This window comes from Lentzea sp. NPDC005914, from assembly GCF_040629405.1.
In the GTDB taxonomy this organism is placed as follows: domain Bacteria; phylum Actinomycetota; class Actinomycetes; order Mycobacteriales; family Pseudonocardiaceae; genus Lentzea.
This window is the reverse complement of record NZ_JBEXVQ010000012.1, coordinates 1-55,217: the sequence shown is the minus strand read 5'-3', so window position 1 is coordinate 55,217 and position 55,217 is coordinate 1. Positions and strand designations below refer to the sequence as shown.

At 68.5% G+C, this 55,217-nt stretch carries 57 protein-coding genes and 1 pseudogene; 26 read left to right on the top strand and 32 right to left on the bottom strand.

Annotated features, from left to right (window positions below):
- Positions 1–28: 28 nt before the first annotated feature.
- Together ABZ345_RS18770 and ABZ345_RS18765 are read right to left on the bottom strand one after the other, a co-directional pair.
- Complete coding sequence (locus ABZ345_RS18770) at positions 29–733, bottom strand: class F sortase (RefSeq protein ID WP_359849799.1); 705 nt, start codon at positions 731–733, stop codon at positions 29–31.
- Positions 718–2,106, bottom strand: coding sequence for a SpaA isopeptide-forming pilin-related protein (locus ABZ345_RS18765; protein ID WP_359849796.1), 1,389 nt, complete (start codon positions 2,104–2,106; stop codon positions 718–720). The genes ABZ345_RS18770 and ABZ345_RS18765 overlap by 16 nt, the downstream gene beginning before the upstream one ends.
- Before the next feature lie 317 nt (positions 2,107–2,423).
- Between ABZ345_RS18765 and ABZ345_RS18760 the strand changes: the two genes are divergently transcribed.
- The gene (locus ABZ345_RS18760; RefSeq protein WP_359849793.1) at positions 2,424–3,227 is read left to right on the top strand and encodes a Bax inhibitor-1/YccA family protein; all 804 of its coding nucleotides are present in this window, start codon (positions 2,424–2,426) and stop codon (positions 3,225–3,227) included.
- Positions 3,228–3,431: 204 nt separating this feature from the next.
- The gene (locus ABZ345_RS18755) at positions 3,432–3,842 is read left to right on the top strand and encodes a GNAT family N-acetyltransferase (RefSeq protein WP_359849790.1); all 411 of its coding nucleotides are present in this window, start codon (positions 3,432–3,434) and stop codon (positions 3,840–3,842) included.
- On the opposite strand, the gene ABZ345_RS18750 is transcribed toward ABZ345_RS18755, so the two are convergent.
- The 3 genes from ABZ345_RS18750 to ABZ345_RS18740 all read right to left on the bottom strand — a co-directional run bounded on the left by ABZ345_RS18750 (position 3,839) and on the right by ABZ345_RS18740 (position 6,412).
- Positions 3,839–4,048, bottom strand: a complete 210-nt coding sequence (locus ABZ345_RS18750) for a hypothetical protein (RefSeq protein WP_359849787.1) — start codon at positions 4,046–4,048, stop codon at positions 3,839–3,841. The two genes, ABZ345_RS18755 and ABZ345_RS18750, sit on opposite strands and share 4 nt — an antisense overlap.
- A gap of 179 nt (positions 4,049–4,227) precedes the next feature.
- Positions 4,228–5,448 (bottom strand): acetyl-CoA C-acetyltransferase, encoded by a 1,221-nt coding sequence (locus tag ABZ345_RS18745; protein WP_359849785.1) that lies wholly within the window; start codon positions 5,446–5,448, stop codon positions 4,228–4,230.
- A gap of 91 nt (positions 5,449–5,539) precedes the next feature.
- The gene (locus tag ABZ345_RS18740; protein ID WP_359849782.1) at positions 5,540–6,412 is read right to left on the bottom strand and encodes an SGNH/GDSL hydrolase family protein; all 873 of its coding nucleotides are present in this window, start codon (positions 6,410–6,412) and stop codon (positions 5,540–5,542) included.
- Positions 6,413–6,530: 118 nt separating this feature from the next.
- On the opposite strand from ABZ345_RS18740, the gene ABZ345_RS18735 reads away from it, so the two are divergent.
- From ABZ345_RS18735 to ABZ345_RS18725, 3 genes are all read left to right on the top strand, one after another.
- Positions 6,531–7,901, top strand: a complete 1,371-nt coding sequence (locus ABZ345_RS18735) for a cystathionine beta-synthase (protein WP_359849779.1) — start codon at positions 6,531–6,533, stop codon at positions 7,899–7,901.
- A gap of 90 nt (positions 7,902–7,991) precedes the next feature.
- Complete coding sequence (locus tag ABZ345_RS18730; RefSeq protein ID WP_359849776.1) at positions 7,992–9,074, top strand: RDD family protein; 1,083 nt, start codon at positions 7,992–7,994, stop codon at positions 9,072–9,074.
- Positions 9,075–9,226: 152 nt separating this feature from the next.
- Entirely contained in the window at positions 9,227–10,372 is a 1,146-nt protein-coding gene (locus tag ABZ345_RS18725; RefSeq protein WP_359849773.1) for a cystathionine gamma-synthase, read from the top strand.
- 54 nt (positions 10,373–10,426) lie between these two features.
- Here ABZ345_RS18725 and ABZ345_RS18720 read toward each other — a convergent pair whose 3' ends face one another.
- Both ABZ345_RS18720 and hppD read right to left on the bottom strand, forming a co-directional pair.
- On the bottom strand, positions 10,427–10,675 hold the full coding sequence (locus tag ABZ345_RS18720) for a hypothetical protein (protein WP_359849770.1): 249 nt from the start codon (positions 10,673–10,675) through the stop codon (positions 10,427–10,429).
- Positions 10,676–10,729: 54 nt separating this feature from the next.
- Positions 10,730–11,911: a 4-hydroxyphenylpyruvate dioxygenase gene (gene hppD, locus ABZ345_RS18715; RefSeq protein ID WP_359849768.1), complete on the bottom strand. Its 1,182-nt coding sequence runs from the start codon at positions 11,909–11,911 to the stop codon at positions 10,730–10,732.
- Positions 11,912–12,024: 113 nt separating this feature from the next.
- Here hppD and ABZ345_RS18710 point away from each other — a divergent pair, with 113 nt between their 5' ends.
- Complete coding sequence (locus ABZ345_RS18710) at positions 12,025–12,495, top strand: Lrp/AsnC ligand binding domain-containing protein (protein ID WP_359849765.1); 471 nt, start codon at positions 12,025–12,027, stop codon at positions 12,493–12,495.
- Positions 12,496–12,524: 29 nt separating this feature from the next.
- Here ABZ345_RS18710 and greA read toward each other — a convergent pair whose 3' ends face one another.
- Together greA and ABZ345_RS18700 are read right to left on the bottom strand one after the other, a co-directional pair.
- The gene (gene greA, locus ABZ345_RS18705; protein WP_177320718.1) at positions 12,525–13,019 is read right to left on the bottom strand and encodes a transcription elongation factor GreA; all 495 of its coding nucleotides are present in this window, start codon (positions 13,017–13,019) and stop codon (positions 12,525–12,527) included.
- 187 nt (positions 13,020–13,206) lie between these two features.
- The gene (locus tag ABZ345_RS18700) at positions 13,207–13,629 is read right to left on the bottom strand and encodes a DUF4307 domain-containing protein (protein ID WP_359849762.1); all 423 of its coding nucleotides are present in this window, start codon (positions 13,627–13,629) and stop codon (positions 13,207–13,209) included.
- Between the two features lie 96 nt (positions 13,630–13,725).
- Here ABZ345_RS18700 and mca point away from each other — a divergent pair, with 96 nt between their 5' ends.
- Positions 13,726–14,595 carry a mycothiol conjugate amidase Mca gene (mca, locus tag ABZ345_RS18695; RefSeq protein WP_359849759.1) on the top strand — a complete coding sequence of 290 codons (870 nt, stop codon included), beginning with the start codon at positions 13,726–13,728 and terminating at the stop codon, positions 14,593–14,595.
- Between the two features lie 35 nt (positions 14,596–14,630).
- Positions 14,631–14,891: a hypothetical protein gene (locus tag ABZ345_RS18690; protein ID WP_359850284.1), complete on the top strand. Its 261-nt coding sequence runs from the start codon at positions 14,631–14,633 to the stop codon at positions 14,889–14,891.
- Between the two features lie 89 nt (positions 14,892–14,980).
- On the opposite strand, the gene ABZ345_RS18685 is transcribed toward ABZ345_RS18690, so the two are convergent.
- From ABZ345_RS18685 to ABZ345_RS18670, 4 genes are read right to left on the bottom strand one after another with little or no spacing between them, the layout of a single operon-like run.
- Positions 14,981–15,739, bottom strand: a complete 759-nt coding sequence (locus ABZ345_RS18685; RefSeq protein WP_359849757.1) for a nucleotidyltransferase domain-containing protein — start codon at positions 15,737–15,739, stop codon at positions 14,981–14,983.
- Entirely contained in the window at positions 15,736–16,350 is a 615-nt protein-coding gene (locus tag ABZ345_RS18680; protein WP_359849754.1) for a nucleotidyltransferase domain-containing protein, read from the bottom strand. The genes ABZ345_RS18685 and ABZ345_RS18680 overlap by 4 nt, the downstream gene beginning before the upstream one ends.
- On the bottom strand, positions 16,347–18,806 hold the full coding sequence (locus ABZ345_RS18675) for a polynucleotide kinase-phosphatase (RefSeq protein WP_359849752.1): 2,460 nt from the start codon (positions 18,804–18,806) through the stop codon (positions 16,347–16,349). Before ABZ345_RS18675 ends, ABZ345_RS18680 begins: the two co-directional genes overlap by 4 nt.
- Positions 18,806–20,143 carry a 3' terminal RNA ribose 2'-O-methyltransferase Hen1 gene (locus tag ABZ345_RS18670; RefSeq protein ID WP_359849749.1) on the bottom strand — a complete coding sequence of 446 codons (1,338 nt, stop codon included), beginning with the start codon at positions 20,141–20,143 and terminating at the stop codon, positions 18,806–18,808. The genes ABZ345_RS18675 and ABZ345_RS18670 overlap by 1 nt, the downstream gene beginning before the upstream one ends.
- 55 nt (positions 20,144–20,198) lie before the next feature.
- On the opposite strand from ABZ345_RS18670, the gene ABZ345_RS18665 reads away from it, so the two are divergent.
- Genes ABZ345_RS18665 through ABZ345_RS18650 form a run of 4 tightly spaced genes read left to right on the top strand, consistent with a single transcriptional unit; the run spans position 20,199 to position 24,189 of the window.
- Positions 20,199–22,175 (top strand): thioredoxin domain-containing protein, encoded by a 1,977-nt coding sequence (locus tag ABZ345_RS18665; protein ID WP_359849746.1) that lies wholly within the window; start codon positions 20,199–20,201, stop codon positions 22,173–22,175.
- Between the two features lie 52 nt (positions 22,176–22,227).
- Positions 22,228–22,782 carry a hypothetical protein gene (locus tag ABZ345_RS18660; protein WP_359849743.1) on the top strand — a complete coding sequence of 185 codons (555 nt, stop codon included), beginning with the start codon at positions 22,228–22,230 and terminating at the stop codon, positions 22,780–22,782.
- Positions 22,783–22,792: 10 nt separating this feature from the next.
- On the top strand, positions 22,793–23,599 hold the full coding sequence (locus tag ABZ345_RS18655; RefSeq protein ID WP_359849740.1) for a hypothetical protein: 807 nt from the start codon (positions 22,793–22,795) through the stop codon (positions 23,597–23,599).
- Positions 23,596–24,189 carry a hypothetical protein gene (locus ABZ345_RS18650; protein WP_359849738.1) on the top strand — a complete coding sequence of 198 codons (594 nt, stop codon included), beginning with the start codon at positions 23,596–23,598 and terminating at the stop codon, positions 24,187–24,189. Before ABZ345_RS18655 ends, ABZ345_RS18650 begins: the two co-directional genes overlap by 4 nt.
- A gap of 101 nt (positions 24,190–24,290) precedes the next feature.
- On the opposite strand, the gene ABZ345_RS18645 is transcribed toward ABZ345_RS18650, so the two are convergent.
- The gene (locus ABZ345_RS18645; RefSeq protein WP_359849735.1) at positions 24,291–25,193 is read right to left on the bottom strand and encodes a DMT family transporter; all 903 of its coding nucleotides are present in this window, start codon (positions 25,191–25,193) and stop codon (positions 24,291–24,293) included.
- A 47-nt stretch (positions 25,194–25,240) separates the two neighbouring features.
- On the opposite strand from ABZ345_RS18645, the gene ABZ345_RS18640 reads away from it, so the two are divergent.
- Positions 25,241–26,587 carry a PLP-dependent aminotransferase family protein gene (locus ABZ345_RS18640; RefSeq protein ID WP_359849732.1) on the top strand — a complete coding sequence of 449 codons (1,347 nt, stop codon included), beginning with the start codon at positions 25,241–25,243 and terminating at the stop codon, positions 26,585–26,587.
- Here ABZ345_RS18640 and ABZ345_RS18635 read toward each other — a convergent pair.
- Positions 26,584–26,733: a hypothetical protein gene (locus ABZ345_RS18635; RefSeq protein WP_359849729.1), complete on the bottom strand. Its 150-nt coding sequence runs from the start codon at positions 26,731–26,733 to the stop codon at positions 26,584–26,586. The genes ABZ345_RS18640 and ABZ345_RS18635 overlap by 4 nt on opposite strands.
- 90 nt (positions 26,734–26,823) lie before the next feature.
- Here ABZ345_RS18635 and ABZ345_RS18630 point away from each other — a divergent pair, with 90 nt between their 5' ends.
- Positions 26,824–28,353 carry an ATP-dependent DNA ligase gene (locus ABZ345_RS18630; RefSeq protein ID WP_359849727.1) on the top strand — a complete coding sequence of 510 codons (1,530 nt, stop codon included), beginning with the start codon at positions 26,824–26,826 and terminating at the stop codon, positions 28,351–28,353.
- 264 nt (positions 28,354–28,617) lie between these two features.
- On the opposite strand, the pseudogene ABZ345_RS18625 reads toward ABZ345_RS18630, so the two are convergent.
- Positions 28,618–28,746, bottom strand: a pseudogene (locus ABZ345_RS18625) (IS481 family transposase); the annotation flags it as partial.
- An 85-nt stretch (positions 28,747–28,831) separates the two neighbouring features.
- On the opposite strand from ABZ345_RS18625, the gene ABZ345_RS18620 reads away from it, so the two are divergent.
- Genes ABZ345_RS18620 through ABZ345_RS18605 form a run of 4 tightly spaced genes read left to right on the top strand, consistent with a single transcriptional unit; the run spans position 28,832 to position 33,289 of the window.
- Positions 28,832–30,100, top strand: coding sequence for a GNAT family N-acetyltransferase (locus ABZ345_RS18620; protein ID WP_359849724.1), 1,269 nt, complete (start codon positions 28,832–28,834; stop codon positions 30,098–30,100).
- A 25-nt stretch (positions 30,101–30,125) separates the two neighbouring features.
- Positions 30,126–31,565: a GuaB1 family IMP dehydrogenase-related protein gene (locus tag ABZ345_RS18615; RefSeq protein WP_359849721.1), complete on the top strand. Its 1,440-nt coding sequence runs from the start codon at positions 30,126–30,128 to the stop codon at positions 31,563–31,565.
- 3 nt (positions 31,566–31,568) lie between these two features.
- Complete coding sequence (locus ABZ345_RS18610) at positions 31,569–32,522, top strand: ABC transporter ATP-binding protein (protein ID WP_359849718.1); 954 nt, start codon at positions 31,569–31,571, stop codon at positions 32,520–32,522.
- Positions 32,519–33,289 carry an ABC transporter permease gene (locus ABZ345_RS18605; RefSeq protein WP_359849715.1) on the top strand — a complete coding sequence of 257 codons (771 nt, stop codon included), beginning with the start codon at positions 32,519–32,521 and terminating at the stop codon, positions 33,287–33,289. Before ABZ345_RS18610 ends, ABZ345_RS18605 begins: the two co-directional genes overlap by 4 nt.
- A gap of 62 nt (positions 33,290–33,351) precedes the next feature.
- On the opposite strand, the gene ABZ345_RS18600 is transcribed toward ABZ345_RS18605, so the two are convergent.
- Together ABZ345_RS18600 and ABZ345_RS18595 are read right to left on the bottom strand one after the other, a co-directional pair.
- Positions 33,352–34,644, bottom strand: coding sequence for a PhoH family protein (locus ABZ345_RS18600; RefSeq protein ID WP_359850281.1), 1,293 nt, complete (start codon positions 34,642–34,644; stop codon positions 33,352–33,354).
- A gap of 399 nt (positions 34,645–35,043) precedes the next feature.
- Entirely contained in the window at positions 35,044–36,294 is a 1,251-nt protein-coding gene (locus ABZ345_RS18595; RefSeq protein WP_359849712.1) for a DUF885 domain-containing protein, read from the bottom strand.
- A gap of 228 nt (positions 36,295–36,522) precedes the next feature.
- Here ABZ345_RS18595 and ABZ345_RS18590 point away from each other — a divergent pair, with 228 nt between their 5' ends.
- Both ABZ345_RS18590 and ABZ345_RS18585 read left to right on the top strand, forming a co-directional pair.
- A complete protein-coding gene (locus ABZ345_RS18590; protein WP_156212730.1) occupies positions 36,523–36,786 on the top strand; it encodes a hypothetical protein in 264 nt (87 codons plus the stop codon).
- 88 nt (positions 36,787–36,874) lie between these two features.
- Positions 36,875–37,141, top strand: coding sequence for a hypothetical protein (locus ABZ345_RS18585; protein WP_359849709.1), 267 nt, complete (start codon positions 36,875–36,877; stop codon positions 37,139–37,141).
- 54 nt (positions 37,142–37,195) lie between these two features.
- Here ABZ345_RS18585 and ABZ345_RS18580 read toward each other — a convergent pair whose 3' ends face one another.
- Positions 37,196–37,975: an isoprenyl transferase gene (locus tag ABZ345_RS18580; RefSeq protein WP_359849706.1), complete on the bottom strand. Its 780-nt coding sequence runs from the start codon at positions 37,973–37,975 to the stop codon at positions 37,196–37,198.
- 77 nt (positions 37,976–38,052) lie between these two features.
- On the opposite strand from ABZ345_RS18580, the gene ABZ345_RS18575 reads away from it, so the two are divergent.
- Entirely contained in the window at positions 38,053–38,724 is a 672-nt protein-coding gene (locus ABZ345_RS18575; RefSeq protein ID WP_359849703.1) for a hemolysin III family protein, read from the top strand.
- On the opposite strand, the gene ABZ345_RS18570 is transcribed toward ABZ345_RS18575, so the two are convergent.
- The 3 genes from ABZ345_RS18570 to ABZ345_RS18560 form a co-directional block, all read right to left on the bottom strand.
- Positions 38,721–39,491: a DUF6338 family protein gene (locus ABZ345_RS18570; protein WP_359849700.1), complete on the bottom strand. Its 771-nt coding sequence runs from the start codon at positions 39,489–39,491 to the stop codon at positions 38,721–38,723. The two genes, ABZ345_RS18575 and ABZ345_RS18570, sit on opposite strands and share 4 nt — an antisense overlap.
- 11 nt (positions 39,492–39,502) lie before the next feature.
- Positions 39,503–39,733 carry a hypothetical protein gene (locus ABZ345_RS18565; RefSeq protein ID WP_359849697.1) on the bottom strand — a complete coding sequence of 77 codons (231 nt, stop codon included), beginning with the start codon at positions 39,731–39,733 and terminating at the stop codon, positions 39,503–39,505.
- A gap of 102 nt (positions 39,734–39,835) precedes the next feature.
- Positions 39,836–41,230, bottom strand: coding sequence for a class II fumarate hydratase (locus ABZ345_RS18560; protein ID WP_359849694.1), 1,395 nt, complete (start codon positions 41,228–41,230; stop codon positions 39,836–39,838).
- A gap of 62 nt (positions 41,231–41,292) precedes the next feature.
- On the opposite strand from ABZ345_RS18560, the gene ABZ345_RS18555 reads away from it, so the two are divergent.
- Complete coding sequence (locus ABZ345_RS18555) at positions 41,293–42,261, top strand: NAD(P)/FAD-dependent oxidoreductase (protein WP_359849692.1); 969 nt, start codon at positions 41,293–41,295, stop codon at positions 42,259–42,261.
- Positions 42,262–42,285: 24 nt separating this feature from the next.
- Positions 42,286–42,513 carry a hypothetical protein gene (locus ABZ345_RS18550; RefSeq protein WP_359849689.1) on the top strand — a complete coding sequence of 76 codons (228 nt, stop codon included), beginning with the start codon at positions 42,286–42,288 and terminating at the stop codon, positions 42,511–42,513.
- Positions 42,514–42,576: 63 nt separating this feature from the next.
- Here the strand turns inward: ABZ345_RS18550 and ABZ345_RS18545 are convergent, their stop codons facing one another.
- Positions 42,577–43,041 (bottom strand): Lrp/AsnC family transcriptional regulator, encoded by a 465-nt coding sequence (locus tag ABZ345_RS18545; protein ID WP_359849686.1) that lies wholly within the window; start codon positions 43,039–43,041, stop codon positions 42,577–42,579.
- Positions 43,042–43,151: 110 nt separating this feature from the next.
- On the opposite strand from ABZ345_RS18545, the gene ABZ345_RS18540 reads away from it, so the two are divergent.
- Positions 43,152–44,090, top strand: coding sequence for a Glu/Leu/Phe/Val dehydrogenase dimerization domain-containing protein (locus ABZ345_RS18540; protein WP_359849683.1), 939 nt, complete (start codon positions 43,152–43,154; stop codon positions 44,088–44,090).
- A gap of 85 nt (positions 44,091–44,175) precedes the next feature.
- A complete protein-coding gene (locus tag ABZ345_RS18535; protein WP_359849680.1) occupies positions 44,176–44,925 on the top strand; it encodes a hypothetical protein in 750 nt (249 codons plus the stop codon).
- Here ABZ345_RS18535 and ABZ345_RS18530 read toward each other — a convergent pair.
- The 8 genes from ABZ345_RS18530 to ABZ345_RS18495 form a co-directional block, all read right to left on the bottom strand.
- On the bottom strand, positions 44,922–45,335 hold the full coding sequence (locus ABZ345_RS18530; RefSeq protein ID WP_359849678.1) for a L,D-transpeptidase: 414 nt from the start codon (positions 45,333–45,335) through the stop codon (positions 44,922–44,924). The genes ABZ345_RS18535 and ABZ345_RS18530 overlap by 4 nt on opposite strands.
- Before the next feature lie 56 nt (positions 45,336–45,391).
- Complete coding sequence (locus ABZ345_RS18525) at positions 45,392–45,967, bottom strand: L,D-transpeptidase (RefSeq protein ID WP_359849675.1); 576 nt, start codon at positions 45,965–45,967, stop codon at positions 45,392–45,394.
- Positions 45,968–46,104: 137 nt separating this feature from the next.
- Complete coding sequence (locus ABZ345_RS18520; protein WP_359849672.1) at positions 46,105–46,875, bottom strand: serine protease; 771 nt, start codon at positions 46,873–46,875, stop codon at positions 46,105–46,107.
- A 132-nt stretch (positions 46,876–47,007) separates the two neighbouring features.
- Entirely contained in the window at positions 47,008–48,048 is a 1,041-nt protein-coding gene (gene glpX, locus ABZ345_RS18515; RefSeq protein ID WP_359849669.1) for a class II fructose-bisphosphatase, read from the bottom strand.
- 67 nt (positions 48,049–48,115) lie between these two features.
- Positions 48,116–48,349, bottom strand: coding sequence for an exodeoxyribonuclease VII small subunit (locus ABZ345_RS18510; protein WP_359849667.1), 234 nt, complete (start codon positions 48,347–48,349; stop codon positions 48,116–48,118).
- Positions 48,346–48,690: a sugar ABC transporter substrate-binding protein gene (locus ABZ345_RS18505; RefSeq protein ID WP_359849664.1), complete on the bottom strand. Its 345-nt coding sequence runs from the start codon at positions 48,688–48,690 to the stop codon at positions 48,346–48,348. Before ABZ345_RS18505 ends, ABZ345_RS18510 begins: the two co-directional genes overlap by 4 nt.
- Positions 48,680–49,933, bottom strand: a complete 1,254-nt coding sequence (xseA, locus tag ABZ345_RS18500; protein ID WP_359849661.1) for an exodeoxyribonuclease VII large subunit — start codon at positions 49,931–49,933, stop codon at positions 48,680–48,682. Before xseA ends, ABZ345_RS18505 begins: the two co-directional genes overlap by 11 nt.
- Positions 49,930–50,427, bottom strand: a complete 498-nt coding sequence (locus ABZ345_RS18495; protein ID WP_359849658.1) for a lipid droplet-associated protein — start codon at positions 50,425–50,427, stop codon at positions 49,930–49,932. Before ABZ345_RS18495 ends, xseA begins: the two co-directional genes overlap by 4 nt.
- Before the next feature lie 64 nt (positions 50,428–50,491).
- Between ABZ345_RS18495 and ABZ345_RS18490 the strand changes: the two genes are divergently transcribed.
- Positions 50,492–51,436, top strand: coding sequence for a 4-hydroxy-3-methylbut-2-enyl diphosphate reductase (locus ABZ345_RS18490; protein ID WP_359849656.1), 945 nt, complete (start codon positions 50,492–50,494; stop codon positions 51,434–51,436).
- On the opposite strand, the gene ABZ345_RS18485 is transcribed toward ABZ345_RS18490, so the two are convergent.
- Positions 51,433–54,843, bottom strand: coding sequence for an XRE family transcriptional regulator (locus tag ABZ345_RS18485; RefSeq protein ID WP_359849653.1), 3,411 nt, complete (start codon positions 54,841–54,843; stop codon positions 51,433–51,435). The two genes, ABZ345_RS18490 and ABZ345_RS18485, sit on opposite strands and share 4 nt — an antisense overlap.
- Positions 54,844–55,217: the final 374 nt, after the last annotated feature.

The following is a 55,217-nucleotide window of genomic DNA, read 5'->3' as shown; positions in this document are numbered from 1 at the left end:
CGGTTGATTACCCGAACGGGTTGCTTCGTCACCCAACGGGTTCGGCGATCACCACTCGGTTCGCCTCGTAACCCTTCTGTCCACCGATCCAGGTACCCCCGCAAGTGACCAGCACCAGCCGGTGCGGGCCGCGCGGTCCGAAGAACTCGACAGCGCGGGCCGGGAGCTCGTCCTTGCGGACGGTCTCGATCTGCGTGATGCGGAACGTGAACTGCTTGCCCGCGCTGTCGGCGATCACGATCTCGCGGCCGTTCTGCGCCTGCCACAGCTCGGCGAAGGGGCCCTTGGCGCCCTTCCAGTCGACGTGTCCGGCGAGGACCGTCGCACCTTCCTGCCCGGCGAGCTCGGTACCCCACCAGGTGGCTTCGCCGATGCCGTCCGGGACGGGCAGCACGCCGTCCTTGACCTCTCGCCGGACCAGCGTGGCCGTGCCGCCGGCGGGGAGCTTGACCGAACCGGGCCCCGCCTTCGGTGGGGCGGGCTGCTGCTGGGTGGGGTCGGCGGGCTTGGCGTTGGCCGTGTTCGCGCCGCCGACCAGCCCCGTGAGGTCGGCGCCGCGGCCCGTGCTGAGGCTGTCAGCGACCGGCCCCGCGCCGACCACGGGGATCTCGTCCGCGAGCGCGTGTCCCTTGAGGACCTCGGTCTCGGACGTGGTGACCAGCACGCTGGCGGCGGCGATTCCCGCCACCAGCGCGCCGGTCAGAAAAGCCTTGGGACTCACTGCCTGCGCCACACCAGGAAGCCTGCCAGCGCGGCACCGAGCAGCACCAGGCCACCCACGCCGAGCATCAGACCCGGACGCAGCTGGGTGTCGAACGACGCGGTCGCGACGGGCGTCTTGCCGTCCTGGCCGGCCGGGATCGTGCTCGGCACCACCGGCTTGTTCGGCTTGTTCACCAGCTCGAGCGCGAGCGTCTGGCCGGCCGCGACCGTTCCGCACGAGGCGGGCGGTGCCTTCGGGTCGAAGAACTCCTCGTATCCCTTGGGAGCGGCGACCTCGACGAGACAGATCTCCTGCGGGGTGCGCAGGCCCGGCACCTCGACCGTGCCGTCGGCACCGGTCTGCAGCACGATCGGCTTGCCGTCGGTGCCGACCAGGTCGGAGTCGTCCTGCTTCTTCGCGGGGTTCGTCTGGTCCTTGGCCGTGACCTTCAGAGCGACACCGGCGATGGCCTTCTTGGTCTCCGAGTCGATCTTCGTGATCTTCACGGCGCCCGGCGCGGTCTTGGCCGGGCCGGTGGCGTTCGCGTTCAGCTTCTTCTCGCCGCCGGTGGTCACCATGCGCTGCATGTTGTCCGTCGGGATCGGCTGGTGCACGACCGGGCGGTCGGCGGGGGAGTCCGCGACGGCCGCGATCGAGGGCTTCGGGCCTGTGGGCACGATCTTGATCGTGGCCGGGCTGCCGTCGGCGCCCGTGGTGGCCTTGCCGCCGACGCTGCCGTCGACCAGCGTCGCGTCGGTCAGTGTGAAGTCGATCGTCGCGTTAGGTACGCCCTGGCCGTTGGCCTTGACCAGCGACGCGGTCCAGGTGGACTCGGTGCCGATGATCAGCGGATCCTTCGGTGCGGTGGCGCTGAGCGTCCACGGGCCGCGGTTGGCCTCGGCGTCGGCCTTCAGGCGCGCGACCGCGTCCATGACGGACTGGGGCAGTTTCGAGGCGTAGAAGGCTGTGTCGTAGGCGAGGAGCTTCTGGTCGTCCGTGTCGAGGCGTACCGCTCCGTCGACCGGAGAGGTCCAGCTGTGCAGCAGATGCGCGAGCGCGGCGGCCTCGTCCGGGGACTTGGTCGTGGAATAGCGCAGCAGCAGGTAGGAGATGTTCGCTGCGACGTCGGGCGTGAGTTCCTTGCCCGCCTTCGTCCGCAGCATGTCGCCTTCCTTGTAAGGCACGCTGCTGTCCGGCGCGGGCAATGCGTACTGCACGCACCACACCTGCTTGTCCTGGTAGATGTATGACCCGTGCCACTCGCTACCCGGCACGGCGTGGGCTTGGCGCTCTGACGCGTTGTGGCCGATGCCCTTGACGCCGACTGCTGTGGCGGTCGTGGGAGAGGTCAGGAGCGCGAGGCCCGAGACCACCGCCACGGCGGCTAGACGTTTCCAGCCCATTTTGGATCTTGGTCCCCTCTGACCTGTGGTATTTCCGCGTGCGAGCCTGTCGGTAACCCACATCGGGGACAAGCCGCCACGAGGAGGAAGTGTGTCGTCACTCTGGGTGTGAACGTGATTGGAATGTGACGGCCCTTACTCGCTTTGTGTATGACACGCCGCAACACGCCGTAGTCTCACTACGCTCCGGAGTTAGCGCAGTATTTGCGCACGTGTGATCGTCGTCGGGGGTAAAGTCGTCTTTACCGACGGGAACCGGGCACCGAGCGTGCTCGTTGTACCCGTGACGGCGTAAAGCAACGCCCCAGGAGGACCAGGTGCGCTCCAGCAGCAACCCGGCTTTCCGTAACCTGCCGACCGGCGGCGGGTACGGAGGCTATGCAGGCTTTGGCCAGCCAGAGGCCGGCTACCAGCAGGCTCCGCCGCCGCTGACCAGCGAGCGGCCGATGACGATCGACGACGTCGTGACCAAGACGGGCGTCACGCTCGCCGTGGTCGCCGTCACGGCGGTCGTCACCTACCTCATGCAGGCGTGGTTCCTGCTGTTCCCGGCCGCGATCATCGGCCTGGTGCTCGGCCTGATCATCTCGTTCAAGCGCGTCCCGAGCCCGCCGCTCGTCATCGCCTACGCGGCCGTCGAGGGCATCTTCCTCGGCGCGTTCAGCGGGATCATCGGCACCATGATCGACCGCTGGACCGGCAACCCGGGCCAGGGCGTCGTGGTCATCGGCCAGGCCATCATCGGCACGATCGGCGTCTTCGCCGGCATGCTCGTGGTCTACAAGACGGGCGCGATCCGCGTCACGCCGAAGTTCACCAAGTGGATCACCGGCGCGATCATCGGCGTCGCCGTCCTCATGCTGTTCAACCTGATCGCCAGCTTCTTCATGCCTGCCGGGCTCGGCCTGCGCTCGGGCGGCACGCTCGCGATCATCTTCAGCCTCGTCTGCATCGGCCTCGCGGCGTTCAGCTTCCTGATCGACTTCGACGCCGCCGACCAGGCGATCCGGGCCGGCGTGCCGGCCAAGTACGCGTGGCAGATCGCGTTCGGTCTCACGGTCACCCTGGTGTGGCTGTACACCGAGATCCTGCGCCTGCTGTCGTACTTCAACTCGGACTGATCCGAGGCTTTCCGCGAGGGGCGTTCCGCTGCGGCGGGGCGCCCCTTTCGGTTACGAGGGGGATCACATGACCAAGCGGTTCGACGAGGCGATGCCGCTCATGCGTCGCCGGGACCCGCAGGCGCGGGAAGACGGCTTCGATCTGCTGCGTCGCCGCCCTCTACCGTCATCGGACGAACAATGCGCACAACTGAAGGGGAATGCGTGGACTCCGCATACCGGATCGTCATGCAACCGCCGGCCGTCGACGACTACTTGCGTCTGCGCAAGGAATCCGGGCTCAGCGAGCGAACCCGTGAAGAGGCGGAGAACGGCGTCAAAGGTGCATGGGCCGCGTGCCACGTCATTCACGTGGAATCCGGGGAGACCGCCGGCATGGGCCGCGTGATCGGCGACGGCGGCTGGTACTTCCACATCATCGACATGGCCGTGTTGCCGCATCACCAACGCAAAGGCATCGGCGACGCGATCATGACCGCGTTGCTGAACAGGATCGACGAAGAGGCTCCTGGCGCCTACGTCAACCTGTTGGCCGACCCGCCCGGCCGTCGTCTCTACGCACGACACGGCTTCGTGGAGAGCGCACCGGGCTCGATCGGAATGCGCAGGACCTAGGCCCGCCAGCGCACGTCCGGCATCTCCGTGCCCACCTTGATCAGGCAGCTCGTGCAGAGAGCACCTACCTGAGCGCGCGACACCCGCTCATCGGGCACCGAGTGCTCGCAGACGGCCTCGTAAAAGCTGCGAGACCCATTGGCTTGATCGAGCGAGAAAGCATGGCATTGCAGGTCGTATTCGCTTTGCCACCACACGTACGGCATGTCCGACCCTCCTTACTTATCGGTAGGGACGGACTCCCTCTCGTCTGATGACGCAGTTGCGCGATGATTCATCTCATCGACAGAAAGGTGGCAGGCAAGTAGCTCCGTTCGGGTGAAGCGGAGCTACTTGCAAGCGTCAATTTGCAGATCTTGAGGGAAAACTATGGGGAAACCCCAGGTCAGCTGAGGCGCTCGATCACCATCGCCATGCCCTGACCGCCGCCGACGCACATGGTCTCGAGACCGAACTGCTTGTCGTGGAACTGCAGGGAATTGATCAAGGTCGTGGTGATCCGCGCGCCCGTCATGCCGAACGGGTGGCCGACGGCAATTGCGCCACCATTCACGTTCAAACGGTCCAGGTCGATTCCGAGGTCCTGGTACGACGGAATCACCTGCGCCGCGAACGCCTCGTTGATCTCCACGAGGTCGATGTCGGAGACCGACAACCCGGCGAGGGCCAGTGCGCGCTTCGACGCCTCGACCGGACCGAGGCCCATGATCTCCGGCGACAGACCCGAAACACCCGTCGACACGATGCGGGCGAGCGGCGTGAGGCCGAGCTCGCGCGCCTTCGTGTCGGACATGATCACCAGGGCCGCGGCGCCGTCGTTCAACGGGCAGCAGTTGCCGGCGTTGATCCGGCCGTCGGGGCGGAACACGGGCTTCAAAGAAGAGACGGCCTCGTACGTCACGCCGGCGCGCGGGCCGTCGTCAGCGGACACGACCGAACCGTCGGGCAGCGTCACCGGGGTGATCTCGCGCGCCCAGAAGCCGTCCGCGATCGCTTTCTCGGCGAGGTTCTGCGAGCGGACGCCGAACTCGTCCATCTCCTGCCGCGAGATCCCCTTCAGCAGCGCCAGGTTCTCAGCGGTCTGCCCCATCGGGATGTAGACGTCCGGCACGACACCGGACACGCGCGGGTCGTCCCACGACGAGGCACCCGACTGAGCGACCGAGACGGTACGGGCCTCGGCGTCGGCGAAGAGCGGGTTGTGCGTGTCCGGCCACGAGTCGGAGCTGCCCTTGGCGAACCGCGACACCGCCTCGACGCCGGCGCTGATGAACACGTCGCCCTCGCCCGCCTTGATGGCGTGCAGGGCCATGCGCGTCGTCTGCAGAGAAGAGGCGCAGTACCGCGTGACGGTCGTGCCGGGCAGCGAGTCGTGCCCGAGCAGCACGGCGACGACGCGGGCCATGTTGAAGCCGGCCTCACCGCCGGGCAGACCGCAGCCGAGCATCAGGTCGTCGATCTGCGCGGGGTCGAGCTGCGGCACCTTGTCCAGCGCCGCCTTGATCATCTGCGCGGCCAGGTCGTCCGGGCGGACGTCCTTCAGCGAGCCCTTGCCGGCACGACCGATGGGGGAGCGGGCAGCGGAGACGATCACGGCCTCAGGCATCACGAAACTCCTCGTTGAGAGTCAAGGTCGCCGTCGAGCCTAGTTAACGCCCGCTCACCCCGGCCAGCGCACGTGACGAGAATTCCGGAACTCAGGCGTGCCGTCTTTGCAACCACGGCGGAACCCGCGAGGCCCGCACCGCCAGGGCAGCCGCCGAGCGCAGCGGCAACGGCGGCGCGACCCAGCCCGGCCACAGCCCCGCCACCTGGCACAACGGCGCCAGCAGCACACCCGCCGCGGCCTCGTAGCCGACGGCGCTGGGATGAAAGCGGTCGGAGCTGAACATGTCGACGTGCCGGGCCATGAACTCGGGCGCGAGCAGGTTCGCCAGCGACACCGGCACGCCACCGACCCGCCGCACCTCCGCGGTCTGCGCCGCCGCCAGCCGCAGGCTGTAGTGGTGCCCGACCGACCGCAACGGCTGCGGAATCGGCCGCACGATCCCGAGGTCGGGACACGTCCCGACGACGACACCGCAGCCAAGAGCGCACAGCTTCCTGACCTGCTCACCCAGCAACGAGGCGGACTCGCGCACGCCGATCCGCGACGTCACGTCGTTCGCGCCGATGATGATCAGCGCCACCTGGGGTGCGCCCAGCACGGCCGCGTCGACCTGCGGCACCAGGTCCCGCGTCGTCGAACCGCTGATGGCGTACGTGGATAGCCGCACCGGCCGTTCCGCTTCCTCGGCCAGCGCCTGGGCCAGCAGCACGCCCGGCATCTGCGAGGGATGCGTCACACCGACGCCCACCGCCATCGAGTCGCCGAGCACCGCCAGCCGCAACGGATCGCTGCCGTCGTCGCGGTAGACACCGTCCGGCGCGGGCCAGAGATGCTCCAGCACCCCGATGGCCACGCGGGCCCGTCTGCCCTGCTCGCTCAGCAACCCGACCAGCGCCCCCGAAAGCCCGCCGAGCGTCGCGGCCGTCATCGCCACCGCTCGCAGCGTTCTCAGTCCGATCATCCGCAACACCCCCTTTCCAGTGGAATCGTCGGTACCGCTGTTCGAATTAACCTCCGCAGCCACTAGAGCTAGGCTTCGTTTTGCTATCTCGGAGAGTGGGAGTGGGGAGTAGATACCGGTGGAGTACGTCGAGCACGTCGTCGACCTGGTGGGCAACACGCCGCTGGTGAAGCTCAACTCCCTGACCTCGGGGATCAAGGCCACGGTGCTGGCCAAGGTCGAGTACCTGAACCCCGGCGGGAGCGTGAAGGACCGCATCGCGCTGCGCATGGTCGAGGCGGCCGAGAAGTCCGGTGAGCTGAAGCCCGGCGGCACGATCGTCGAGCCCACCTCGGGCAACACTGGAGTCGGGCTCGCGCTCGTGGCCCAGCGCAAGGGCTACAAGTGCGTGTTCGTCTGCCCGGACAAGGTCAGCGAGGACAAGCGCAACGTCCTGAAGGCGTACGGCGCCGAGGTCGTGGTGTGCCCGACCGCCGTCGCGCCGGAGCACCCGGACTCGTACTACAACGTCTCCGACAGGCTGGTCCGCGAGATCTCCGGCGCGTGGAAGCCGGACCAGTACTCGAACCCGGAGAACCCGGCGAGCCACTACCACCAGACCGGCCCCGAGATCTGGCGCCAGACCGCGGGCAAGATCACGCACTTCGTCGCGGGCGTCGGCACCGGCGGCACGATCTCCGGCACCGGGCGTTTCCTCAAGGAGGTCTCGGACGGCGCCGTGCAGGTCGTCGGCGCGGACCCGGAGGGCTCCGTGTACTCAGGCGGCACCGGCCGGCCGTACCTGGTCGAGGGCGTGGGCGAGGACTTCTGGCCCGAGGCGTACGACAAGACCATCTGCGACCAGATCGTCGAGGTCTCGGACGCGGACTCGTTCGACATCACCCGCCGCCTCGCCCGCGAGGAGGGCCTGCTGGTCGGCGGCTCCTGCGGCATGGCGGCCGCCGCGGCGCTGCGCATCGCGAAGGACCTGCCGGAGGACGCCGTCGTGGTCGTGATCCTCCCCGACGGCGGCCGCGGTTACCTCTCCAAGGTCTTCAACGACCGCTGGATGGCCTCGTACGGCTTCCTCCCACCGGACTCCACCGGTGCGACCGTCGGCGACGTGCTCCGCCGCAAGGGCGGCATGCTCCCCGACCTCGTCCACGCGCACCCGAACGAGACCGTCGGTGACGCGGTCGCGATCCTGCGCGAGTTCGGTGTCTCGCAGATGCCGGTCGTCAACGCCGAGCCGCCCATCATGGCCGCCGAGGTCGCGGGCGCGGTCAACGAGCGCGACCTGCTCGACGCCCTGTTCACCGGCAAGGCGCAGCTGTCGGACCGCCTCGACAAGCACATGTCGCCGCCGCTGCCCACGCTCGGCGCGGGCGAGCCCGTCGGCATCGCCATGAACGCGCTCTCGAACGCGGACGCGGCCCTCGTCCTGGAGGACGGAAAGCCCGCCGGAGTCGTCACTCGGCAGGACATTCTGGGGTTCTTGGCTGGTCGCTGAGCGTAGAGCGGGGTGCGTCCGATAGCGTGACGCCCCAGATCATCATCAGTCTTACTCGTACACGGCCCAGCCAAGGGGGTTGGAAACCGGATGAACGCTCCGCAGCCGCCAGGAAATCCGTTCGGCGGTCAGCCGCAGGAGCCCAACGCGGACGCCACGCAGATCGTCCCGGGAGGTGGCCAGCCGTCCGCGGCGAACCCGAACCCGGACGCGACGCAGGTCGTCTCGCCTGGTCAGGTTCCTGCCGCACCGCAGCAGAACGCGGACGCCACCCAGGTCGTCAGCCCCGGGCAGGTGCCGCCGGCAGCTCCCGGTTCGGGTGGCTTCCCGGCGCAGGGACCCGGCTCCGGCGGGTTCCCCGCCCAGCCGCACAACCCGTACGGGCAGCAGCAGCCGGCTTACGGCCAGCCGCAGCAGCCCTACGGTGCGCCGCAGTCCAACCCGTACGGCCAGCCGCAGCAGCAGCCCTACGGTCAGCCGCAGCAGCCGTACGGCGCGCCGCAGTCGAACCCGTACGGCCAGCCGGCCGCGGGTCCGTACGGTCAGCCCGGGTACGGCATGCCTGCGATGGCGCCGCCGCCTCCCACGGGCTACGCCGAGTGGGGCTCGCGGTTCGTCGGCTACCTGATCGACGTCCTCGCGCCGCTCATCGTCGTCTACGCGCTGGTCTTCGTGTTCGGCATCATCGGTGCGAACGCCGGTGACGCCGGAGGCGTGATTTTCGGCCTGCTCGGCCTCGTCCTGTGGCTGGGCTACGTCGGCTTCATCATCTGGAACCTGATCATCAAGCAGGGCCAGACGGGACAGTCGATCGGCAAGAAGATCGCCAAGATCAAGCTCGTCGGCGAGGAGACCCAGCAGCCGATCGGCGGCGGTACGGTCTTCGTGCGCCAGCTGTGCCACATCGTCGACGCGCTGCCGTGCTACGCGGGCTTCTTCGCCCCGCTGTGGGAGCCGAAGAACCAGACCTGGGCCGACAAGATCATGAAGACCATCGTGATCAACGCCCCGGAGACGGCTTCGCCCTACGGCGGCTCGGGTGGCTACCCGCAGCAGCCCGGTACCGGTGGCTACCCGCAGCAGCCGGGCACCGGCGGTTACCCGCAGCAGCAGCCGGGTGGCTACGGCCAGCCGCCTCAGCAGGGTTACGGCGGTCAGCAGCAGGGCTGGTAAGTCCTCAGCTCAGGTCAGCCCCGGTCGCTCTCCGCGGCCGGGGTTGACCCGTTTTCGGAGGGCCTTGTACTCCTCCTGGTCCGGTGCGTGTGTGTGAGTTCACTGGTTGGACTACTGCCGTCGACCGCCAGATGGGTGAGTACCCTTGGGTGATGAGCACCCCTTACGGCTTCGCGACCAGGGCGATCCACGCCGGTCAGGACCCCGACCCGACCACGGGTGCGGTCAACGTGCCCATCTACGCGACGTCGACCTACGCCCAGGACGGCGTGGGCGGGATGCGTCAGGGCTTCGAGTACTCGCGCACCGGCAACCCGACCCGCCGCGCGCTGGAGACGGCCCTCGCGTCGCTGGAACGGGGCCGCTTCGGCCGCGCGTTCTCGTCCGGCATGGGCGCGACCGACGCGGCGCTGCGCACCTTCCTCAAGCCCGGCGACCACATCGTCATCCCGAACGACGCGTACGGCGGCACGTTCCGGCTGATCGACAAGGTCTTCTCGCAGTGGGGCGTCACCCACTCGCCGGCCCCGGTCACGGACGTCGACGCCATCCGCGCCGCCGTGCGTCCCGAGACCAAGCTGGTGTGGATCGAGACCCCCACCAACCCGCTGCTGAACATCGGTGACATCGCCGCGATCGCCGAGGTCGCGCACGCCGCGGGCGCCAAGTTCGTCGTGGACAACACCTTCGCCTCGCCGGCCCTGCAGACCCCGCTGGAGCTCGGCGCCGACGTCGTCCTGCACTCGACCACCAAGTACGTCGGCGGCCACTCCGACGTCGTGGGCGGCGCCCTGATCACCTCCGACGAGGAGATCGACGCGGCGTTCGGCTTCCTGCAGAACGGCGCGGGCGCGGTCCCGGGCCCGTTCGACGCCTACCTGACGTTGCGGGGCATCAAGACCCTCGAGCTGCGCATGGAGAAGCACTCGGACAACGCCGAGCTCGTCGCCGAGGCCCTGGCGCGGCACCCGAAGGTGAAGAAGGTGCTGTACCCCGGCCTGGAGTCGCACCCGAACCACGCGGTGGCGGCCAAGCAGATGCGCCGGTTCGGCGGCATGGTGTCGTTCATCGTCGACGGCGGCGAGCAGGCCGCGCTGGACGTGTGCGCGCGCACCAAGCTGTTCTTGCTCGCCGAGTCGTTGGGTGGTGTCGAGTCGTTGATCGAGCACCCCGGCAAGATGACGCACGCCTCGACGTCCGGTTCTCTGCTCGAGGTGCCTGCCGACCTGGTGCGCGTCTCCGTGGGCATCGAGTCCGGCGACGACCTGGTGGCCGACCTGCTCGCGGCCCTGGGCTGAGTTTTTCCGGCAACGCGAAAGGCCCCCTCCGCGTGGAGGGGGCCTTTCTGCGTCTTACGGCTTCTTGGAGCCGCCGAACCTGTCCACGTTCTCGGCGTTCTCGGCCGTTGGCGCCGACGGGAGGTCGGCGCCGTTGACACAGCCGCCGACGAACTCGATCGACTCACCGGTGCGGACGAAGCGGCCGGCCTCGTCACACCCGGCGTGCGCCACGGTCAAGAACGCCGCACCGGTCAGTGCCGCAGCCGTGGTCACGGCCCCGACCAGCGGAATCACCGCGGCCACGCGTCGTGCGAATGCCATGCCACCTCCCCACGATGTGTATCCCCCGTAAAGCACCTTACCGGGGGAACGCCATCAGAGGTTGCCGCGTCGCTCCTGTTCGCGCTCGATCGCCTCGAAAAGGGCCTTGAAGTTGCCCTTGCCGAAGCCCAGCGAGCCGTGGCGCTCGATCAGTTCGTAGAAGACCGTGGGGCGGTCGCCGATCGGCTTGGTGAAGATCTGCAGCAGGTAGCCGTCCTCGTCGCGGTCGACCAGGATGCGGTGTTCCTTCAGCACCTCGATGGGCACGCGGACCTCGCCGATCCGGGCGCGCAGCTCCGGGTCGTCGTAGTAGGAGTCCGGCGTCTCCAGGAACTCGACACCGGCGTCGCGCATGGCGGTGACCGTGCGGATGATCTCGTTGGTCGCCAGCGCGATGTGCTGGACGCCCGCGCCCTCGTAGAACTCGAGGTACTCGTCGATCTGCGACTTCTTCTTCGCGACCGCCGGCTCGTTCAGCGGGAACTTGACCCGGTGGTTGCCGTTGGAGACGACCTTGGACATCAGAGCCGAGTAGTCCGTGGCGATGTCGTCGCCGATGAACTCCGCCATGTTCACGAAGCCCATGACGCGGTTGTACCACTCGACCCAGTAGTCCATCTTGCCGAGCTCGACGTTGCCGACGCAGTGGTCGACGGCCTGGAACAGCCGCTTCGGTGCGCCCTCCGGCCGCTTCACCGTAGACGTCCGCGCGACGTAGCCGGGCAGGTAGGGGCCGGTGTACTTCGAGCGGTCCACCAGCGTGTGGCGGGTCTCGCCGTAGGTCGCGATGGCCGCGAGACGCACGGTGCCGTGCTCGTCCGAGACGTCGTGCGGCTCCTCCAGGACAGTGGCGCCCTGTGTGCGCGCGTGCTTGATGCACTGGTCGACGTCGCCGACCTCCAGAGCGAGGTCCACGACGCCGTCGCCATGACGGCGGTGGTGGTCGAGGAGCTCGGAGCCGGGCAGGACGCCGCCGTGGATCACGAAGCGGGCCGAGCCCGACTTCAGCACGAACGACTTGTGCGAGCGCTGGCCGGTCTCGGGGCCCGCGTAGGCCACGAGCTCCATGCCGAACGCCACCTGGTAGAGCCAGGCGGTCTGGGTGGCGTTGCCCGCGACGAACACCACGGCGTCCATGGCGCGCACGGGGAAGGGGTCCTTGGTCGCGTCGTAGTCGACCAAGCCCACGAGCTGCCGGAGCTGGTCGTAGCTCACGTCGTCAAGCTGCTGCGTCATGCTTCACAGCATGAGTCGACCTAACAGGGTGAGCAATAGTCAGCGATTTTGCTGAGCAGTTTGTATAGTGATCTGTGCCTTCAGATCAACAGAGTGAGCACTCTGACCAGCCGGTGGACGAACTGGACGCCAGGCTGCTGTTGCTGTTGACGGACGAGCCTCGCCTCGGCGTCCTCGAATGCTCCCGCCGGCTCGGTGTCGCGCGGGGAACCGTGCAGGCCAGGCTGGACCGGCTGGTCGACCGCGGCGTGCTGACCGGGTTCCCGCCGGCGCTCGACCTGGGCGCGATGGGCTACGGGCTGACGGCGTTCGCGGTGGTGGAAATCGCCCAGGGACGACGTGCCGAGGTGTGCGAGGGGCTGGCCGCGATCCCCGAGGTGTGCGAGGTGCACGCGACGACCGGGCAGGGCGACCTGTTCATGCGCATCGTCGCGAGGTCGAACGCGGACCTGCAGCGCGTGGTCGACCACGTTGTCGACGTACCGCACGTGCGACGGCTGTCGACCTCCATCGCCCTGTCGACGCCGGTGCCTCCACGTGTGCGGCCGCTCCTGGAACGCGTGAAGGGGCGGCCACCGAGGTGACCGCCCCTTCGCACGTTTTTGTGGCGTGATTACGCCTGGTAAGGCACCGCGGAGATCAGCGTGACCTTCTGCTGCTTGCCGTTCGGAAGCTCGTAGGAGACGGTCTCGCCGTCCTTCGCGCCGTTGAGCGCCTTGCCGAGCGGCGAAAGCGGGGAGTAGACCTCCATCTCGCCGTGCGCGCCCTCTTCGCGGGTCGCGAGCAGGAAGGTCTCGGCCTCGTCGTCGCCCTCGTAGCGGATCGTGAGCACCGTTCCCGGCGCCGCGACACCCTTGGTGGTGGGGGCCTCGCCGACCTTCGCGGCCTGGAGCAGCTCGTGCAGCTGGCGGATGCGCGCCTCCTGCTTGCCCTGCTCCTCGCGCGCCGCGTGGTAGCCACCGTTCTCACGGAGGTCGCCCTCCTCGCGGCGGGCGTTGATCTCTGCAGCCATGACCGGGCGGTACGCGATGAGTTCGTCCAGCTCAGCCTTGAGCCGGTCGTAGGCCTCCTGGGTCAGCCAGGTCACCTGGGTGTCGCTCACGGTCACCAACTCCTCGTCTTGCTCTGGTGCACACGTGTTCACCAGATAGTTCCCGGGCCGGGGGCCCGGAACGGAAAAACACGGCCCGCGCCGGGGCCGTGCTTGAGCGGCAATAGTAACACGTAGACAACGTTCAGCGACGGCGATTTGTTCCCCATCTCGCCGTTTAAACCGCAGATCACCCGCTTGGCCGCTAGCTCGTGGACAAGTAGGGGGGAACCTGGTAAGAGCACCCGAACACCTCGCCGGTGACCGGCGGCTTCGAGGTGCGGAGAACTGTTGTCTCGACGACGACGGAATTCCCGGGAGGAACCAGAACTTCGCGCCTGCCCCCTTCGTCCCCGTCCTTGGAACGGGCCCGAATGATGCAGACGGCTGGTCGCTCTGGTTGATCGCGGGAAACCTCGAAACTGACCTTCACGCTGTCGTCGCCGAGGATGATGAACGCGGTCTGCTTCGCCTCGATCGGCTTTGTCCCGAGATTTCGGTAACCGACGAAGGCGACCACCGCCCCTACCGCCACGGCTACAGCGAGTAACGCCCACCGCAGCCACTTGTTGAGCGGCTTGCGCGTGCTGTTGCCGTACCGCCCCTCGGGGAGCGCGCGTTGCGACACTTTCCCGCGCCCTCCTGACCGACTGGGGAACAATGTGACTCGACGTTCAGTTGTTGAGTGTCGCAGGACCATTCACACAGGAGGACCACGGGGGTCATGGCCGACAAGCTGCGCCTGATGGCAGTGCACGCACATCCCGACGACGAGTCGAGCAAGGGCGCGGCCACGATGGCCCGCTACATCGCGGAAGGGCACGACGTGATGGTCGTGACCTGCACCGACGGTGGTGCGGGCAGTGTGTTGAATCCGGCGATGGACAAGCCGGACGTGCTGGAGAACATCATCGAGATCCGCCGCGAGGAGATGGCCCGCGCGGCCAAGATCCTCGGCATCCAGCACCGCTGGCTGGGTTTCAAGGACTCAGGTCTGCCCGAGGGCGACCCGAAGCCACCGCTGCCCGAGGGCTGCTTCGCCCTGGTGCCGCTGGAGGAGTCGGTGCCGTCCCTGGTCGAAGCCATTCGCGACTTCCGCCCGCACGTCGTCGTGACCTACGACGAAAACGGGGGCTACCCGCACCCGGACCACATCCGCACCCACGAGGTCTCCATGGCGGCACTGGACGCCGCCGCAGATGGTTCTTTTGAGCCTTCGCTGGGTGCGCCGTGGGAGGTGCAGAAGGTCTACTACGGGCACGGCTTCTCCCGCGCGAAGCTCCAGGCGTTCCACGACGCCATGGAGGCGCGCGGCCTCGAGTCGCCGTACACCGAGTGGCTCGCGAACTGGGACGCCAACCGCCCGGACGTGATGGACCGCGTGACCACGCAGGTCGAGTGCGCGGACTACTTCGAGGTCCGCGACGAGGCCCTGAAGGCCCACGCCACCCAGATCGACCCGACCAGCCGCTGGTTCGCGATTCCGCAGGACCTGCAGCGCGACGTCTGGCCGACCGAGGAGTACGAGCTCGTGCGCTCCCAGGTCGACTCGACGCTGCCGGAGAACGACCTGTTCGCCGGAGTTAAGGTCTAGGGGTGCTCTCCCCAGACTTCTCCCTCGGCAGCACGGTGGCGTTCGTCGCCGTGCAGCCGTCGAACACGAACGACAACGACAAGGGCGGCCAGGGCGAGGACTTCGGCAAGTCCTCCCCGGTCGGCCTTGTGTTGTTGATCGTCTTCTTCATCGCGGTGTTCTTCCTCGTCAAGTCGATGAACAAGCACCTCAAGCGCGTGCCCGCGTCGTTCGACGAGCCTGCGGAAACTCCGGCTGAGAAGTCGGCCGAGGCGACTGCCGACGCTCCGGCTGAGCCTTCGGAGAAGAAGGACTGACGCTCGTCGGGTAAGCGCAGCCCGCGGTCGGCAACCACGCCGCCGACGACAACCGGGTAAGCGCAGCCCCATGGTCGACGGCGCCGGGGCTAGCTCAACCTCGTAGCCACCACGAACTCGTGCACCGCCTCGAACGCCGGCGGATGCTCAGGCAGGTCGCTGGTCACCCGCGCCACCTGCAGCTGTTCCTGCCAGTGCGCGAGATCCGCCTCCAGCCGCTCGGGCGCCGGCCGCCCAGCCACGCCCGCCAGCGCCCGGTGCTCGCCGAGGATCTTGGCCTCGATCAGCGCGGTCAGGTAGTCCGGCCCGTCGAGCTTCTCCAGCAACGTCGGCAGGTGCGCGACGACCTCGCCGGTGCGCAGCAGGTGCACGCCGGTCAGCAGCGCGCGGAACGTGTAGAGCAGCGGCTTGATCTCACCGGTCCGCTCGAACAGCCGCCACTGCGTCACGGCGAACCCGCGGTAGTGGTGCCCGTGCCGTGAGGTCAGGCAGCCCGCGGCGAGGTCGGCCAGCTTTTGGTGGCCTGGGCCGGTGTGCACGACGAGGGGCGAGAGCAGTTGCTCCAGCACGTAGCCGTTGGGGCGGGTGAGCAGGCGGCAGAACTTCTCCACGTCGTGCGTGACGAGGTCGATCTCGACGCCGTCGCGCACCCACATGCGTTCCTTGGTCTCCGGGCCGTGCTTCAGGCCGACGACCTCGCCGAGCGGCAGGATGTGCACGCCGCGCAGGTCCACGTCCGAGTCGCGGGACGGGAAGCCGTACAGGTGCGCGCCGGACACGGTCGCGAACAGCAGGTCGTGCGACTGCTCCGCCACGACCGCGCTCAGGTCCGGAACCTCGTAGCTCACAACGCCCTCCTGCGCACCGACACCAGCCAGTCCTCCACGCGTGCCCGATCAGGTTCCTCCGGCAGCGGACCGGAAGCCGAGGCGAGTTCGTCGCCGAGCCGGTGTGCCCACGCCACCGCGTCGTCCCAGGGCATCGAGCCGTCGCGGATCGCGAGCAGCGATCGGTCCGCCGCGATGGACAACGAGCCGGTCCGCACCAGATGCAGGCCGAGGAGCCGCAACCGCACCACGTGCATGAGCTGCTTGGGCTTCAGGTTCCGACCCGCCCGTGACAGCTGCATCTGGGTCGCACGGGTGTACGCGCGCACCGCGTACTGGGAGAGGAACGCGGGCAGCAGCGCCTTCAGTTCCTCTCCCAGCGGCGTGCAGATCTCGACCAGCGGGCTCACCAGCGTTTCGAGCACCGTCGGGTTCGACTTCAGCGCCAGCTTGCAGAAGTGCTCGACCTCCCAGCTGAGCTGTTCCGGCGACGGGCCCTCGACCGAGGTCGGTGGTTTGTCCAGGCGCCAGAACGCTTCCGTGGGCGCGACGAACACACCCCGTCTGTCCACATCGGACGTGGAGGTCGCCAGCCCGTAGGCGTGCGACCCGATCACAGCTTCGAGAATCACAGTCGTGGGTCCACCGGTTCCGATTCGAGTGCCAGCACACCGAAAACGCATTCGTGCACGCGCCACAACGGCTCGCCGCGCGCGACGCGTTCCAGTGCCTCGATGCCCAGGGCGTACTCGCGCAGAGCCAGCCCGCGCTTGCGGCCGAGACTGCGCTTGCGCAGCCGCTCCAGGTTCTGCGGCTCGGTGTAGTCCGGGCCGTAGATGATCCGCAGGTACTCGCGCCCGCGCACCTTCACGCCCGGCTGGACGCGACCAGTCAGGTTGGCCAGCGGCTTCACGACCATGCCCTCGCCGCCGTCGGCCGTCAGCGACTTCCACCAGCGAACGCCGGCAGCCGGATCCGCGGTGTCCACCACGAGGTGCCGGGTCTGCTGGAACAACGGCCCGTCCAACCGGCTCAGCGTCTCCAGGTGCCACAGGTGCGAACGGTCGTGGAACGTCTGCCCCTCGGCCGCCAGCAGCTGGAACGGCGCGATCCGCACGCCGTCCAGCCCTTCCGTCGGCCAGCAGTACCGTTCGTACGCCTTTCGGTAGGCCTCAGCGTTGGAAGCCCGCTGAGACGTCCGCTCCAGAAGCGCGGCCACGTCCACACCACGAGCCGCGGCCGTCTCCAGAGCGGAGACCGCCACCGGCAGCGCGCCGACAGCAGCCGCGCCGACCGCCGCGTACTGCTCGCGGATCAGCCCGGAAGCCTTGGCGTTCCACGGCATCAGCTCGGCGTCGATCAGCAGCCAGTCGGTGTTGAGCTCGTCGAACAGCGGCTTCGCGCCGTCCCGCACGCGGTCCAGCAGCGAGGAGCCCAGCTCGCCGTCGAAGAACGCCCGTCCGGTGCGCGTGTAGATCGCCCCACCTTCCTTGCGCACCAACAGCACAGCGCGCGACCCCATGTGCTTCTCCTCGCAGATCACCGAAGAGACACCGGCAGCCGCGTACTCCGCGAACGCCTCCAACGGGTGCTCCAGCACGTCATCCCGCGACGAAGTAGCGGTGGGAGCCATCGTCGGCGGCAGGTACAGCAGGTCGTGCGGGTCGATCGCGAACCGGCTCATCACCTCCAACGCCGAAGCCGACTGCTCCGCGCGGATCGTCACCGCGCCCATCACCGACGTCTCGATCCGGCGCAGGCCAGTGACATCTTTCAACGCCAGTACGTCCGGCTCGCGCTCGACCACCGGAGCGACCAGCGGCCGCACCGGTTCGTACCAGACCTGGTGCGCCTTGACCGCCACCACTTCCCGCTCGGGGTAGCGCAGAGCGGTCAGCTTGCCGCCGAACACCACGCCCGTGTCGAGGCACATGGTGTTGTTGATCCACTCCGCCTCCGGGGTCGGAGTGTGGCCGTACAACACCATCGCGGTGCCGCGGTACTCGGTCGCCCACGGGTAGCGCACCGGCAGCCCGTACTCGTCGGTCTCGCCGGTCGTGTCGCCGTACAGCGCGAAGCTGCGCACACGCGCGGACGCACGGCCGTGGTAGCGCTCCGGCAGACCGGCGTGTGCGACCACGAGGTTGCCGCCGTCCAGCACGTAGTGCGCCACCAGGCCGTCGCAGAACTTCTCGGCCTTGCGGCGGAAGTCCTGGTCCTCCGCGGCGAGCTGGGCCAGCGACTCCGCGAGCCCGTGCCTGACCTGGACGTTCTTGCCCCGCAACGCCCGCACCAGCTTCTGCTCGTGGTTTCCGCAGACGCAGAACGCGTGCTCGTTCGCGATCATCCCCATGGTCAGGCGCAGCACGCCAGGCGTGTCCGGGCCGCGGTCGACGAGGTCGCCGACGAAGATCGCCTTGCGGCCGGCCGGCGGGACGGCGTCGACCGCCCGCCCTTCCTCGTCGCGCTGGATCCCGTAGCCCAGCTCGACGAGCAGCTCCTCGAGCTCGGCGCGGCAGCCGTGCACGTCACCGATCACGTCGAACGGTCCGGTCTCGTGCCGCAGGTCGTTGAGCAGCTTCTCGTACACGATCACCGCCTTGTCCACATCGGACTCGGAGCGCAGCACGTGGACGCGCTTGAACCCCTCCTTGCCGAGGAACTTCAACGACCGGTGCAACGCCGCCCGGTGCCGCTTGACGACGTGCGCGCCGAAGTCGCGGTCCGGACGGGAAGCGTTGCGGCGCAGGCAGACGTCGGTCGGCGTGTCGAGCACGATCGCGACCGGCAGCACGTTGGCCTTCTTCGCGACCTCGATCAGCTTCGCGCGGTCGGGCGCCTGCACGTTCGTCGCATCGATCACCGTGACGCGTCCGGCCTCCAACCGCTTGGCCGCCACGTAGTGCAGCACGTCGAACGCCGCCGCGGACGCCGACTGGTCGTTCTCGTCGTCGGACACGAGCCCGCGGAAGTAGTCGCTCGACAGCACCTGCGTGGGCAGGAAGTTCTTGCGCGCGAACGTGGACTTGCCGGAACCGGAGGCGCCGATCAGCACCACCAGGCACAGGTCGGGAATCTTCAGGTCCATCAGTTCTCGTCCCCCAAGCTGAACACTGCCATCTGCGTGGGCGCGCCACGTTCAAGATCTTCCGGCCCGATTCCCACGTACTCGACGCGGTAACCACGTCGCGAAGCAACGCCGTCCGCCCACTGCGCGAACTCTGCCCGAGTCCACTCGAAACGGTGGTCGGAATGACGCATCTGCCCTGCCGGCAACGTCTCGAACAGCGCGTTGTACTCGACGTTCGGCGTCGTCACCAGCACGGTCGCCGGGCGCGCCACCACGAACACCGAGTGCTCCAGCGCGGGCAGGCGCGACGGGTCGACGTGCTCGACGACCTCCATCAGCACCGCCGCGTCGTAGCCCGCGAGCTCCGCGTCGGCGTACGTCAAAGCCGACTGGCGCAACGTGATCCGCTCGCGCAACCGGTCGGACATGCGGTCCAGGTGGAGCTTGCGCGCGGCCTCCTGCAACGCCTTCGCGGACACGTCGACACCGTGGATCTCCGTGAACTCCGGTTCCTTCACCAGCTCGCGCAGCAGCGCGCCACCACCACAACCGAGGTCGAGCACGCGCTTGGCACGTGCCCCCTTCAGCGCCTTGATCACGGCCTCCTTGCGCTGCGTCGCAAGGGAGATCTTCGGTTCGGCGAGCGCGTTGTCCAGCTCCTCCGGCTCGACCTCGTCGACCTCGGCGAGGCGTTCCAGCGCGGACAGCACGAGCGGCCGTTTGCGGGCCAGGTACCTGGTGGTGATCAGCTCCTTGTCCGGGTGCGACGCCAGCCAGCCGTCACCGGCCCTGAGCAGCTTGTCGACCTCGTCGGCCGCGACCCAGTAGTGCTTGCCGCCGTCGAGCACGGGCAGCAGCACGTAGAGGTGTTTCAAGGCGTCGCTGAGCTTGACGGCGCCGCTGAGCGTGACGTCGCCGTACCGCGAGTCACCGTGCTCGGTCACCTCCACGGTCCAGCCGAGCGGCGTGAACAGCCGCTCTGCGAGCTTGTGCGGCAGCGCGGGAACGCGGATGACCAGCGGAATCGGGGTCTGCGCGAGCTCGGGGTAGCTCTCGCTGCGACCGTTCATCGCGGTGCGGAACACGCTGCCGAGCGCGACCGTGAGCAACGACCCGGCCGCGTACGGGCGGTCGTTGACGTATTGCGTCAGCGTGCTGCCGGGACCTCGCACCAGCGCGATGGGGTCGACCTCGAGGAGCAACGCCACAGTGCACTCCTCGTCGGTCGCCTTCGGGTAGAAGACGTGCGCGACACCCGAGCTCGTCGTGAAGGACTGAGCCCGGTCCGGGTGTTTGTGCAGCAGGTGACCGAGATCGGTCGCCGGCCGGTGGGTGGTGGTCATGGTGAGCAGCACGAGGTCGAGTCTGATCGAGAGTCGCCGTTTCCGCAGGCGAATTAGGGTGGTGTGCATGACGAACCGCCTTGCGGACGCGACCAGCCCTTACCTGCTGCAGCACGCCGACAACCCGGTCGACTGGTGGCCGTGGTGCCCGGAGGCGTTCGAGGAGGCGCGGCGGCGCAACGTCCCTGTGCTGCTGTCCGTCGGTTACGCGGCCTGCCACTGGTGTCACGTGATGGCGCACGAGTCGTTCGAAGACGCTTCTGTCGCTTCATATCTGAACGCGAACTTCGTCCCGGTCAAGGTCGACCGCGAGGAACGCCCGGACGTCGACGCCGTGTACATGGAGGTCACGCAGGCCATGACCGGGCAGGGCGGCTGGCCGATGACCGTGTTCCTGACCCCGGACGCGCGGCCGTTCCACGCAGGGACCTACTACCCGCCCTCGCCGCGGCCGGGAATGCCGTCGTTCACGCAGCTCATCGAGGCCGTGTCGTCGGTGTGGACCACACGGCCCTCGGAGATCCTGGAATCCGCTTCCGCTGTCGTGGAAGAGGTTTCCCGGCACACCGCGCCACTGCCTCCGTCCGCTGTGGACGCGGACGCGCTGGCGGGCGCGGTCGTGTCGTTGCTGGGCGAGTTCGACCGGCGCAACGGCGGGTTCGGTGGTGCGCCGAAGTTCCCGCCGTCGATGGTGGTCGAGTTCCTCCTGCGTCACCACGAACGCACCGGTTCGGTCGAGGCGATCTCCATGGCGACCTCCACCGCCGACGCGATGGCCAACGGTGGCATGTACGACCAGCTCGGCGGCGGGTTCGCGCGGTACAGCGTCGACGCGTCGTGGGTCGTGCCGCACTTCGAGAAGATGTTGTACGACAACGCTTTGCTGCTTCGCTTCTACACGCACCTGGCGCGGGTGACCGAGTCCGAGCGATACGCGAGGGTCGCGCGGGACACGGCTTCGTTCCTGCTGCGGGATCTGCGGACGGCCGAGGGCGGCTTCGCGGCGTCGCTGGACGCCGACACCGACGGCGTCGAGGGCCTGACCTACGTGTGGTCGTACGAAGAACTGGGTGCTGCTGCCGCGGCTTTCGGGGTCGGTGAGCAGCCGAACTTCGAGGACGGCAAGTCGACGCTGCGGTTCGTGTCGGAGCCGGGGGAGGACGTGCGGGCCTCGCTGATGGCCGTGCGCGCCGCTCGTCCGCAGCCCGGCCGTGACGACAAGGTCATCGCCGCCTGGAACGGCATGGCGATCGCGGCCCTGGCCGAGGCAGGCGCGTTCTTCGGGGAGCCGGCGTGGATCGAGGCGGCCTCGGAGGCGGCGTCCTTGCTGGCCTCGGTGCACCTCGTCGAGGGACGGCTGCTGCGGACCTCCCGTGACGGCGTCGCCGGACCGTCGTTCGGCGTGCTCGAGGACTACGGCTGCCTCGCCGACGGGCTGCTGGCGTTGCACCAGGTCACGGGTTCGATCCGGTGGCTCGACCTGGCGTGCGGCCTGCTGGACACCGCGCTCGCCCGGTTCGCCGTGCCGGGCTCTCCTGGCGCCTACTACGACACCGCTGACGACGCCGAGTCCCTGGTCCGCCGCCCTGCCGACTCGACCGACAACGCGTCGCCGTCCGGCGCGTCCTCGCTGGCCTCGGCGCTGCTGGCCGCTTCGCTGCTGGCCGGAGCGGACCGTTCGTCCCGCTACTTCACCGCTGCGTCGGAGGCCGTGACACGCGCTGGCCTGCTGGCGGCGAGGGCCCCTCGGTTCGCGGGCCACTGGCTGACCGTCGCCGAGACGCTGGTGGCCGGCCCGTTGCAGGTGGCCATCGTCGGTGTCGACGATCCGCGCCGTGCGTCGCTGTGGGCGGCGGCGGTCGCTCATGTGCCCGGAGGCAGCGTCGTCCTCGCCGGTGAACCCGACGGGGCTCCGTTGCTGGAGGACCGCCCGCTGGTCGACGAGGCTCCTGCGGCTTACGTGTGCCGTGGCTACGTGTGTGACAGGCCCGTCGTATCGGTGGATGCGCTGGTCACTTCGCTGACGGCGAACACCACCAGCTGATTGCAGGCGTAACGTCAGTAATGACGTAATCATGTAATCAGGGGTGGTTGAAATGGGACGTGGATGGCGAGGAAGAGGCGGCTGGCAACAGGCTGACCTGCCGTCGGCCGACGACGCGGCGGCGTGGTTCGCGGGCAGGCTGCCCGACGGGTGGTTCACCGGCGCGCCCGAGGTGATCGTCGACCGCGAGGAGATCACGGTCATCGGCACGCTCCCGGAGCTCGAGGGCGAGTTCGACGACGCCTCGCGTGCCGCGGCCGAGTCGGGCCGCATCTCGCGCTGGCGCGAGGACACGCGTTCCGAGCGCATCGAGATCGCCCGTCAGGCCGAGCACCGCTACGGCCGCAAGGTCGCGTGGGGTGCCGTGCAGGGCAGCACGCGCGAGCTCTTCACGCACCTGGCCGTGCCGGTGATGACGCGCCTGCGCCAGCCGGAACGCCAGGTGCTCGACACGCTGGTCGCTTCCGGCGTGGCCCGTTCGCGCGCGGATGCTCTCGCGTGGGCCGTGCGCCTGGTCGGCGAGCACGCGGACACGTGGCTCGGCGAGCTGCGCGATGCGATGTCGAAAGTGGACGATCTCCGTTCGCAGGGCCCAGATCTGACGTAGCCTGCGCGGCGTGGAGTTGATCGAGATCGCCGCGTCCGTCGTCGCTTCGGAGCCCGGCGCGTTCGAGACGTTTTTCGAAGAGGTCCAGGGCCGTTCTGCCGACGAACTGTCGGCGGCGGCCCTGGTCCTCGCGTCTTCCGAGGACGTCGAGGTGAACCAGCTCCTCGGCAACCTGCTCTACTACACCGGCTCCTCACCGGCCCTGGAACCGCTCGTGCTGCGCGTTCTCGACGTGTTGTCCCGTGGCGATTTCTCGCCCGAGTGGGAACGCGCGCTGCTGCTTCCGATGCAGCACGAGGACATCCGCCTGTCGTTGCCGCACCGTGCCTGCCTGCTCGCTGCGGTGCCTGAGGATTCCTGGCTGCACGGCCTGCTGCAGGTGCTGGACCTGGAAACGCTGCTGGTGCTGCACCCGTTGAGCGGCAAGGGTTTCGAGGTGACGATCGGCGGTCTGGGCGACAACTTCCAGCTGCACACGTTGCTCGCCTACCGCCTGGTTCCCGCTCTGATTCCCGGGGAGCCGCCGCTGGACTCCTGGGTGGAGGCGGCGTCCGTCGGCCCGGACCTCGAGCCCGCAGGCGGGATCCAGGGTCAGTTCGAGCTTTCCGACGGGTTCGGCGAGACGATCTGGAACGAGGGACGTCCTTGCGACATCCCGGTTTTCGAGGGCCACCGCGTCGTCGTCCTGAGCCCGCCGCCCTATGCGCGCTCCTGGAATGCAGGCCGCCTCTACCCGATGATGACGCCGATGGTCGACGTGACGCGGGAGCTGTCGTCCGGCGAGGCCGCCTCCTGGCTGGCCAAGGTCGGATCGTGAGCTTTGCCTGCTGCGCCAGGAAGGTTCTCGACACCTCGCTGCCGCTGAACCGGCGTGTCAGCGCCTTGAGGAGCTGTGTCCAGAGCTACCACCCGATCGGCTTCGAGGCGACGTTCAGCTTTCTCTCGTCCGCCGCGGGCTCCTTCGCCAACGACCCGGCCGCCCTGCCGCGAGCGTTGGAACTGCTGACCACGAGCCGCGCGGCCTGGCTGGCCGAACTTCGCGCGTACGGCGTGCTCCGGCGCCGCGCCAAGCAACTCGGCTACCGCGTTCCCCACCCGTCGGCCCCCAATCCGAACCGGCCGTCGCACTGGTACGGCGCCCCGCGTGAGGCCGCCTTCCACGCTGTCTGGGTCTGGTACTCGAAGGGCGCTTCCGCGGACGTGGACGTCCACGCCCTGGCCGCGGCGCTGGTGCATCGCGGGCGGTTCACGTCGGTGCAGCGCGCGATGTTCGAGGAGGTGCGCGCTGACCTGGCCGCGCGGTTCGCGGCGGTGGACGGCACTCGTGACTTTCAGACGTACAGCGAACTGCGGGACTCGCTGTACGTCGTGCGGCAGATGGCCGTTGTGGTCGGCGGTAACGGCTGAGCGCTCGCACATCGCGAGGCCAGGGACTGCCGGGCTTTCGCACCTGAAAACCCTCGCTGCCGCCATGGCCCCGCCGCGCGACGGCCGCAAGTCCGGACCCCTTACGGCGCAACAACTTCCGCCGGAGTGTCAGACCCACTCGCTATTGTTGATTTTGGGGGAACCCGGCCCGCGTCGTGTGTGTGGTGTGCACCCCTGCGGAGCCCGATGCCGCACCCGAGTGCGACCGTGGCAGCGCCCAGAACGGACACCAACGTCAGGTCCTGCGCGCCCAACAACACGGACGTCACAAGGCCGGACACCGGCATCAGACCGATGAGCACCCCGGCCCGGTCAGACCCCAGCCGGTTCACCGCGAAGTACCAAAGCCCGAAAGCCAGAGCTGTCACCACCACCGCGAGCAGCACGAGCGCGAACGTCTGCCGGGCGTCCGGCACCCGCCATCCACCGAAGAACGTGCCGAGAACCGCCCCGATCATCGAGGCCAGCAGACAGGTCCAGGTGGCCACGCCCAGCACACCGAGCCGCCGCACGACCCCGACGGCGAACAGCGTGAAGCACACCTCGCCGGCCATCGTCAGCAACGCCAGCAACAGGCCCGGACCGTGCCACGAGCCACCACCGGACAACAGCACGATGCCCGCAGCCACCACCACTGCGCCCACAACGGCGGATGTGGTTCGTTGGCGAGACAACAGGGCCAGGGCGATCGGAGCGCCGCCCATCACCGCGGCGACGAAGCCCGGTTCGGCGTACTGCTGGGCGGCGAGCAGGACGGCGTTGAAGCCGAGCATTCCCGTGGCGACCACGCCCAGCAGCGGAGGGACGTCGCGCCACGAGAGCCGAGGGAGACGGCGGGCCACCAGGAGCAGGACGGCGGCGCCGAGCAGGTAGCGCATGGCCTGGCCGGTCAGGACCGGGTAGCCCTCGAGCATGCCTGTCACCGGAACCGACGCGCCGACGATCGTTGCCGCTGTCGCTCCCGCGGCCACCCCTAGTTTCATGCGACCTAGCCTTGCGCTGAACTGGTCCAGGTTTAAGCTCCACTTCAATGACCACGAACTGGACCACTTTTCGCGAGCTGCTGTTGCCGGGGCATCAGCGGCGCCGTGGGGTGGAGGTCGAACTCAGAAAGGCCATCCGGGACGGGCGGCTCACGCCGGGGACGCGGCTGCCGTCGAGCCGGGACCTGGCGGCGCAGCTCGGGGTGGCGCGCGGGACTGTCACGTCGGCCTACACGCAGCTCGTGGCGGAGGGCTACCTCACGACCAGGAAGGGCTCGGGGACGACGGTGGCGAGCCTCGGGCCCGCCGAGGTGTGCGGGGTGCCGGAGCCGCCCCAGAGGTGGCGGTTCAACCTGCGGCCCGGGTTGCCGGCGTTGGGTGCGTTTCCGCGTGCCGAGTGGGTCGCGGCGCATCGGGCAGCGCTCGCGGAGCTGCCGGACGACGACCTCGCCTACCCGGATCCGGCCGGGTTCGTGGGGCTGCGCAAGGAGATCGTCGACTACCTGGCTCGGGTGCGGGCGGTGGTCGCGCGGGACGCGGTGATCACCAACGGCGCGGCGGACGGGTTGCAGCTCACCGCGCGGCTCCTCAAGGGCAGCATCGCGATCGAGGAGCCGAGCCACTTCGGCGGCGAGGACATGTTGCGGTCGCACGGGCTCGACACCGTGCCGATTCCGGTGGACGACAAGGGACTCAGGGTCGATCTTCTGTCCAAAACGGACTGCGAGGCGGTGCTGGTCACCGCGGCGCACCAGTTTCCGTTGGGCGTGGTGCTGCATCCAGAACGCCGGCGGGCGCTCGTGGAGTGGGCGCGCGAGCGGAACGGGTTGATCATCGAGGACGACTACGACGCCGAGCACCGGTACGACAGGCCCGCGCTCGGGGCGTTGCAGGCGCTGGCGCCGGAGCACGTGGTGTACCAGGGGACGACGAGCAAGGTGCTGGCGCCGGCGTTGCGGCTCGGGTGGCTGGTGGTGCCGGAGCGGCTGCGCGAGGGGATCGTGAACCGCAAGAAGTACAACGACATGGGCACGGCGACGATCCCTCAGGCGGCGTTCGCGCACATGTTGCGGACCGGCGGTTATGACCGGCATCTGCGGCGTACGCGCGCGCTCTACCGGAAGCGCCGTGACGCGCTGTTGGAGGCCGTGGCGGAGCACCTGCCTGCGTGGCAGCCCATTGGCGTAGCGGCTGGCCTGCACGTCGTTTTGCGCATGCCGGACGGGATGGACGACCTCGCGCTGAAGAGCAGGCTTGAGGAGCGTGGGGTGCACGTGTGGGCGTTGGCGCAGTACACGCGCACGCCGATGTGGCCCGGACTGGTGCTGGGCTACGCGGCGCTCACGCCTGACCGCCTGCGGGAGGCGGTCAGGGAGATCGCGGCCGCGGCTTAGAGGATGTGCTCGCGGATGGCGCTGGTGCTGACGTCGGCGGAGTCGGCGCCCAGGATGTGCTCGCGTGCGTCACTGATGGGCGGGCCGGTGAGCGCTGCGACGGCGGCGACGAGCAGGGCAGCGGTGACGATCTTGAAAGCACGCATGGTGCGGTAAACCCCCAGGCAGAACGGTTGTCGCGGCCAGCCTAGCTCGCGACTCCAGAAAATGTCAGTGCTCGGGTGCACCATGGGTCTGTGCTTCTTTCCGAAGTGGTCGACACGTCGGCCGCCGTGGCGGCCACCCGGTCGCGCCTGGCCAAGGTCAAGGCGTTGTCCGCGTTGCTGCGCGGGGCGACGGCCGAGGTCGTGGTCGCGGTGGTGTCCTTCCTCATAGGCACGCCGCGGCAGGGTCGTATCGGTGCGGGCTGGCGCACGGTCGTCGACCTGTCCGTGCCTCCCGCCGCGCAGGCCGAGCTCACGGTCGCCGAGGTCGACGCCGCGCTCGGCGAGGTGGCCACGACGTCCGGCAAGGGCTCGGCGCAGCGCCGGGTCGACCTGCTGGCGGCTCTGTTCGGTCGCGCCACCGAGGCTGAGCAGGACTTCTTGCGCCGCTTGCTCACCGGCGAGCTGCGGCAGGGCGCGCTGGAAGGCGTGATGCTGGACGCGATCGCCTCGGCCGCGGACGTGCCGGGCGAGACGGTGCGGCGCGCGTTCATGCTGTCCGGCCGACTACCGGAGACGGCGGTGGCCGCGCTCGCCGGCGGTGCGGAGGAGCTGGAGGCGTTCCGGCTCGAGGTCGGGCGTCCGCTGCGCCCCATGCTGGCTTCGCCCGCGGAGTCGCTCGACGAGGCGCTGTCCGAGCTCGGCAGCTGCGTGGTGGAGCACAAGCTCGACGGTGCGCGCATCCAGGTGCACCGCTCCAGCGACGAGGTCCACATCTACACCCGCACGTTGCGCGAGATCACCAAGACCGTGCCGGAGCTGGTCGAGCTGGTGCGCGGCCTGCCGTGCACGTCCGTGGTGCTCGACGGCGAGACGCTGGCGTTGACCGACGAGGGGAGACCCCGCCCGTTCCAGGAGACGATGAGCCGCTTCGGCGCGCAGGACGAGCGCGAGCTGCTCCTGCACCCGTACTTCTTCGACTGCCTGCACCTCGACGGCAAGGACCTGCTCGACGAGCCGCTGCGAGACCGCCTGGCGGCCCTGCGGCAGGTCGCGGGCGAGCACGTCATCCCTGGCGCGCTGGACCCGTCTCCGGACGAGGCGGCCGAGGTCGTCGCGGCAGCGTTGGGGGCGGGCCACGAGGGCGTGATGGTGAAGTCGCTGGCTTCCCCGTACGCCGCGGGCAGGCGCGGCCGCGCCTGGCAGAAGGTCAAGCCGGTGCACACGCTCGACCTGGTCGTGCTCGGCGTCGAGTGGGGCAGCGGCCGCCGTCGCGGCTGGCTGTCGAACCTGCACCTGGGCGCCCGCGACCCGGACGGCGGCCCGCCGGTGATGGTCGGCAAGACCTTCAAGGGCCTCACCGACGAGCTGCTCACGTGGCAGACCAAGGCCCTGCAGGAGATCGCGACCGACCAGAACGACTGGGTGGTCATGGTCCGCCCGGAGATGGTGATCGAGATCGAGCTCGACGGCGTGCAGGTCTCGCCGCGCTACCCCGGCGGCGTCGCGCTGCGGTTCGCCCGCGTCGTGCGCTACCGCCCGGACAAGGACCCGTCCGAAGCTACGACGATCGAGGAGGTGAGGGCACTTCTGCCCACCGCACAACCGAATCCCGAGGCCTGAAGCCGCTGGCTCGGTGGCTCGTTGGCAGGGGATTTGCGGTCAGACGGGTGCATCGCGGTGCCCTGCTGAGCGTGAATTACCTCGCCAAGGCTCCGGGACGCGCCGACGGGCACGAACCCGTGACCCAAGTCGCAGGCGATCGCGACCGGCCCGAGGCGCAACCGCAGCCGCACGACCGGGCGCACCACGGGTGTCGATGTCCGTGACGGGCATCGGTGCGGTCTGATCGAGCGGTCGGCCGTGCCCAGTTCACCGGCCGGTCCTGCGCTTCGCCGTCGACCACGAGACCGAGAACCGTTCAGCAGCGCGTGCCACCGGCCAGCCCTCATCGACGATCAACCGGGTCAGACGTGACCGGGCACGCGGAGTCAGCGCTGCGTTAGCCCGAGACACGAAGACCTCCTGGACCGTGATGCGGATGCCTTCAGACAGCTCCACACCGCCCCAGGAGGTCTCCCCACACAACTAGCCTGGTGGCATGGGGGACGCCGAAAGTCTCAGCCGCGCCTATCCCGAGCCCGACGACTTCGCACAGTGGACCGAGCTCGACCGCAACGCGTCGTACTCCTGGTACGACGGACGCGTCCTCGCCGTGCAGGACTTCGGCATCACGATGCGCGTTGTCCTGCCACTCTGCCTCGACAACGGCGAACCGGTGCCCATCGAGGTCTGGGTCGTCCTCGACGAGCGCGACCAGACCACCTGGCCTCAGCTGGAAGCGGGCGACTGGAGCGGAGCTACGGGCCGGGGTTTGCTGCTCAACGTGGTCGAGCCGTGGCCTGAGGTCTACGGCGCGCCGGTCGCGTTCGCCGGACAACCTGGTCAGCGGCTGGCCCGCATCACCGGCTCCGAGCACCCCGTCCTGCACCGAGTGCTGACCGAGAAATGGCCGGTCAGCGTCCTCGCCCTCGGCCGGTTCTGGTTCGAAAATCGCGTGCGGCCACCAGCACCGGCCAATAGCGTCGAACCAGTGACCGACGCTTCCGCGCTGCTCAGCGCCTACGACACCCAAGCCCGCTCCGTCGAGTGGGAGGCCTATCCCCACGCCGTGCAGGACGCGGCCGTGTTCCGGGTGGCCTGGGATCACCGCCGGGGTTTCGTCGCCGGCCCGCCCAACCTCCACGTCAAGGGCGCCGAACTGGACGCGCTGATCGCCCGCCAGCGCGACTACTTCGCCGCGCGCGGACAGTCCGTCGAGTGGAAGACCTGGGGTCATGACAGGCCGGCGGACCTGCCGGAGAGGTTGCAGGCGGCCGGGTTCGTGTCCGAGGGACGCGAGACCGTGCTCATCGGGCTCGCCGAGGAGATGACCGGTCCGGTCGACCTCGCAGACGGAATCGTTCTGCGCGAGACCAAGGAGGAGGCCGATCTGCGACGGCTGGCCGACACCGCCACGGAGGTGTTCGGGCGCGACAGCACGTGGATGGTCGACTACCTGATGGAGAAGCAGGACGATCCGAACACGGTCGTCGTGGTCGCGGAGGCCGGCGGGCGGGTGGTGTCGTCGGCGCGGCTCGAGATCGTGCCGGGTACGGAGTTCGGCGGCCTCTGGGGTGGCGGCACGCTCGCCGAGTGGCGCGGCAAGGGCATCTACCGGGCTCTCATCGCCCATCGGGCGCGCGTGGCGCTCAGCCGTGGCGTCAAGTACCTGCAGGTCGACGCGTCCGAGGACAGCCGGCCGATCCTCGAGCGGCTCGGGTTCGTCACGGTGACCACGACCACGGGTTACGTCTGGAAGCCCAAGTGAGACGCTGCGGGTATCGTGGAAGCACGTGCGGTTCATCGAAGGGCATCGACCCTCTTACGACCTGACCTACGACGACGTTTTCCTCATTCCCGGCCGCAGCGCCGTGGAGTCGCGGTTCGGCGTTGATCTGTCCACCTCGGACGGCACGGGAGCCACCATCCCGATCGTCGTCGCGAACATGACGGCCGTGGCCGGGCGGCGGATGGCGGAGACCATCGCGCGGCGCGGCGGGCTCGTCGTCATCCCGCAGGACGTGCCCACCGAGGCCGTCGCGGAGATCATCGCGTGGGTCAAGGAGCGGCATCCGGTCTGGGACACCCCGCTGACCCTCACCACGGGCGACGCGGTGGCGGACGCGTGGAACCTGCTGCACAAGCGGGCTCACGGCGCGGTGATCGTCGTGGACGACGGCAACAGGCCCATCGGGGTCGTCGACGAGGCGGCGCTCACGGGCGTCGACCGGTTCGCGCGCCTCGGCGACGTCATGAACACCGACGTGCTCAAGCTGCCGCTCGGAACGAAGCCTCAGGACGTGTTCGACCAGCTCCACCACAGCGCGCACAAGATCGCGCTGGGCATCGACGACGAGCAGCGGCTCAGCGGCGTGCTGACCGAGCTCACGGCACTGCGGGCCGAGGTCTACAAGCCGGCGACCGACGACGGCGGCCAGTTGCGGGTCGCGGCCGCGGTCGGGGTCAACGGCGACGTCAGGGCCAAGGCCGAGGCGCTCATCAAGGCCGGGGTGGACGTGCTGGTCGTCGACACGGCGCACGGTCACCAGGAGAAGATGATCACCGCGCTGAAGGCCGTGAAGGAGGCGAACCCGAGCGTCCCGGTCGCGGCGGGCAACGTCGTCACCGCGGAAGGCGTGCGGGACCTGGTCGCGGCGGGCGCGGACATCATCAAGGTCGGTGTCGGGCCGGGCGCGATGTGCACCACGCGCATGATGACCGGCGTCGGCAGGCCGCAGTTCAGCGCCGTCGCGGAGTGCGCGGCAGAGGCGCGGAAGCTCGGCAAGCACGTGTGGGCGGACGGCGGCGTGCGGCACCCGCGCGACGTGGCGCTGGCGCTCGCGGCAGGGGCCAGCAGCGTCATGGTCGGCAGCTGGTTCGCGGGCACCTACGAGTCGCCCGGCGACCTGCAGCGCGACGAGCGCGGAAACCTCTACAAAGAATCCTTCGGAATGGCGTCGAAGCGCGCCGTGACCGCCCGTACGCGCAGCGACAACGCGTTCGACCGGGCGAAGAAGGGCCTGTTCGAAGAGGGCATCTCGACGTCGAAAATGCGCTTGGACCCGGTGCGTCCGAGCGTGGAGGATCTCCTCGACGCGATAACGTCCGGCGTGCGCTCGGCCTGCACGTATGCCGGTGCGAACTCGCTGGAGGAATTCCACGACAAGGCGGTTCTCGGCATCCAGTCGGCGGCTGGATTCGCGGAGGGAAGGCCGCTCCCAGGGGGATGGTGAGAAATGGACGAAGCGGTAGAGGTAAGAGAACTCCGCAAAGTCTATAAAACCGGACAAAAACCTGCGGTGGACGGGTTGAGCTTCACCGTCCGCCGCGGTGAGGTCTTCGGACTGCTCGGCCCGAACGGCGCAGGCAAGACGACCACGGTCGGCGTCCTGACCACGCGCGTCCGCCCCACCTCGGGGCAGGCGCTCGTGGAGGGCGTCGACGTGGTCTCCGACTCCAAGCGCGCACGGCAGCTGCTGGCTGTCGTGCCGCAGCGCAACAACCTCGACCGGTCGCTCAACGCGAAGCAGAACCTGCTGTTCCACGCGGCCTATCACGGCATCGGCCCGGCGGAACGCAAGAAGCTCGCCGACGACATCCTCGAGCGGATGGGCCTGAAGGACCACGAGAAGGCGCTCGTCGACACGTTGTCCGGCGGGCAGGCGCAACGGCTGATGATCGCCCGCGCGCTGATGCACCGCCCGAAGGTGCTGTTCCTCGACGAGCCGAGCACCGGCCTCGACCCGCAGGCCAGGCTCTTCGTTCACGAACGCGTCGCCGCCCTGCACGCGGACGGCGTCACCGTCGTGCTGACCACGCACGACATGGACGAGGCCACCAAGCTCTGCGACCGCGTCGGCATCGTCGACCACGGCAAGCTGCTCACCCTCGACACACCCGCCGAGCTGACGAAGAACCTGCCCGGCAGCAACACCGTCAGCGTCACGGTGAGCCTGAACGGCCACGAGCCCGCGAAGATCACCCAAGCTCTGTCCGAAGTGGACGGAGCCCAGCGGGTCGAGGAGGTTGGCAGCATGTTCCGCGTCTACACCGACGTGGACACCTCGGTCACGCTGCCCGCGGTGCTGAACGTGTTGCGCGACCTCGACGTCCTCGTCAGCGACGTCGCGATCGGCAAGCCGAGCCTGGAAGACGTCTTCATCCACCTGACGGGCAGGGAGCTGCGGTGAGCCAACTCAGGACGTTCCAGGCGATCCTGTGGCGCGACGTCTTCGTCACGGGCCGCGAGCTGCCGAGCTTCCTCGCGCAGGTGATCATCCAGCCGTTCTTCACCCTCTTCATCTTCGCCAAGGTGCTCGGGGACGTGGGGTACGTCCAGGGGAACTTCGCCCACGTGCTCCTGCCCGGCATCATCGCGATGAACGGGTTCCTCGGCGCGCTGCAGAACACGACACTGCCGCTGGTGCTCGACTTCTCCTGGACGCGGGAGATCGAGGACCGGCTGCTCGCGCCGATCTCCATCCCGCTCGTGGCGGTCGAGAAGATCGTGTTCGGCGCGATCCGCGGGTTCTTCGCGGCGTTGCTGATGGTGCCGGTCGGGTTCGTGATGCTCGACGTCTCGTGGCCGTGGGAGGGGATTCCCGGCGCGCTGCTGGTGATCGTTCTCGGTTGCCTCGCCGGAGGTTCGGTCGGCATGGTCATCGGCACGTCGGTCCCCGCGCGGCGTGTCAACATCATGTTCGCGGTCATCCTGACCCCGTTGCTGTTCACGGGTTCCGCACAGTTCCCGTGGCCGTCGCTGAGCGACCACCTACTGTGGTTCAAGGTGGTCTGCGCGCTCAACCCGCTGACGTACGTGAGCGAGGGCATGCGGGCGAACCTGGTGCCGGACGTGCCGCACATCCCGTTGCCGATCTCGCTGCTCGTGCTCGTCGTCGCGATCGCGGGCTTCGGCAGCCTTGGTATGCGCGGCTTCATGAAGCGCGCGCTCGACTAGAAGCGTCAACGAGAAACGGCCCCGCGCAACTAGAGCTGCGCGGGGCCGTTCCACTTAGGACACTATGAGGCGTAGTCCTCCAGCATCTCGGTGACGAGGGCCGCGATCGGCGAACGCTCCGAGCGGGTCAGCGTGACGTGAGCGAAGAGCGGGTGGCCCTTCAGCTTCTCGATCACCGCTGCCACGCCGTCGTGTCTGCCCACCCGCAGGTTGTCGCGCTGCGCCACGTCGTGCGTCAGCACCACCCGCGAGTTGCTGCCCAGACGCGACAGCACGGTCAGCAACACGTTGCGCTCCAACGACTGCGCCTCGTCCACGATCACGAAGGAGTCGTGCAGCGAGCGGCCGCGGATGTGGGTGAGGGGCAGGACCTCGAGCATTCCGCGGTCCATCACCTCTTCCACCACCGCCTGGCTCACCAGCGCGCCGAGGGTGTCGAACACCGCCTGCGCCCACGGCCCCATCTTCTCGTTCTCGCTACCCGGCAGGTACCCGAGCTCCTGGCCACCGACCGCGTACAACGGCCGGAACACCACGACCTTGCGGTGCTGCCTGCGTTCCATCACCGCTTCGAGGCCGGCGCACAACGCCAGCGCCGACTTGCCGGTGCCCGCACGTCCGCCCAGCGAGACGATGCCGACATCGGCGTCGAGCAGCAGGTCCAGCGCGATCCGCTGCTCAGCGGACCTGCCGTGCAGTCCGAACGCCTCCCGATCTCCGCGCACCAGCCTGATCTGCTTGTCCGCGGTCACCCGGCCCAGAGCGCTCGACGTGCCCGCCATCAACCGGAGTCCGGTGTGGCACGGCATTTCCGCGATGTGCTCCAGGTCCTCGTACTGGGTCGGGTCGACGACGTTCTCCTTGAACAGGCTGTCCACCAGGGACTGTGGAACGTCCAGATCGGACATTCCGGTCCAGCCTGACAGGGTGACGTCGTGCGCCCGGTACTCCTCCGCTTGCAGGCCGACCGATCCGGCCTTGACCCGCAGCGGCATGTCCTTGGTCACCAGGGTGACGTTGCGCCCCTCAGCAGCGAGGTTGAGGGAGCAGGCGAGGATCCGGGCGTCGTTGGAGTCCGTTCGGAAACCTGATGGCAACACCTCCGGGTCGGAGTGGTTGAGCTCGACGTGCAAGGTGCCTCCCACATCCCCGATGGGGATGGGCGAGTCGAGGCGACCATGCCGCAAGCGCAGGTCGTCGAGCAGTCGCAGTGCTTCCCTCGCGAACCAGCCCAGTTCGGGGTGGTGGCGCTTGCCCTCCAGTTCGCTGATCACCACGAGCGGGAGCACGACCTCGTGCTCCGCGAACCGGGTGGGGGCGAGAGGATCGGACAGCAGTACCGACGTGTCCAGCACATATGTCGTCAAGGCTGGGGCGGCGGACTTGCGCCTGGGGGAGGAACTGCGCGATGAGCCTGAGGTACGGCTCGCGGGACGTCGTGCGTTCACGGCAACTCCCTCACGAACGCGGCACCCGCATCCGCTCCTCGCTGGGCCAGGCACAACCCTGATTGATCGTCTTGCCTTCCGCCGGGTGGCGTCAGGCAGATCGACCACGAGGGCCGGGTGCCGGCCCCCTCGCGACGTTGTCAGTCACGATCAGGACCTCCCTGCGCGGTCCGCAGTGGTCGCGTCCCGCCGCTTTTGAAGTTACCTGCGGAAGTACCCCGTCTGCATGAAGCCACACAGGTGAATCCCGATTTGTCATCTGCCGGAAAACAGAACGAAACGTGACCGCAGCTGTGTTTCACCTGGTCAGACGCTGTTTTCCTGGGTGTTGTGCGCTAGCCACGACAGACCGTCCCTCACCTGGTTCTCAAGGGATTTCGGGGTCAGGGGCTCGTCGAGAAGTCTCAGATACCGGGAGTCGAGCGACTCGCCGGGCGCGCGGACGTCGAGCCAGGCCCTCACGAGGCGCACTCCTTCGACGTACGTGGTGGTGTACGCGCGCCACAGCGGGTCTGCCAGAAAACGAACCATCTGCCGTGCGCGACGGTCGGGGACTAGCAGCCACCTGCGCAGATGCGCAACCACGTCATCCTGATCCGCACCCCGATCGTGTAGCAGCAGTGCGGCGTCCTGCCGCACCGTGAGCAGGCCCGATGCCGCCGACTCGACCTTTTCGGACAGTTCGCCGTCCATTCGCAACCCGAGGTCGCGGAAGATCTGCTCCGTCCACACGCCCCAGCCCGGCCCGACCGCGGCGTGCAGGCCGAGGTCCGCCATGCCCTCGGCCATCAGGCACTGCGGCGTGTTGATCAGGAAGATCGACTGCTCGGCGTGGCCTCTGCGTGCGACCAGGCCCGCGTCCTTGCGGCAGTGCTCGGTGTGGTGGCCCGGATAGGACTCGTGCGCGACCAGGTGCGGCAGGTTCGACATGCGGTGGCCGAGGTCGGCGTTGATCGCGACCCTGCTGCGGTAGCCGCCGAGGTAGTAGTTGAAGCCGCTCCACGGCTTGTTCGTGACCACCTGGTACTCGACGATCTCCTGCTCGGGCAGCGCGTACTTGCGCCTCACGCGATCCCTCAGGGCGCTGGAGACGGCCTGCACGGCGCCCTGGAGCCTGCGCGGGGGCACCTCGTCGGCCGTGCGGAAGGCGTTGAGGCGTTCGGCCAGCGGGCCGGCTCCGGGCAGCAGCGCGTCGAGGTTGCGGTGGGCCTGCGCGTACGCGTCCTCGTCGCCGGGGCGGACGCGGACCTGGAAGTACTGCTCCACCTCGTCGACGAACGTGATGCGCTCGCCGGCGAGCTTGCGCGCGGTGCACTCCAGTGCGGTGAGATGCGCCTGCAGGAACTGTTTGCGCTGGTCGGCGAGGTTGCTCTGCGGGAGCTCTCGCAGGAGTTGCCGGGCGTGGTCCACCAACGCCTTCGGGGCGAGGCGCGGCTCGTTGTCGACGGCGCGGCTCAGCGCGGGGTCGCCGGTGAACGAGTCGACGAACCCGGACACCAGGCGCCCGAGCCGCAGCCCGAGAACCAGATATCCGCGCACCAGCTCGTCAGCGTCCACGAGTCGAAGAGCATAGAGGCTCTACCACAGCGTCTTACTAGCGACCGAATCGTGAATCAAAGGCCACCTGATCGGGGAATCTTGTTGATCTTGTTGTCACACAATGGGGTCACGGGGGCCGCCAATCGAGATCAACACCGATAGCGTCTCCGCCCGGAGACCCCACCCTCCGGAGATCCCCGAAGACTCCGGAAATGACGGGGATAACCCGACATGAAGGAGATTGACGTGAAGAAGGTTTGTGCCGCGGTTGCCGCCGCAGCTGCGCTGTCCCTTGCGTTCGCCCCGGCCGCCATGGCCGGCGAAGGCCACGGCCACGGTGGACACCACTGGAAGAACGGCCCGTTGCTGGTTGCCCTGAACGGCAACAACCTCAACGGCACCATCGGTGCCTGCGGCAACAACGTCGGCGTCTTCGGCGGTGCCGTGCCGATCAACTCGCCGTCGATCACCGAGACCTGCGCCGCCGGCGGCATCGTCGACGAGGGCTGATCTCCCTTTTAGTTCTGCCTCTGGGGGCGTCATTCATGGCGCCCCCAGAGTTGTTTCACCCGTTAAAACCTTCATGAGGAGAAAAATCGTGCTGAAGAAGGCTGGCGCCGCCCTCGGTGTGGCTGCTGCGTTCATTGCCATCGGTTCCCCGGCGATGGCCGTTCAGGGCCACGAGTGGGAGAACGCGCCGCTGCTGATCGTCGGCAACGCGAACAACCTGAACCTGGTTGGCGGCGTGTGCGGCAACAACGTCGGTGTGTTCGGTGGAGCGGTTCCGGTGAACTCGCCCTCCATCACCGAGACCTGCGCCGCGGGCGGCATCGAAGACGGTGTCGAGTGGGGCGACGACGAGTGATCTCGTCGCTGTTGTGACAAGGGGCGTTCACCTTCGCGGTGGACGCCCCTTTCGCTAGTTTCCGTACCTGCGGTGGCGTTTGGCGTACTCGCGCATGGCCCGCAGGAAGTCGGTGCGCCGGAAGCCGGGCCAGTAGGCCTCGCAGAACCAGAACTCCGAGTGCGCGGACTGCCACAGCATGAACCCGGAGAGCCGCTGCTCACCGGACGTGCGGATGATCAGGTCGGGATCCGGCTGCCCGGACGTGTAGAGGTGCTCGGCGATGTGGTCGACGTCCAGCACCTCGGCCAGCTCCTCGATGGTGCCGCCGCGCTCGGCGTGCGACTGCAGGAGCTTCCTGACGGCGTCCGCGATCTCCTGCCGCCCGCCGTACGCGACCGCGACGTTGACCTGGATGCCGGTGCGGTCCTTGGTCTTGTTCGCGGCGTTGGTGAGCCGCTCGGCGTGCTCCTTGGGCAGCATGTCGATCGCGCCGACGTGCCTGACCTTCCACGGCTTGCCGTCCTCGGCGAGCTCGTCGGTGATGTCGGCGATGATGTCGAGCAACGGCGCGAGCTCTTCGACGTCCCGATTGAGGTTGTCGGTGCTCAGCATCCAGAGCGTGACGACCTCGACCCCGCTGTCACCACACCACTCGAGCAGCTCGAGGATCTTGCGCGCGCCGGCCCTGTGCCCGTCCGCGACGTCCGTGAACCCGGCTTCCCTGGCCCACCGCCGGTTGCCGTCGAGGACCACGCCGACGTGCTTGGGCACCTGTGTCCCGCTCAGCTCTCGCCGGAGAATCCACTCGTAGAGGTGGATAGCGACGTCTTTCACACGGGTGCGGAGTGCCACGTCCGAACAGCGTACGCCGTGCAAGCTTCATCACTGAGTCATGGTCCGAAACCTACGGTCGCGTAACCTGAGTTCTCGTGACCACTGCGACCATTCCTCCACAGCCCGGACTGCGGCCGCGCCTTCGTGGTTGGCTGCACCTCTGGTCCTTCATCGCCTCGGTGGTGACAGGCGCGACCCTGATCGCCCTGGCGGCGTCCACGGTGTCCGCGCGCGCCGCCCTGGCCACCTCGATCTACGGCCTGACCGTGCTCGGCCTGTTCGGCGTCTCAGCGCTGTATCACCGCGTGACGTGGAAGTCCGAGCGCGTGCGCACGTGGATGAAGCGCCTCGACCACTCGATGATCTTCGTGTTCATCGCCGGCACCTACACACCGTTCGCTTTGCTGGCGATGGATCCCGGGACCGGCCGGGTTGTTCTGACCGTGGTGTGGATCGGGGCGGTGCTCGGCGTGACGTTGAAGCTCGCCTGGCCGCACGCGCCTCGGTGGCTCGGGGTGCCTATCTACATCGCGCTCGGCTGGGTGGCGGTGTTCGTGCTGCCCGAGCTGCTGCACCACGCTGGGGTTGCGGCGTTGGTGTTGCTGCTGGTGGGCGGGGCGCTTTACACCGCTGGCGCGGTCTTCTACGCGACTCGGTGGCCGAACCCGTGGCCGTCGGTGTTCGGGTATCACGAGTTCTTCCACGCGGCGACCGTGGTGGCGGCGATCTGCCACTACATCGCCATCTGGCTCGCGATGTACTCCTAAGGCACCGGTGCGGGCTCGCCGGCGATGGCGTCCGGCTCGTCATCCGCGTCGTCCAGCGCGTCGCGGTACCGCGACGAGTTCGTGCGGGTGCCGGCGTGCCGATCGATGTACTGCACGGCGATGTACCTGATCTCGGACCCGCGGATGATCACGCTTTCCCACTCGTCGCCGATGACGACGGGCTCGTCCTCGTAGCTGTCGTCGTCGGTGTCGGGGTCTTCGCGGGCCATGTGCACGCCCTCCAGCGACAGTTCGCGGTCCGCCACCGGGCCGTCCACGCTGGACGAGCGCACGAAGCCGTAGAACGAGGTGCCGTCGGTCAGTTGCACGTGCACCCACGGGCGGCTTCCAGGAGGGCAGTTCGCGCGGAAGTCCTCGAACCACAGGCTTGTCGCCGCGAATGACACCCTGCTTCTGGCCGAGGGTCTGGGCGCGATGTGCCACAGCAGCGGCAGGAGGCAGGCCACGGCCAGTTCCGCGGCAAGCGTTGCTGCCACGACTCGGTAGTTGTCGCGCAGGTAGACGGCACCGAACTGGACCAGCAGGCGTGAGTCGATGAGCTGGTGCGGGAACCAGAACCGCAGCACGAGCAGGATGGTCACGGCCATCACGCTGTAGAGAAGGCTGGTCAGCGCGATTCTCGAGATCTCGCGGAAGACCGACTCGCCGGCGATCAGCTTTCGCCTGCCGCGCAGCTGTTCGTGCACGAGGCCGGGGGCGACCAGCATCAGGAAGGCAAGAGCCGCGCTCAACGTCTGGGGCACCATGGCCGGCTCCGTCACTTCTTCTTTTTCTTCTTCTTGCCGGTCGTGCCCTTGTGCTTGGCGCCTTTGCCGGGCTGGGTGTCGATGATGCCCGCGTTCTTGGGCACCTTGTTGCTCAACAGTTCGTGCAGTTCTGTCGACGAGAGCTCGTTGGCGAGGATCTTCTTGTAGACCTTCGTGGACAGGTCACCGGTGAGCCAGAGAGCGTGGACCAGCGGATTCCAGGGATCTGATTCTCGGGCCACAGGAACATCCCCCCGCTGTCGGCTGCCGTACACCGTTGTCGGGAGGTCGAGAGTCCGCGTTACGGGCGAGCCGGGGCCGCGTGAGACGACCCCGGCTGACGTTCAGCGGCCGCCGCGGGCCATGTGCAGGACGTCGAGGGCCGCGTCCAGCTGCTCCTCGGTCAGCTTCGACGGCACGTGGCCGCGCTCCAGCACCACCTGGCGGATGGTCTTGCGCTCCTTCAGCGACTGCTTGGCGATCGACGCAGCCTCCTCGTAGCCGATGTAGCGGTTCAGCGGCGTGACGATCGACGGTGACGACTCGGCGTACTCGCGCATCTGTGCGGTCTGGGCCTCGGTGCCCGCCAGGACCTTGTCCGCCAACAACCGAGCCACGGCGGCTAGCAGGCGCGAGGACTCCAGGACGTTGCGGGCGATCACCGGCAGCATCACGTTGAGCTGGAAGTTGCCCTGGGAGCCGGCGAAGGCCACGGCCGCGTCGTTGCCGATCACCTGGGCCACGACCATCATCGTGGCTTCGGAGATCACCGGGTTGACCTTGCCGGGCATGATCGACGAACCGGGCTGGAGGTCTGGGAGGGCCAGTTCGCCCAGGCCCGTGCGGGGGCCGGAGCCCAGCCAGCGGAGGTCGTTGGCGATTTTGAACAGGGCCACGGCGCCCGCCCGCAGTTGGCCCGAGATCTCGACCACGCCGTCCTGGGTTGCCTGGGCTTCGAAGTGGTCGCGGGCTTCCACCATAGGGAGGCCGGTTGCCGACGCCAGCTCTGCGGCGACCAGTGCGCCGAACTCCACAGGTGCGTTGAGGCCCGAGCCGACCGCGGTGCCGCCGATCGGCAGTTCGGCCAGGCGCGGGACCGACGACTGAAGGCGCTCTACCGAGTAGCGGACCTGGGACGCCCAGGCGCCGGCCTCTTGGCCGAGGGTGATCGGAACGGCGTCCATGAGGTGGGTGCGGCCGGACTTGACCAGGTCTGCCCACTCCGCAGCGCGTGATTCGAGGACGCCCTGGAGGTGCTCCAGCGAAGGGATGACGTCGTTCACCACGGCCTCGGTGGCAGCCACGCGCAACGTGGTCGGGAAGGTGTCGTTGGACGACTGCGAGGCGTTGACGTGGTCGTTCGGGTGGACGTCGCGGTCCAGGAAGCGCGTGGCCAGGGTGGCGATGACCTCGTTGGCGTTCATGTTCGAGGACGTGCCGGAACCTGTCTGGAAGACGTCGACCGGGAACTGGTCGTCCCACTTGCCGGCGGCCACCTCGTCGGCGGCGGAGGCGATGGCCGAGGCCAGATCGTCGGGGAGAACGCCGAGCCGGGCGTTCGCTCGGGCCGCGGCTGCCTTGAGCAGGCCCAGGGCCCTGATCTGGGCGCGTTCGAGGCCTCGACCGGAAATCGGGAAGTTCTCGACCGCGCGTTGTGTTTGGGCGCGCCACAATGCGTCGACCGGCACGCGGACCTCACCCATCGTGTCGTGCTCGACGCGGTACTCCTGTTCAGACATACCTCCGAGTCTCTATCGTCGATCACAGCACTGCCACCCACCACTGGCAGAAGGGCCTTCTCATGGAGCGTGACGTCGACCTCCTCATCGTGGGCGCTGGTCCCACGGGGTTGTTCGCCGCCTACTACGCAGGCTTCCGGGAAATGAACGTCGCGGTGGTCGACGCCCTGCCAGAACCGGGCGGTCAGGTCACTGCGATGTATCCGGAGAAGATGATTTTCGACGTGGCCGGCTTCCCCGCGGTGCGCGGGCGCGACCTCGTCAACGGACTGGTGGAGCAGGCGGGGCAGTTCAAGCCGAACTACCTGCTCGGCCGGCAGGCGCGCACGTGCGAGTCCATTGAGGACGGTCTGCGGATCGGCCTCGCGGACGGCAGCTCCGTCAACACCAAGGCCGTGCTGATCACGGCGGGCATGGGCGAGTTCAACCCGCGGCCGCTGCCCGCGGGCGATGGCTGGCTCGGGCGTGGCATGGTGCACTTCGTGCCGGTGCTGGCCGAGCACGCGGGGCAGCACGTCGTGATCGTGGGCGGTGGCGACTCGGCGTTCGACTGGGCGCTGGCGCTGCACCCGATCGCCGCCAGCGTCACGATCGTGCACCGCAGGGCCAACTTCCGCGCGCACGCCGCCACCGTGCGGCAGGTGCGGGAGCTCGGGGTCGAGATCATCACCGACGCCGAGGTGCTCGAGCTGCGGGGCGAGCCACTGTCCGAAGTGGACGTCAAGGTCAAGGGCGAGGACGTGAAGACGTTGCCCGCGCAGACCGTTGTCGCGGCGCTCGGGTTCACGGCCGACCTCGGGCCGATCGAGTCGTGGGGGCTGGAGCTCGACCACCGCGCGGTCGTCGTCGACACCACGATGAAGACCAAGCTCGACCGGGTCTACGCGGCGGGCGACGTCGCGCAGTACCCCGGCAAGGTCAAGCTCATCGCCACCGGGTTCGGGGAGGCGGCGACGGCGGTCAACAACATCGCGGTCATGCTCAACCCGTCCGCGCACCTCTTTCCCGGGCATTCCAGCGACGCGAGCTGACGAGCGCCGGCAGGATCCGCGAGCATGGGGAGACTCGTCGCCGTGCTCGCGGCCTGCCTGCTGCTGGCCGGGTGTTCACCGGCGACGACCAGGGCGATCCGGCTCGCCGGTCCGGGTCTGCCGGAGATCGTCGACACCTCCTGCGAGTCGCGGATGCTCACGCGGGTCGAGATCCAGGTGGTCAACGACGACACCGTGCTCGACGAGCGGGACTCGGCGAACCGGGCGACAGCTTCACGCTCGACGAACTGAAGGACGGGAAGGTGCGGTTCCGGTACCGGACCCTCACCGCCGAGCAGTTCGCCAAGGAGAAGGTCAGCTGCTAGCCGGAAGCGGTGCCGGGTCGTGGTTCGCGAGGTGCTGGAAGATGATCGACGTCCGCCAGCCCACGATCTCCTTGCGCTGGCTCAACCGGTCCACCAGGAACGCGTGCAGGTGCTCGTTGTCCTGAGCGCTCACGTGGATCACGAAGTCGTCGCTGCCCGCCATGACGAACACCGACAGCACCTCGGGCAGGCCGGCCGCGAAGGTCTTGAACGCGTCGATCACCATCCGGCTCAACGGCCGGACCTGCACCGACACCAGCGCCTGCACACCGCGGTTCAGCGCGGCCGGGGCGATGTCCGCGTGGTAGCCGCGGATCACGCCGCGTTCGCGCAGCAGCCGGGTGCGTTCCAGGCAGGTTGATGGGGCGACACCGACCTTGCGAGCGATGTCGCGGTTCGACTGCCGGGCATCGCGCTGGAGCTCCCGCACGATCGCCGAATCAAGTTCGTCCATCACGCTCCTCATCGCGCCCTGCCGAATAATGTTCGACGGAGAAGCAAACCCGTTGGCGGTCACCCTAACTTCAATGCCGGATCCTGGCGGAAGTTCGGGGAGGAACGCAGATGTGGGAACACGAACAGCTCGTCGTGCGCACCGGGAAACGGTCGGGGATGACCACGATGGTCGCGCTGCACTCGACCGAGGCCGGGCCCGCTGTAGGTGGGTGCCGGATGAAGGCCTACGAGCGGATCACCGACGCCGTCACGGACGTGCTGCGGCTGTCGAAGGCGATGACGCTCAAGTGCAGGGACGCCGGGATTCCGCACGGTGGAGCCAAAAGCGTGATCGTCGTCGACCGGGAGGTCACCCCGGAACTGAGGCGCGCGGTCCTGCTCGACCACGCCGACCTGATCAACGAGTTCGGTGGCGCCTACCGGGCAGGCCCCGACGTCGGCACCGGACCGGACGACATGCTCGTGCTCAGGGAACGGACCCCGCACGCCTACTGCCTGCCGGAGGAGCACGGCGGTACCGGTTCGTCGAGCGGGCCCACGGCGCGGGGTGTGCTGGCCGCGCTGAAAGCGTCCGCACAGCACGTGTTCGGGACGTCGGACCTCGCCGGGAAGAAGGTCGTGATCAGCGGGTTCGGGTCGGTGGGTCAGCTGATCGCGCAGGGGCTCGAGGGCGCTGAGGTGATCGTGTCCGACGTGGATGAGAGCAAGCGATCGGACGCGTTCGGCTGGGTACCTCCAGACGAGGCGTACCGGACGAAAGCCGACGTGCTCGTGCCGGCGGCGGTCGGCGGGGTGCTGAGTCCCGAGGTCGTGAAGGACCTCGACGTCCGCCTGATCGTCGGACCCGCCAACAACCAGCTCACCGACGACGGCGTCGCGGACCTGCTCGCCGAGCGCGGCATCGTGTGGGTGCCCGACCACGTCGCCAGTGCCGGCGGGGTGATCTACACGCTCGCCAGGGAGGACGACGGGGCCGACCACGAGACGGCGCTCGCGCGGGTCGACGTCATCGAGGCGACCGTGCGGCGGTTGCTCGCGCGCCAGTGAGACGACAGCGGCGGCTCGTAAGCTTGGGCTCAAACGGGTTGCGCGTGTCAGGGGGACGCGCGACAACGCAACCCCGGGGGGCTTTGTGATTCACGTTTACTGGGCCGACATGGCGCCCGGCACGCCTTGGTGGGCCGGGCCGGTCACCCGCGCGCGGCCGCGCACCGTGTACTGGCAGCCGCTGTCCGACCTGGTCGAGCGGCGGGTCAACGCCGCGGTCGACACCTCGGCGTGGGGCTCGCGGGTGATGGTCGAGCTGACGGTGCCGAGCCGGCTGAGCTCCGAGATCGCGGTCATGCCCGGATTCGCCGTGGTGCAGCTCGCGTTGCCCACGGCGATCAACCAGAGCAGGGACGTCGAGCTCGTCGTGGCGGCACTGGAAGACGGTGTGCACGCAGCGGTGCGACGGGTTGCGCGCAAGCTCGGCGTCAGTTACGCGCGCGCCAAGGCGGATCCGCCGAGTCTTGAGCATCCGCTGCGGCTGAGCGCGCTGGCCGGGCGGTTCGGCGGGACGATCGCGCTCGTGTCGCCGCAGACCTGGTCCGACGAGTTCATGGCGTCGCTCAAGGGCGAGGAAGTCCCGTGGGACGGCCACGAGGGCTGGCGGATCGTCAAAGCCACCGCGGAGATCGCGGGCAGGCCGGTGTCCGATGTGGACTTCAGCGCGGTGGAGGTGCCCGTCGTGCTGGACGACCTGGCGGCTGATCCGGGGACCGCGCTGGTCGTGGTCGGCAAGGAGCTGGAACGGCTCACCGGCTGGCTGCCCACCGGCCTCGCAGGTCGCGTTTCCGTGATGGGGCGCGACAACGGAAGCTGGTGGGCAGCGATCAGTTAGGGCAGAACCTGGACCTTCTCGCCGATCGCCAGGTTGTCGAAGAACACCAGCGACGCGTCGGCGGGGAGCCGGACGCAGCCGTGCGACTGGACGTTGGTGTCACCCTGGTGGAACGCGATACCGGTCGTGGTGAAGTACACCGCGTTCGGCATCGGTCCGTTGTAGGGGACGCTCCACTCGTTCTTCACCTTGCGCAGCACGGAGAACGTGCCGACCGGGGTCTCGTACCCCGGCTTGCCGTGGCTGGCGGTCACAGGGCCGTAGCTCACTGCGCCGTTGTAGACCAGCCATGCCTTGTTGGAGTGCTTCTCCAGGCACGCTCCGTTGTAGACGGTGCATCCCGCCTGCGCTTGCGCGGGTACCGCGAAACCGAGGGTCAGGAGCACCGTCGCGATAAGAACTCGCATCATCTCTCATCACCCCTCAGTAGTGGAGTAACCACTGGCGGATGATCTGAATCATCGGCTTATGGAACGACCTGAACCGTCTCGCCGATCGAAAGGTTCTGGAAGTAGTACTGCGCGGACTGCGGGTCCAGGTGGATGCAGCCGTGCGACGGGACGGTCAGCGATCCCTCGTGGAACGCGATACCGCTGTCGGTGAAGTACGTCGACCACGGCATGGGCGCGTTGTACGGCTTGCTCCACTCGTTCTTCACCTTGCGCAGCACCGGGAACTTGCCCAGCGGCGTCTCGTAGCCCTTGCGGCCGCTGGTGATCTGCACCGGGCCGTACGCGACCTTGTCGCCGTGCAGCACCCACGACTGGTTCGTGGAGAGCTGGATGCACGCGCCATCACTGATGTCGCACGGCGTCGGCTTCACGACCGGCGCGGGAGGCGGTGGCGGTGGTGGGGGAGGCGTCTGGGAGGAGGGCGTCGACGGAGGCGCCGAAGGCGGAGCCTCGGAAGACGGCGACGGCGACGAAGAGGACGACGACGAAGAAACGGAAGGCGGTGGCGCAGCAGGAGTTTCAGCGTGCACGGCCCCCTGCGCGCACCCCGCCACCGACATCAACGCGACCGCCGCGAGCAGCATCCGCATCGCGCACCCCCTCAGTGATTCATCCTTTGCCGAAGTAGACGGCCGGAGGATCACTCAGGTTGCAAAGCGGAGGACCCGCCTCCTGTAACAGTTGGGAGACGGGTCCTCGGAATGCGTTTACCGCGCGAACTGCCCGACTACAGGCCGCCCACGTTCGTGCTGACCCACGAGCGGTAGTACGAGACGTCCACGTAGATCGACGGAGCGGTCGCACAGGTCGCGCCACCACCGGAGCGGCTGGTCGCGCCGATGAGCTCCCAGCGGCCGGACACGGACTTCACCTGCGGGCCACCCGAGTCGCCGTAGCAGGCGCCCTTGTTGCCACCGGTGTTGTTCGTGCAGATCTCCGACGCGGCGGCGATGCCGGAGCACCGGCTGTCCGCGACGATCGACGTGTTGAGCTCCTGCAGGGTCACCGGAGCACCACAGCCGCCGCGGACCGGGCAGGTCTGGCCCCAGCCGATGATGCGGGTCGCGGTGCCGACCGGGCCGGACGCCGCCGAGATGGCGATCGGGGCCTGGCTGACCGAGGTGTTGAGCTGCACCAGCGCCAGGTCGGCGGACGGGTGCGTGATGATCCGCGACGCGCCGGTCGTGGTGCCGCCGCTGGTGCGGTTGGTCGTGCCGATCCGGGTGCGGATCGACGCCGCCGACGAGCCCGCGACGCAGTGCTTCGCCGTCACGACCCAGTTGGCCTTGACCAGCGAGGCGCCGCAGAAGTGGCTGCCGGAGGTGCTCTGCAGCGACACCATGAACGGGTAGACCTGAGACGCGTTGGTCCCGCCGACGATCATCGTGCCCATGTCGCCGTCGCCAGTGGGGGTGGGAGCCGCGGTGGCCGCTGCGGCCGAGGCGAGCAGGGCGCCCGCGGCCACGACGACCGCGGAGAACAACGAACGTGCCCTCATCGTTGAGTTCCTTTCCTGAACCCGGCGCAGGGTTGCCGGGGTCAGAAAGGGAAACTAGGGACGAAGGTCACACTGTCACTAGGGTCACTCGTCTGGTTACCGAGCGTTGACAGTTCACAGGAAATAGGACAATCAGGGCAGTGGCTGCTGCACGTCCTGGGGCAGGTCGAAGTCGACCGAGGCGTATTCGCGCAGCTTGTTGAGGCTGTGGAAGCCGTCGATCATGCGCACGGTGCCGGACTTGGATCGCATGACGATGGACTGCGTGGTGCAGCCACCGGCCCGGTAGTGCACGCCGCGCAGAAGGTCACCATCGGTCACACCTGTGGCGCAGAAGAACACGTTGTCGCCGGAGACGAGGTCGTTCGTCGTGAGCACGCGGGACAGGTCGTGGCCCGCGCCGATCGCCTTCTCGCGCTCCTCGTCGTCCTTGGGCCACAACCGGCCCTGGATCGCGCCACCGACGCACTTCAGCGCCGCCGCCGCGATGATGCCCTCCGGCGTGCCACCGATGCCGATGAGCATGTCCACGCCCGACGTCGGACGCGCGGCCGCGATCGCACCGGCCACGTCGCCGTCGGAGATGAAGTGGATGCGCGCTCCGGCCTTGCGCACCTCGGCCACGATCGACTCGTGCCGCGGCCGGTCCAGGATGCACACGTTCACGTCGGAGACGTCGCTGTGCTTGGCCTTCGCGACACGGCGGATGTTCTCCGCGATCGGCGCGGTGATGTCGATGACGTCGGCCGCCTCCGGGCCCACGGCGAGCTTCTCCATGTAGAACACGGCGGACGGGTCGAACATCGCCCCGCGCTCGGCCACGGCCAGCACGGCCAGCGCGTTCGGCATGCCCTTGGCCATCAGCGTGGTGCCGTCGATCGGGTCCACCGCGACGTCGCAGTCCGGGCCCTCGCCGTTGCCGACCTCTTCGCCGTTGAACAGCATGGGCGCCTCGTCCTTCTCGCCCTCGCCGATCACCACGACACCGCGCATCGAGACGGTGTGGATCAGCTTGCGCATCGCGTCGACCGCGGCGCCGTCACCGCCGTTCTTGTCGCCACGACCGACCCACCGGCCGGCGGCCATCGCCGCTGCCTCGGTGACGCGCACGAGTTCCAGCGCCAGGTTCCGGTCGGGGGCTTCGCGACGTCGTTCCGCGGGGGTGTTCACCATTGCGCGCCTCCATGCGACTACTCAGCGTGCCGGGTTTGTGATCGGCGAACTGAATCCTTGCACGGGATCACCCCTGCGAAACGTCCTCCTCGACGACAGCGAGAGCTGCATCGATTCGCTCGCGTGCACCGGCGAGATGCTGCTCACACGTCTTGGCGAGCACCTCACCGCGTTCCCACAGGGCGAGTGAGTCCTCCAGCGACAGGCCACCGGCCTCCAGCTTGCGGACGACCTCGACCAACTCGTCACGGGCGGCTTCGTAACCGAGTGGAGTTTCCTGCTGGGTGGATTCCGAACTCACGCGGACTGGCTCCTCAGGCGGCTCAGGACGGTGGCGACGGCCAGGTCGTACCCGACGAGCGCCTCCGCGAACTCTTCCCCGTCACCCTCTCGCACCGCCTCGTCGATGAGCGCCTCGGCCTCCGCGACGCGCCGGTACTGGACCGTACCGGCGGTGGCCTCGCTCAGATCGTGCAACGTGAGGATCAGCGTGCGGCGGCTCTTCGTGTCGCAGTCGCCCACCAGTTCCGTCCAGCAGTCGGCCGCGGCGCGGTTCGCCGCCTCCGCCTTGTGCCGCAGTCCCGTGGTGCAATTGCCGGCCGCCTCCATGGTCAGGGGCAGGAACACGGCATCACGCATCATCGGTACCTCCCCCTTCCGCCTGGAGACCTTCCGGACCGGTCACAACCGCGTGCACTGCTCCGTCAACGACCCGTACGCGCAGTTGTGTTCCGCTCGGCGCGTCTGTCACAGAACGCAACACGCCGTCGGGCCCGTCGGGTGTGACGAGTTGCACAACGGCGTATCCGCGGGCCAGCGTGGCGGCTGGTCCGAGGGTCGTCAAGCGGGCTTTCGTCCCTGACAGGTGGACGTCTTCCCGATCGAGACGTTGCGTGACGGCCCTACGGCTCTGGTCGCGAAAACGATTCACTTCTTCGGCGCGGCGCTCCAACGGACCGTACGGATCCGAAAGTACTGGTCGCGAGCGCAACGAGTCGAGCAGTTTCCGCTCGCGGTCGACCCAGCCGTGCAGCGCGCGCCGTCCGCGATCCCGCATCTGGCGGACGCGTTCACTCTCTTCAGCGACATCGGGAACCACCCGTTTGCCTGCGTCGGTCGGCGTCGAACAACGCACGTCAGCGACGTGATCGACGAGCGGAGTGTCCGGTTCGTGCCCGATCGCGGACAGCACCGGCGTGCGGCACTGGGAGACCGCCCGGCACAGCGCCTCGTCGGAGAACGGCAGCAGGTCCTCCACGCTGCCGCCGCCGCGGGCGATGATGATCACGTCGCACTCCGGGTCGCGGTCCAGGGTGGACAGTGCCGTCATCACCTGGGTGACCGCCATCGGGCCCTGCACGGCGACGTTGATGACGCGGAAGTGCGCGGCGGGCCAACGGTTCCGCGCGTTCGTGAGCACGTCTCGTTCGGCCGCGGAGGCACGACCGGTGATGAGACCGATCTTCTGCGGCAGGAACGGCGGGCGGCGCTTGCGGCGCGGGTCGAACAGGCCCTCGGCGTGCAGCAGCTTGCGCAACCGCTCGATGCGGGCGAGCAGCTCACCGATGCCGACCGCGCGGATCTCGTCCGCGCGCAACGACAGCGTGCCCCGGTTCGGGTAGAAGCTGATCTTCCCGTGCACGACGACGCGGCTGCCCTCGGTGAGCTGCAGCTCGCGGATCATCCCCGCGTTGGCCGTGATCGACATCGACATGTCGACGCTCGGGTCGCGCAGCGTCAGGAACGCCGTGGAGCTGCGCGCGTTGAGCTGCGTGACCTGGCCCTCGACCCAGACCTCGCCGAGCCGGTTGATCCAGTCGAGCAGCTTGCGGGCGACCGTCCGCACCGGCCACGGGTTCTCCGGCGTGGATTTTCCCTCAGTCACTGACTCTTGACCGTCGCGATCCTGCGGTTGAGCATGCCCACGAACTCGGGCCTGGCCTCGTGCGCCTTCTCGTAGGTCAGGAGCTCCTCGAGCTGGTCGGCGTCGAGGTTGCGCAGGCGGGCGCGCAGCTGGGCGATCGACAGCTCGTCGTAGGTCGGCAGGAACTCCGGAACCTCGGCGATCGCCCGTTCCTCTTCCTCCCACGGGTCGTCGCCGGCGAGCTCGTCCGCCGGGACCGCCGTGACCGGCGTCTCGTCCTCGTCGAACGTCGCCCACTCCGGCTCTTCCTCCGCGGGCCTCAGTCCGGAGAGGACGTCGTCACCTTTGATGGCGAGTTCGGTCACATGCTGCTGCACCCGCATGGACAACTGCATCGCCTCGCTGACCACCGTGAGAGGGAGTCCGGCGAGCTGCTGCGGCAGCCTGCGCGCCTGTTCGAGGGCGGTCACCGCGAGTCCAGCGGCGACGCGGACACCCAATGGCAGTGGCTTCATGCGCGTAAGCCTGCCGCAACTGCGCGCCGAATGCACTGGCCGTGGCCCTGGGTACCCTGGTGGCATGCCCAAGCGAGTCCTGTTGGCGAAGCCGCGTGGTTACTGCGCGGGCGTTGATCGTGCCGTCGAGACGGTCGAGCTCGCCCTCGAGAAGTACGGCGCACCCGTTTACGTGCGCAAGGAGATCGTCCACAACAAGTACGTCGTGGAGACGCTGTCCGACCGCGGTGCCATCTTCGTCAACGAGACCGATGAGGTTCCTGAGGGCGCACTTGTGGTGTTCTCAGCGCACGGCGTGTCGCCGGCCGTCCACGAGGAGGCCGCGAACCGCTCGTTGCGCACCATCGACGCCACGTGCCCGTTGGTGACGAAGGTGCACAAGGAAGCGGTGCGGTTCGCCAAGGAGGACTACGACATCCTCCTGATCGGTCACGAGGGCCACGAGGAGGTCGAGGGCACCGCCGGTGAGGCCCCGGACCACGTGCAGCTCGTCGACACCGCGGAGGACGCGGCCAAGGTCGAGGTGCGCGACCCTTCGAAGGTCATCTGGCTGTCCCAGACCACGCTGTCCGTCGACGAGACGATGGTGCGGGTCCGGCAGCTCAAGGACCGCTTCCCGGAGATGCAGGACCCGCCGTCCGACGACATCTGCTACGCCACCTCGAACCGCCAGACCGCGGTGAAGACGATGGCGCCGTCGTGCGACCTGGTGCTCGTCGTTGGCTCGAAGAACTCCTCCAACTCGATTCGGCTGGTCGAGGTCGCGCTGCAGCACGGCGCCAAGGCCTCCTACCTGATCGACTACGCCAAGGAGGTCGACCTGGCGTGGCTCGAGGGCGTCGAGACCGTCGGCGTCACCTCCGGCGCGTCGGTGCCGGACCTGCTGGTGATGGAGCTGCTGAAGTTCCTCGAGTCGCACGGTTACGGCGAGGTCGAGGAGATCACCACGGCGAACGAGCGGATCACCTTCTCGTTGCCGCGTGAGCTCCGCAAGGACCTGGTCCGCTAGCGAATCGCGTCCAGGGCCTGGTCCACGACCAGGCCCCACACCGCCACCCGGTCGGCGCCCGCGGACACCAGCGAGGTGCCGTCCGGCCGCCACGCGAGGTGCGTGACCGGCTGGCTGTGCCCGCGCAGCGCCGCCCAGAGCGTGCGGGAACCCAAGTCCCACACGATGACGGCGCGGTCCCGGCCACCGCTCGCGAGCCTGGACGAGTCGGGGCTGAACTCCAGCGCCCCCACCGCCTGGGTGTGACCGCGCAGTTCGCCGGTCTGCCGCCACGTCGAGGTGTCCCACAACGCGATCACGCCGCTGTCGTCTGCAGTCGCGAGCAGCTTGTGGTCCGGTGACATCGCCAACGCGCGCACGGGACTCTTGTGCGGGCTCTGCAACGCCTTCTCGTCCCACGTCCTGGTGTCGCGCACGCTGACGCCGCCGTCCTCGCGACCGATCACGATCTCCTGGTCGGACCGGCCGAAGACGGCTGACGTGCGCTGCCCCCAGGCCAGCCCGCCGATCAGCGTGGGCTGCGCGGCGTCGGCGACCGGCCACACGCCGTCGGGCACCTCCCCGCCGATCGCGAGCAGGGAGCGGCCGTTGAACTCCAATGCCACCGGTTGGTGTCCCTCGGTTCTGAACCCGAGCGTGGACAGGTTCGCGACCGGCTTGCCCGTCGCCGCGTCCAGCACCGAGAGCGGCGCGCTCGTCGCGACGAGCTTGCGGTCCGGGCTGAAGCGGCTCATCCGGTTCTGGGCGATACCGGTCTCCTGCCGGTGCACGGTGCGTAGAGCGCTGTCGCGGCGTTCGATCACACCGGCGTCGTCGACCGTGAGCACGGATCCGTCTGCATCGACCGCGAGCGCGCGCACCGTCTGCCCGGACGTCTTGGGCATGCTGGCGGGCGGCCAGAACCTCAGCGCGCGGTCGGTGAGGATGGTGAGCGAACCGTCGTCGGCGTAGCCCGTGCTGCTCACCGACTCGCCGACGGTGAGCGTGGCGAGCTTGGTTCCGCGAGCCACGTCCCACATGTTCAGCTTGCCGTCCGCGCCCGCGGAGACGAGGACGGTCCCGTCGGGGCTCAGCGTGAGTGAGCTGACCGCGCCGGTGTGGCGGGGAGGGGTCGCGACGACCGCGCCGGACGCGATGTCGCGGATCTGGACGAGACCCTCGTCCGTGCCGACCGCGGCCAGTGTGCCGCCGGGCAGCAGCGTGATCCGGTAGACGGTGCCGGAGCCCAGCGAGAAGCCGCCGGTCTGGTGGCGGGTGGCCAGGTCCCACACCGCGACCGAGTTGCCGGAGGCGAGCGCGAGCGTCTTCTCGTCCTTGACCGTGAACGGACCGGTGATCGACCCGACGGGCAGTTCGTACCGCTTCTGCCGGGTGGCGAGGTCGTAGACCGTTCCGCCGACGAGCAGGGAGCGGCCGTCCTCGGTGAAGTGCACACCGACCGGTTGCGTGGTCGTGGTGAACAGCTCCGGCTCGGCGTCCGGCCTCGCTTTCAGGCTGATCCGCCCGTTGCCTTCGGACAGGGCCATCCTGCCGTCGCCGGCGATGTCCCAGCTGTAGATGTAGCTCGTCCCTTCCGCGACCGGCACAGACTTGACGTGGCGGAAGCTCTCGGCGTCGTAGGTGTCGATGCCGATCGGGCCTACCGTGACGATCCTGCCGCCGACGATGGCCATGCTCCACGCGCCTTTGAGCTGCATGGTGCGGCCCATGCCGGCACCGTCCAGGCTGATCTCCCGGCCGTAGGACGCCGCGGCCGCCGCGCTGAGCACTCGCCCGCGTGCTTCGGCCGTCGGATATGTCCGGTACGCCTCGTAGGCTTTCTCCGCGGCGCGTGCGGGGTCGGTGCCCGCGAGTGCCTCAGAGGCCTCGACGAGCTGCTGTGACTGCCGCACGAGCCCCAGCCGTTCGACCTCCTGGCGTTGCTGCAGGGCCACCACCGCGGTCGCCGTGGTGGCGACCAGCAGGGCTGTCAGCCCCACGGCGGCCCAGCGCTGGCGGCGGGAGCGGCGGCGTTCCCTCGTCTTCGAGGCGCTGATGAAGTCGCGTTCGGTGGTGGTCAGCTCCGGCTGGGCGCGGGCGACCCACTCGGTGGTCTCCGCGAGCCTGGACGTCCGGTAGAGCGAGTCGCCGTCGCGGCCCAGCTCCTGCCACGTGCGGGCCGCGTCGGTGAGCCTGCGGTGCGTCCTGAGGCCCTCGCGGTCCTCGTCCAGCCACGCCCGCAGCCTCGGCCAGGCCCGGAACAGCGCCTCGTGCGTCACCTCGACGGTGTTCTCGTCGACGGTGATCAACCTGGTGTCGGCGAGGACGTTCAAGACCTCCTCGCCGACGACGTCCTGGCGCGGGATGGGGCGCTTGGTGCCGTCGGCGCTGAGCCGGAGCAGCAGCTGCTTGGCCAGGCGCTGCTCCTCCTCGTCGAGGGTGGCGAACGCGGCCTCGGCGCTCTGGGCCAGCGCTCCCTGGATGCCACCCGCGGCCTGGTAGCCGGCGAGGGTCAGCGTGTTGCCGCGACGCCGGTGCCACGTTTCGAGCAGCGCGTGCGACACGAGGGGGAGTACGCCGCTGCGTCCCGCGGCTTCTGCCACGAGGGTGGTCAACAGGGCCGTTTCGACCGTGCACCCCACGGTGGCGGCGGGCTGGGTGATGGCGCGGCGCAGCTCGTCGGGCGTCATCGTGCCGAGAAGCACCTGTGCGTCCGTGAGCGCGTCGGCGAGCTTCGGGTACTGCGCGCAGCGCGGGTAGAAGTCGGACCGGACGGCGATCACGCGGCGGCAGTCGGCGGCGAGCAGGGCGTCGAGGAACGCCGACCGTTGCACCTCGTTCTCGCAGAGCGTGAACAGCTCCTCGAACTGGTCGACGACCAGCAGGTCCGGGTTGCGGGCGAGCGCGTCGGCGATGGCGGCGTCGGGATCCTGGCCGGGCGCGCACACCACGGCGTTCGGGAACTTCGCCGCGATACCCGCTCGCAGCAGTGACGACTTGCCCTCGCCGGACGCGCCGAACACCGCGATGAACCGCTGCCGGTCGAGCCGGTCGAGCAACGTGTGCGTGAGCGCCTCACGGCCGAAGAACCTGTCGGCGTCCTCGGTCGTGAACGGGTTGAGGCCCACGTACGGCGACGGCCCCTCCGTGGACCGGCTCTGCGCCATCACCACGGCCAGGTCGTGCCAGCGTTGCTCCCACGTCGTCTCGTTGCCGTGGCACGCGCGGACATACGCAAGCGTCACGTCGAGGCCCGGCAGCTTCCGGCCGCCGGCCGCGTCGGACAGCGTGCTGGCCGAGAAATGCGCGCGCCTGGACAGCTCCCGGTAGCTCGGTCTCCCCGCGTTGGTGCGCAGTTGTCGTAGCTCTGCGGCGAACAGCAGCAGTGGACTGTCGCCCTCGTCCAGTGGACGTTCCCCTCTAGGCATCGCGCTCATGCTGGCAGAGTGCGTGCTGGTCAGGGGGTTGTTGTCCGTGATCCGTTGTACGGCGTTGCAGGGTTCGATCCCGAACAACGACTCAGCTGGGAGGACCCGCTAGTGGTCTTCGCGTGGTGGCCTGGGCCTGCGCTGGCCTGCCGGACGTTCGCCGCGGGTGGCGCCTTCTGGGCGCGGGCGGCGGGCGGGAGTGCTCTCGGGGCGCGACTGTGAGCGGTGGGCTAGCCCCGTCTTTCGCACATGGTGATGAGTGAGATGGTCCCGGGAATCGGGATTTGTTGATCATGGTGGTTGTGTTGGGTCGACGGCAAGAAGGTCGAGCAGTCTGACCTGGACAGGGCCGGGTTGCGGGATGGTCGCGGGGT

What these genes read in the sequence shown, in the direction of transcription:
- ABZ345_RS18540 (WP_359849683.1), top strand. Translation starts at nt 43,152, where the DNA reads ATGTGGGAACACGAACAGCTCGTCGTGCGCACCGGGAAACGGTCGGGG.
- ABZ345_RS18720 (WP_359849770.1), bottom strand. Translation starts at nt 10,675, where the DNA reads ATGGCATTCGCACGACGCGTGGCCGCGGTGATTCCGCTGGTCGGGGCC.
- ABZ345_RS18525 (WP_359849675.1), bottom strand. Translation starts at nt 45,967, where the DNA reads ATGCGGATGCTGCTCGCGGCGGTCGCGTTGATGTCGGTGGCGGGGTGC.
- ABZ345_RS18745 (WP_359849785.1), bottom strand. Translation starts at nt 5,448, where the DNA reads ATGCCTGAGGCCGTGATCGTCTCCGCTGCCCGCTCCCCCATCGGTCGT.
- ABZ345_RS18530 (WP_359849678.1), bottom strand. Translation starts at nt 45,335, where the DNA reads ATGATGCGAGTTCTTATCGCGACGGTGCTCCTGACCCTCGGTTTCGCG.
- ABZ345_RS18750 (WP_359849787.1), bottom strand. Translation starts at nt 4,048, where the DNA reads ATGCCGTACGTGTGGTGGCAAAGCGAATACGACCTGCAATGCCATGCT.
- ABZ345_RS18620 (WP_359849724.1), top strand. Translation starts at nt 28,832, where the DNA reads ATGGGGGACGCCGAAAGTCTCAGCCGCGCCTATCCCGAGCCCGACGAC.
- ABZ345_RS18550 (WP_359849689.1), top strand. Translation starts at nt 42,286, where the DNA reads ATGGGGAGACTCGTCGCCGTGCTCGCGGCCTGCCTGCTGCTGGCCGGG.
- ABZ345_RS18675 (WP_359849752.1), bottom strand. Translation starts at nt 18,806, where the DNA reads ATGGACCTGAAGATTCCCGACCTGTGCCTGGTGGTGCTGATCGGCGCC.
- ABZ345_RS18640 (WP_359849732.1), top strand. Translation starts at nt 25,241, where the DNA reads ATGACCACGAACTGGACCACTTTTCGCGAGCTGCTGTTGCCGGGGCAT.
- ABZ345_RS18730 (WP_359849776.1), top strand. Translation starts at nt 7,992, where the DNA reads ATGAACGCTCCGCAGCCGCCAGGAAATCCGTTCGGCGGTCAGCCGCAG.
- ABZ345_RS18635 (WP_359849729.1), bottom strand. Translation starts at nt 26,733, where the DNA reads ATGCGTGCTTTCAAGATCGTCACCGCTGCCCTGCTCGTCGCCGCCGTC.
- ABZ345_RS18495 (WP_359849658.1), bottom strand. Translation starts at nt 50,427, where the DNA reads ATGAAGCCACTGCCATTGGGTGTCCGCGTCGCCGCTGGACTCGCGGTG.
- ABZ345_RS18740 (WP_359849782.1), bottom strand. Translation starts at nt 6,412, where the DNA reads ATGATCGGACTGAGAACGCTGCGAGCGGTGGCGATGACGGCCGCGACG.
- ABZ345_RS18610 (WP_359849718.1), top strand. Translation starts at nt 31,569, where the DNA reads ATGGACGAAGCGGTAGAGGTAAGAGAACTCCGCAAAGTCTATAAAACC.
- mca (WP_359849759.1), top strand. Translation starts at nt 13,726, where the DNA reads ATGGCCGACAAGCTGCGCCTGATGGCAGTGCACGCACATCCCGACGAC.
- hppD (WP_359849768.1), bottom strand. Translation starts at nt 11,911, where the DNA reads ATGACGCAGCAGCTTGACGACGTGAGCTACGACCAGCTCCGGCAGCTC.
- ABZ345_RS18645 (WP_359849735.1), bottom strand. Translation starts at nt 25,193, where the DNA reads ATGAAACTAGGGGTGGCCGCGGGAGCGACAGCGGCAACGATCGTCGGC.
- ABZ345_RS18555 (WP_359849692.1), top strand. Translation starts at nt 41,293, where the DNA reads ATGGAGCGTGACGTCGACCTCCTCATCGTGGGCGCTGGTCCCACGGGG.
- ABZ345_RS18560 (WP_359849694.1), bottom strand. Translation starts at nt 41,230, where the DNA reads ATGTCTGAACAGGAGTACCGCGTCGAGCACGACACGATGGGTGAGGTC.
- ABZ345_RS18505 (WP_359849664.1), bottom strand. Translation starts at nt 48,690, where the DNA reads ATGATGCGTGATGCCGTGTTCCTGCCCCTGACCATGGAGGCGGCCGGC.
- ABZ345_RS18765 (WP_359849796.1), bottom strand. Translation starts at nt 2,106, where the DNA reads ATGGGCTGGAAACGTCTAGCCGCCGTGGCGGTGGTCTCGGGCCTCGCG.
- ABZ345_RS18660 (WP_359849743.1), top strand. Translation starts at nt 22,228, where the DNA reads ATGGGACGTGGATGGCGAGGAAGAGGCGGCTGGCAACAGGCTGACCTG.
- ABZ345_RS18485 (WP_359849653.1), bottom strand. Translation starts at nt 54,843, where the DNA reads ATGCCTAGAGGGGAACGTCCACTGGACGAGGGCGACAGTCCACTGCTG.
- ABZ345_RS18520 (WP_359849672.1), bottom strand. Translation starts at nt 46,875, where the DNA reads ATGAGGGCACGTTCGTTGTTCTCCGCGGTCGTCGTGGCCGCGGGCGCC.
- ABZ345_RS18725 (WP_359849773.1), top strand. Translation starts at nt 9,227, where the DNA reads ATGAGCACCCCTTACGGCTTCGCGACCAGGGCGATCCACGCCGGTCAG.
- ABZ345_RS18665 (WP_359849746.1), top strand. Translation starts at nt 20,199, where the DNA reads ATGACGAACCGCCTTGCGGACGCGACCAGCCCTTACCTGCTGCAGCAC.
- ABZ345_RS18570 (WP_359849700.1), bottom strand. Translation starts at nt 39,491, where the DNA reads ATGGTGCCCCAGACGTTGAGCGCGGCTCTTGCCTTCCTGATGCTGGTC.
- ABZ345_RS18545 (WP_359849686.1), bottom strand. Translation starts at nt 43,041, where the DNA reads ATGGACGAACTTGATTCGGCGATCGTGCGGGAGCTCCAGCGCGATGCC.
- glpX (WP_359849669.1), bottom strand. Translation starts at nt 48,048, where the DNA reads ATGGTGAACACCCCCGCGGAACGACGTCGCGAAGCCCCCGACCGGAAC.
- ABZ345_RS18490 (WP_359849656.1), top strand. Translation starts at nt 50,492, where the DNA reads ATGCCCAAGCGAGTCCTGTTGGCGAAGCCGCGTGGTTACTGCGCGGGC.